The 55,622-nt window shown below is 64.6% G+C and carries 53 protein-coding genes and 1 tRNA gene (2 of these 54 running past the window's edge); 27 read left to right on the forward strand and 27 right to left on the reverse strand.

All coding sequences use genetic code 11. The features are described 5' to 3' along the window. The 3 genes in view from P6U27_RS06005 to P6U27_RS06015 are tightly spaced (each overlapping or abutting the next) and all read right to left on the reverse strand, a layout consistent with a single transcriptional unit that may run on beyond the window. Positions 1-144, reverse strand: the beginning of a protein-coding gene (locus P6U27_RS06005; protein ID WP_122406395.1) for an SRPBCC family protein. It extends 327 nt beyond the left edge of the window; only the first 144 of its 471 coding nucleotides appear in the window; it begins with the start codon at positions 142-144; its stop codon lies beyond the left edge, outside the window. Next, complete coding sequence (locus P6U27_RS06010) at positions 144-608, reverse strand: SRPBCC family protein (RefSeq protein WP_122401079.1); 465 nt, start codon at positions 606-608, stop codon at positions 144-146. The genes P6U27_RS06005 and P6U27_RS06010 overlap by 1 nt, the downstream gene beginning before the upstream one ends. Continuing rightward, positions 601-915: a helix-turn-helix transcriptional regulator gene (locus tag P6U27_RS06015; protein ID WP_061880471.1), complete on the reverse strand. Its 315-nt coding sequence runs from the start codon at positions 913-915 to the stop codon at positions 601-603. The genes P6U27_RS06010 and P6U27_RS06015 overlap by 8 nt, the downstream gene beginning before the upstream one ends. A gap of 122 nt (positions 916-1,037) precedes the next feature. Between P6U27_RS06015 and P6U27_RS06020 the strand changes: the two genes are divergently transcribed. Further along, complete coding sequence (locus P6U27_RS06020; RefSeq protein ID WP_162500130.1) at positions 1,038-1,658, forward strand: LysE family translocator; 621 nt, start codon at positions 1,038-1,040, stop codon at positions 1,656-1,658. A gap of 408 nt (positions 1,659-2,066) precedes the next feature. On the opposite strand, the gene P6U27_RS06025 is transcribed toward P6U27_RS06020, so the two are convergent. After that, on the reverse strand, positions 2,067-2,870 hold the full coding sequence (locus P6U27_RS06025; protein ID WP_122401080.1) for an N-formylglutamate amidohydrolase: 804 nt from the start codon (positions 2,868-2,870) through the stop codon (positions 2,067-2,069). 76 nt (positions 2,871-2,946) lie between these two features. Between P6U27_RS06025 and P6U27_RS06030 the strand changes: the two genes are divergently transcribed. After that, entirely contained in the window at positions 2,947-3,345 is a 399-nt protein-coding gene (locus tag P6U27_RS06030) for a gamma-glutamylcyclotransferase (protein WP_122401081.1), read from the forward strand. On the opposite strand, the gene P6U27_RS06035 is transcribed toward P6U27_RS06030, so the two are convergent. Next, the gene (locus P6U27_RS06035) at positions 3,342-3,905 is read right to left on the reverse strand and encodes a chlorite dismutase family protein (protein ID WP_122406397.1); all 564 of its coding nucleotides are present in this window, start codon (positions 3,903-3,905) and stop codon (positions 3,342-3,344) included. The two genes, P6U27_RS06030 and P6U27_RS06035, sit on opposite strands and share 4 nt — an antisense overlap. A 279-nt stretch (positions 3,906-4,184) precedes the next feature. On the opposite strand from P6U27_RS06035, the gene dnaG reads away from it, so the two are divergent. Both dnaG and rpoD read left to right on the forward strand, forming a co-directional pair. Next, positions 4,185-6,188, forward strand: a complete 2,004-nt coding sequence (dnaG, locus tag P6U27_RS06040; RefSeq protein WP_209296296.1) for a DNA primase — start codon at positions 4,185-4,187, stop codon at positions 6,186-6,188. A gap of 374 nt (positions 6,189-6,562) precedes the next feature. Next, complete coding sequence (rpoD, locus tag P6U27_RS06045) at positions 6,563-8,698, forward strand: RNA polymerase sigma factor RpoD (protein ID WP_122401083.1); 2,136 nt, start codon at positions 6,563-6,565, stop codon at positions 8,696-8,698. A 152-nt stretch (positions 8,699-8,850) separates the two neighbouring features. Here rpoD and P6U27_RS06050 read toward each other — a convergent pair whose 3' ends face one another. Next, the gene (locus P6U27_RS06050; protein ID WP_122401084.1) at positions 8,851-9,087 is read right to left on the reverse strand and encodes a hypothetical protein; all 237 of its coding nucleotides are present in this window, start codon (positions 9,085-9,087) and stop codon (positions 8,851-8,853) included. A 178-nt stretch (positions 9,088-9,265) separates the two neighbouring features. Between P6U27_RS06050 and P6U27_RS06055 the strand changes: the two genes are divergently transcribed. Then, entirely contained in the window at positions 9,266-10,582 is a 1,317-nt protein-coding gene (locus tag P6U27_RS06055) for a tetratricopeptide repeat protein (protein WP_122401085.1), read from the forward strand. A 100-nt stretch (positions 10,583-10,682) separates the two neighbouring features. After that, positions 10,683-11,552, forward strand: a complete 870-nt coding sequence (locus P6U27_RS06060; RefSeq protein WP_407193732.1) for a DUF4231 domain-containing protein — start codon at positions 10,683-10,685, stop codon at positions 11,550-11,552. A 256-nt stretch (positions 11,553-11,808) separates the two neighbouring features. Here the strand turns inward: P6U27_RS06060 and P6U27_RS06065 are convergent, their stop codons facing one another. Then, positions 11,809-12,219 (reverse strand): hypothetical protein, encoded by a 411-nt coding sequence (locus P6U27_RS06065; protein ID WP_244607867.1) that lies wholly within the window; start codon positions 12,217-12,219, stop codon positions 11,809-11,811. 158 nt (positions 12,220-12,377) lie between these two features. Between P6U27_RS06065 and P6U27_RS06070 the strand changes: the two genes are divergently transcribed. From P6U27_RS06070 to P6U27_RS06090, 5 genes are all read left to right on the forward strand, one after another. Continuing rightward, the gene (locus P6U27_RS06070; protein WP_122401087.1) at positions 12,378-13,184 is read left to right on the forward strand and encodes a lytic transglycosylase domain-containing protein; all 807 of its coding nucleotides are present in this window, start codon (positions 12,378-12,380) and stop codon (positions 13,182-13,184) included. A 275-nt stretch (positions 13,185-13,459) separates the two neighbouring features. Then, positions 13,460-13,834 (forward strand): response regulator, encoded by a 375-nt coding sequence (locus P6U27_RS06075; protein WP_122406398.1) that lies wholly within the window; start codon positions 13,460-13,462, stop codon positions 13,832-13,834. Positions 13,835-13,890: 56 nt separating this feature from the next. Continuing rightward, the gene (locus tag P6U27_RS06080) at positions 13,891-14,502 is read left to right on the forward strand and encodes a LysE family translocator (RefSeq protein ID WP_407193733.1); all 612 of its coding nucleotides are present in this window, start codon (positions 13,891-13,893) and stop codon (positions 14,500-14,502) included. A 635-nt stretch (positions 14,503-15,137) separates the two neighbouring features. Next, the gene (locus P6U27_RS06085) at positions 15,138-16,349 is read left to right on the forward strand and encodes a GGDEF domain-containing protein (protein ID WP_122401089.1); all 1,212 of its coding nucleotides are present in this window, start codon (positions 15,138-15,140) and stop codon (positions 16,347-16,349) included. 35 nt (positions 16,350-16,384) lie between these two features. Further along, the gene (locus tag P6U27_RS06090; RefSeq protein ID WP_122401090.1) at positions 16,385-17,011 is read left to right on the forward strand and encodes an N-acetylmuramoyl-L-alanine amidase; all 627 of its coding nucleotides are present in this window, start codon (positions 16,385-16,387) and stop codon (positions 17,009-17,011) included. Between the two features lie 167 nt (positions 17,012-17,178). On the opposite strand, the gene rpoH is transcribed toward P6U27_RS06090, so the two are convergent. Continuing rightward, on the reverse strand, positions 17,179-18,078 hold the full coding sequence (gene rpoH / locus P6U27_RS06095) for an RNA polymerase sigma factor RpoH (protein ID WP_122401091.1): 900 nt from the start codon (positions 18,076-18,078) through the stop codon (positions 17,179-17,181). Between the two features lie 217 nt (positions 18,079-18,295). After that, a complete protein-coding gene (locus tag P6U27_RS06100; RefSeq protein WP_209296298.1) occupies positions 18,296-19,303 on the reverse strand; it encodes an RluA family pseudouridine synthase in 1,008 nt (335 codons plus the stop codon). On the opposite strand from P6U27_RS06100, the gene P6U27_RS06105 reads away from it, so the two are divergent. Both P6U27_RS06105 and P6U27_RS06110 read left to right on the forward strand, forming a co-directional pair. Continuing rightward, positions 19,302-19,646, forward strand: coding sequence for a hypothetical protein (locus P6U27_RS06105; RefSeq protein WP_122401093.1), 345 nt, complete (start codon positions 19,302-19,304; stop codon positions 19,644-19,646). The genes P6U27_RS06100 and P6U27_RS06105 overlap by 2 nt on opposite strands. A 217-nt stretch (positions 19,647-19,863) precedes the next feature. After that, positions 19,864-19,938, forward strand: a tRNA-Glu gene (locus P6U27_RS06110). A 545-nt stretch (positions 19,939-20,483) separates the two neighbouring features. On the opposite strand, the gene P6U27_RS06115 is transcribed toward P6U27_RS06110, so the two are convergent. The 6 genes from P6U27_RS06115 to P6U27_RS06140 form a co-directional block, all read right to left on the reverse strand. Next, positions 20,484-21,605 carry an ABC transporter ATP-binding protein gene (locus P6U27_RS06115; RefSeq protein WP_122401094.1) on the reverse strand — a complete coding sequence of 374 codons (1,122 nt, stop codon included), beginning with the start codon at positions 21,603-21,605 and terminating at the stop codon, positions 20,484-20,486. After that, complete coding sequence (locus P6U27_RS06120; RefSeq protein ID WP_244607868.1) at positions 21,605-22,342, reverse strand: tyrosine-protein phosphatase; 738 nt, start codon at positions 22,340-22,342, stop codon at positions 21,605-21,607. Before P6U27_RS06120 ends, P6U27_RS06115 begins: the two co-directional genes overlap by 1 nt. Then, positions 22,342-23,220, reverse strand: coding sequence for a carbohydrate ABC transporter permease (locus P6U27_RS06125; protein ID WP_122401096.1), 879 nt, complete (start codon positions 23,218-23,220; stop codon positions 22,342-22,344). Before P6U27_RS06125 ends, P6U27_RS06120 begins: the two co-directional genes overlap by 1 nt. Then, positions 23,210-24,160: a carbohydrate ABC transporter permease gene (locus P6U27_RS06130; protein WP_407193734.1), complete on the reverse strand. Its 951-nt coding sequence runs from the start codon at positions 24,158-24,160 to the stop codon at positions 23,210-23,212. Before P6U27_RS06130 ends, P6U27_RS06125 begins: the two co-directional genes overlap by 11 nt. 91 nt (positions 24,161-24,251) lie before the next feature. Then, positions 24,252-25,556: an ABC transporter substrate-binding protein gene (locus P6U27_RS06135; protein ID WP_209296299.1), complete on the reverse strand. Its 1,305-nt coding sequence runs from the start codon at positions 25,554-25,556 to the stop codon at positions 24,252-24,254. 23 nt (positions 25,557-25,579) lie between these two features. Further along, on the reverse strand, positions 25,580-26,470 hold the full coding sequence (locus tag P6U27_RS06140) for a metallophosphoesterase (RefSeq protein WP_407193735.1): 891 nt from the start codon (positions 26,468-26,470) through the stop codon (positions 25,580-25,582). Positions 26,471-26,581: 111 nt separating this feature from the next. Here P6U27_RS06140 and P6U27_RS06145 point away from each other — a divergent pair, with 111 nt between their 5' ends. The 4 genes from P6U27_RS06145 (at position 26,582) to P6U27_RS06160 (ending at position 30,409) form a co-directional block, all read left to right on the forward strand. Then, complete coding sequence (locus P6U27_RS06145) at positions 26,582-27,196, forward strand: TetR/AcrR family transcriptional regulator (RefSeq protein WP_160118752.1); 615 nt, start codon at positions 26,582-26,584, stop codon at positions 27,194-27,196. A 487-nt stretch (positions 27,197-27,683) separates the two neighbouring features. After that, a complete protein-coding gene (locus P6U27_RS06150) occupies positions 27,684-29,501 on the forward strand; it encodes a UvrD-helicase domain-containing protein (protein ID WP_122401099.1) in 1,818 nt (605 codons plus the stop codon). A 205-nt stretch (positions 29,502-29,706) separates the two neighbouring features. Beyond that, complete coding sequence (locus P6U27_RS06155) at positions 29,707-30,243, forward strand: right-handed parallel beta-helix repeat-containing protein (protein WP_122401100.1); 537 nt, start codon at positions 29,707-29,709, stop codon at positions 30,241-30,243. Positions 30,244-30,268: 25 nt separating this feature from the next. Further along, entirely contained in the window at positions 30,269-30,409 is a 141-nt protein-coding gene (locus tag P6U27_RS06160; RefSeq protein WP_160118753.1) for a hypothetical protein, read from the forward strand. Positions 30,410-30,627: 218 nt separating this feature from the next. On the opposite strand, the gene P6U27_RS06165 is transcribed toward P6U27_RS06160, so the two are convergent. Further along, positions 30,628-31,650 carry an alpha/beta hydrolase gene (locus P6U27_RS06165; protein ID WP_122401101.1) on the reverse strand — a complete coding sequence of 341 codons (1,023 nt, stop codon included), beginning with the start codon at positions 31,648-31,650 and terminating at the stop codon, positions 30,628-30,630. Between the two features lie 184 nt (positions 31,651-31,834). Further along, on the reverse strand, positions 31,835-32,050 hold the full coding sequence (locus P6U27_RS06170) for a hypothetical protein (protein ID WP_181956129.1): 216 nt from the start codon (positions 32,048-32,050) through the stop codon (positions 31,835-31,837). A gap of 151 nt (positions 32,051-32,201) precedes the next feature. Between P6U27_RS06170 and P6U27_RS06175 the strand changes: the two genes are divergently transcribed. Both P6U27_RS06175 and P6U27_RS06180 read left to right on the forward strand, forming a co-directional pair. Beyond that, positions 32,202-33,692, forward strand: a complete 1,491-nt coding sequence (locus P6U27_RS06175) for an amidohydrolase family protein (protein ID WP_407193736.1) — start codon at positions 32,202-32,204, stop codon at positions 33,690-33,692. Positions 33,693-33,695: 3 nt separating this feature from the next. After that, the gene (locus tag P6U27_RS06180; RefSeq protein ID WP_407193737.1) at positions 33,696-34,625 is read left to right on the forward strand and encodes a CobW family GTP-binding protein; all 930 of its coding nucleotides are present in this window, start codon (positions 33,696-33,698) and stop codon (positions 34,623-34,625) included. Positions 34,626-34,640: 15 nt separating this feature from the next. Here P6U27_RS06180 and P6U27_RS06185 read toward each other — a convergent pair whose 3' ends face one another. The 3 genes from P6U27_RS06185 to P6U27_RS06195 form a co-directional block, all read right to left on the reverse strand. Next, positions 34,641-35,036: a GFA family protein gene (locus P6U27_RS06185; RefSeq protein ID WP_122401104.1), complete on the reverse strand. Its 396-nt coding sequence runs from the start codon at positions 35,034-35,036 to the stop codon at positions 34,641-34,643. Positions 35,037-35,188: 152 nt separating this feature from the next. Beyond that, the gene (locus P6U27_RS06190) at positions 35,189-35,314 is read right to left on the reverse strand and encodes a hypothetical protein (protein WP_283809938.1); all 126 of its coding nucleotides are present in this window, start codon (positions 35,312-35,314) and stop codon (positions 35,189-35,191) included. A 13-nt stretch (positions 35,315-35,327) separates the two neighbouring features. Further along, positions 35,328-36,116, reverse strand: coding sequence for a hypothetical protein (locus P6U27_RS06195; RefSeq protein ID WP_245163272.1), 789 nt, complete (start codon positions 36,114-36,116; stop codon positions 35,328-35,330). Between the two features lie 210 nt (positions 36,117-36,326). Here P6U27_RS06195 and P6U27_RS06200 point away from each other — a divergent pair, with 210 nt between their 5' ends. From P6U27_RS06200 to P6U27_RS06210, 3 genes are all read left to right on the forward strand, one after another. Next, positions 36,327-38,048: an AMP-binding protein gene (locus P6U27_RS06200; protein WP_129142429.1), complete on the forward strand. Its 1,722-nt coding sequence runs from the start codon at positions 36,327-36,329 to the stop codon at positions 38,046-38,048. 13 nt (positions 38,049-38,061) lie between these two features. Further along, on the forward strand, positions 38,062-41,367 hold the full coding sequence (locus P6U27_RS06205) for a carboxyl transferase domain-containing protein (protein WP_122401105.1): 3,306 nt from the start codon (positions 38,062-38,064) through the stop codon (positions 41,365-41,367). A gap of 240 nt (positions 41,368-41,607) precedes the next feature. Continuing rightward, entirely contained in the window at positions 41,608-43,461 is a 1,854-nt protein-coding gene (locus P6U27_RS06210) for a sigma-54-dependent Fis family transcriptional regulator (RefSeq protein WP_162500132.1), read from the forward strand. Positions 43,462-43,615: 154 nt separating this feature from the next. Here the strand turns inward: P6U27_RS06210 and P6U27_RS06215 are convergent, their stop codons facing one another. Both P6U27_RS06215 and P6U27_RS06220 read right to left on the reverse strand, forming a co-directional pair. Continuing rightward, the gene (locus P6U27_RS06215) at positions 43,616-44,170 is read right to left on the reverse strand and encodes a flavin reductase family protein (protein ID WP_122406402.1); all 555 of its coding nucleotides are present in this window, start codon (positions 44,168-44,170) and stop codon (positions 43,616-43,618) included. Between the two features lie 57 nt (positions 44,171-44,227). Then, positions 44,228-45,325, reverse strand: a complete 1,098-nt coding sequence (locus P6U27_RS06220) for an LLM class flavin-dependent oxidoreductase (RefSeq protein ID WP_122401107.1) — start codon at positions 45,323-45,325, stop codon at positions 44,228-44,230. A gap of 216 nt (positions 45,326-45,541) precedes the next feature. Here P6U27_RS06220 and P6U27_RS06225 point away from each other — a divergent pair, with 216 nt between their 5' ends. The 3 genes from P6U27_RS06225 (at position 45,542) to poxB (ending at position 48,942) form a co-directional block, all read left to right on the forward strand. Beyond that, entirely contained in the window at positions 45,542-46,468 is a 927-nt protein-coding gene (locus P6U27_RS06225; RefSeq protein WP_122401108.1) for a 2-dehydro-3-deoxygalactonokinase, read from the forward strand. Position 46,469: 1 nt separating this feature from the next. Further along, positions 46,470-47,102, forward strand: a complete 633-nt coding sequence (locus tag P6U27_RS06230) for a 2-dehydro-3-deoxy-6-phosphogalactonate aldolase (protein ID WP_122401109.1) — start codon at positions 46,470-46,472, stop codon at positions 47,100-47,102. A gap of 103 nt (positions 47,103-47,205) precedes the next feature. Continuing rightward, complete coding sequence (poxB, locus tag P6U27_RS06235; RefSeq protein ID WP_122401110.1) at positions 47,206-48,942, forward strand: ubiquinone-dependent pyruvate dehydrogenase; 1,737 nt, start codon at positions 47,206-47,208, stop codon at positions 48,940-48,942. A 197-nt stretch (positions 48,943-49,139) separates the two neighbouring features. On the opposite strand, the gene P6U27_RS06240 is transcribed toward poxB, so the two are convergent. The 3 genes from P6U27_RS06240 to P6U27_RS06250 form a co-directional block, all read right to left on the reverse strand. Next, entirely contained in the window at positions 49,140-49,505 is a 366-nt protein-coding gene (locus tag P6U27_RS06240) for a hypothetical protein (protein ID WP_162500547.1), read from the reverse strand. A gap of 297 nt (positions 49,506-49,802) precedes the next feature. Beyond that, positions 49,803-50,093, reverse strand: coding sequence for a hypothetical protein (locus tag P6U27_RS06245; protein WP_209296301.1), 291 nt, complete (start codon positions 50,091-50,093; stop codon positions 49,803-49,805). A 108-nt stretch (positions 50,094-50,201) separates the two neighbouring features. Next, the gene (locus tag P6U27_RS06250; RefSeq protein ID WP_122401112.1) at positions 50,202-51,110 is read right to left on the reverse strand and encodes a PaaI family thioesterase; all 909 of its coding nucleotides are present in this window, start codon (positions 51,108-51,110) and stop codon (positions 50,202-50,204) included. Positions 51,111-51,254: 144 nt separating this feature from the next. Between P6U27_RS06250 and P6U27_RS06255 the strand changes: the two genes are divergently transcribed. After that, positions 51,255-51,572, forward strand: coding sequence for a hypothetical protein (locus P6U27_RS06255; protein WP_162500133.1), 318 nt, complete (start codon positions 51,255-51,257; stop codon positions 51,570-51,572). A 39-nt stretch (positions 51,573-51,611) separates the two neighbouring features. On the opposite strand, the gene P6U27_RS06260 is transcribed toward P6U27_RS06255, so the two are convergent. Further along, positions 51,612-53,081, reverse strand: a complete 1,470-nt coding sequence (locus P6U27_RS06260; protein WP_162500134.1) for an amidase — start codon at positions 53,079-53,081, stop codon at positions 51,612-51,614. A 107-nt stretch (positions 53,082-53,188) separates the two neighbouring features. Continuing rightward, a complete protein-coding gene (locus P6U27_RS06265; protein WP_209296302.1) occupies positions 53,189-54,295 on the reverse strand; it encodes a ring-opening amidohydrolase in 1,107 nt (368 codons plus the stop codon). 328 nt (positions 54,296-54,623) lie between these two features. On the opposite strand from P6U27_RS06265, the gene P6U27_RS06270 reads away from it, so the two are divergent. Further along, positions 54,624-55,622, forward strand: the 5' portion of a protein-coding gene (locus tag P6U27_RS06270) for a Tex family protein (RefSeq protein WP_407193738.1). It continues 1,338 nt past the right edge of the window; the window shows 999 of its 2,337 coding nt (coding positions 1-999); its start codon is at positions 54,624-54,626; the stop codon falls past the right edge of the window.

Consider the following 55,622-nt stretch of genomic DNA (forward strand, 5'->3'; position numbering starts at 1 on the left):
GAAGGGAGAGCCGACCTTCCAGTCCGATTTCACCTCGGCGCCGAACCAGTATTGCCTGGTGAACTCGCTCGACGTCAGCGCCTCCCACAGCTTCTCGGGCGTGGTCTCGATGTAGGTCACGTAGACGAATTGGGGCTTCGGCATCACGCAGCATCCTTCGCAGAACAGCTGGGAGCCGCGATCTCGATGACATGTCCTGTCTCCAGCAGGCTCTTCAGATTGGAGAGGACCATCGGCCAGCCGCCCGAGATGGAACGCCGTGTCCTGCCGTCCTCTCCGAGCTCGTCATGTGTTACCGTGAGCTTGACGACCTTGCCACGCGGCTCGAGATCGAACGTGACGCGGGAAGCGCTCTCGCCCGCGGCTTCCGGCTTGCGATCGATCCAGCTATAGGCGAGCTTGCGCACCGGATCGAACACAATCACCTCGCCCTCCACCGTCGGGGAACCTGCATTGGTGAAACGGTAGGCCGAGCCCGGCGTCCAGTCGGAGGCAATGCGATTGCCGAACCAGTAGCGCTCCGTGAGATCGCCGTCCGTCAGGGCCCGCCACAGTGCATCGGCAGTCGTCTCGATATAGGTGACGTAGACATATTCGGGCTTACTCATCGCGTTTCTCCAACTGGCGTTTCAATTCGCTGAGCGCGGCGAGCTTGCCGCGCTCGAACTTCTTGATCCAGCGTTCACCGATCTGATGGATCGGTACCGGGTTGAGATAATGCAACTTCTCGCGGCCCTGCCTGATGGTCGTCACCAGGTTGGCCTCTTCCAGAATGACAAGGTGCTTGGTCACGGCCTGCCGCGTCATCGCGAGACCCTCGCAGAGCTCGTTCAGCGTCTGGCCGTTCCTGGCGTGAAGCCTGTCGAGCAGCGACCGTCGTGACGCATCGGCGAGCGCTTTGAAGACTTCATCCATGGCAGGATAATACGCAACCAAACGGTTGCATGTCAAGGCGCGAAAATAGAGGGAGGGGGAACGTCTTCCGTTCCAGCACGCGCCATGCATTAATGTGGCACCGCCTCCAGCGAGTCTCTCCCATGATGTCCATGCAAGCCTATCTCGCCTTCGTCGCCGCCTGCATTGCGCTGGCGCTGCTGCCGGGTCCGATCGTCACCCTCGTCATCGCCAACGGACTGCGCCACGGCACGCGTGCGGCGCTCACCAACGTTGCCGGCGCGCAGGCCGGGCTTGCCATCGTCATCGGCATCGTCGCGGTCGGCCTGACCTCGCTGATGGCGACCATGGGTTACTGGTTCGACTGGGTGCGCTTTGCCGGCGCCGCTTATCTCGTCTGGCTCGGCATCAGGCTGATCTGGACGCCGGTCGAGGGCGTCGAGGTCGACGCGCCGCCACCACCGCCGCGCGGCGGCTTTTTCCTGCAGGGATTTTTGGTGCTGCTGTCGAATCCGAAGGTGCTGGTGTTCTTCGGCGCTTTCATCCCGCAGTTCATGGACCTGAACCGGCCGCACTTCCCGCAAGTCGCGCTGCTGGGCGCCACCTTCATGGTGACCGCAGTGATGACGGATGCGCTCTACGCCATCGCCGCCGGGCGCGCCCGAAAATTCTTCTCGGCGCGCCGCACGCGGATGATGTCGCGCATCTCCGGCGGCTTCATGATCGGCGGCGGCATCTGGCTCGCGCTGACACGGGCGAAGTGAGCGAAGGCATGATCCGGACCCGGACGGCCGCCGTTGATGCAAGGTGCTGAGCGGTTGTCCGAAACGATCGTGCCCGAAGTACGAGCCAAAGCGCGATGACGATTCATCCCAATCCCATCGCGCTTTACTTACGAATATTCCGTCAATGCCCGCAAGCTGCGCTCTGCCTCCACCAGAGCTATCAATATCTCGCCCGACATATCGCTCGGCCCGATCTCGCCGGGCTCGTCGTGGCCTTCTGCGCCTTTGGCTTTGTCATCGCTCGGCCGCTTCGCCTACGTGCTCTGGACCATCGCCGCGATCTTCGCGGCGCTGGCGCTGTTCGTCGCGACGCGAGCCGGTTGACGTTCACCTCTCTCCGTTTGCGGTCGTTTGCGGGGAGAGTGAGGGCACCGCCGGATTGGCCGGCTACACCAACGGCTCCGCCCGCAGCTCCACCGCGATCTCCGCTAGGATCCGTGCCAGCCGTTCGGCCCATTGCTGCTGGCCGGACTGGTCTTCGATCAGGTCCTGGCGGATCTCGATGCCGGTGTTGACGAGGCCGCGGGCTTCGCCGTGCACGGGGATGGTGTAATCGGTGAGATCGCTCACCGCATAGGGCTCGTTATCGCCGACGACGAGATCGCCCTCGCTGCGCAGGTGCTTGAGCAAGAGCTGTGGCAGCACGGTGTCGCGGTGATGGAGCGTGCCGATGTGCCAGGGACGTGCGATGCCGGCATAGACAGGCGTGAAGCTGTGCAGCGACACCAGCACCGTCGGCTGCTTGTCATGGCGGCGGCGGGAGATCGCCTCATCGATGCGGTGGTGATAGGGCTCGAAAATCTCGCGCCGCCGTGCCTCACGTTCCCGCTCCGAAATGCCCTCGTTGCGCGGGATCGCGGTCGCCTCGGAGGTCACGGGGATCGAGCTCGCGACGTCGGGCGGACGGTTGCAGTCGATCACGAGCCGCGAATAGCGCTGCGCGATCAGATGCGCGTCGAGCATCTTGGCGAGCCGCTCGGCGACGCCGGCGATGCCGATGTCCCAGGCGATGTGCCTGACAAGGTCGCTTTCCGCGAGGCCGAGATCGCCGAGCGCGCGCGGCAGCATCCGTCCGTAGTGATCCGCGGTGAGCAGGAACGGCGATGTCCCTGCCGCATTCACCTCATGCACGGGCGGAATATCGCCCTCGCCGAGCAGTTGATCGGTTGCCTCGGCTGTGTCCAAAGCCATCCTGATTTGCCTATGGAATAACAACGTGTGTAAACGGAGTAACGGTATCGCACCGAAGCTGCAACTTTGGAACACCATGAGCTCCGATCGACTTTTCGTCTACGGCACCCTGATGCGCGGCTTCGATCATCCGATGGCCCGGCTGCTCGCGGGCCATGCGGAATTTCTGTGCGAAGCGACCTGCCGCGGCCGGCTCGTTCTGGTGAAGCACTATCCCGGATTGCTGCTTTCCGACGCGCCGACGGACATCGTCCATGGCGAGCTCTTTCACCTGCGCGTGCCGGACGAGCTCCTGCGCGAGCTCGACATGTACGAGGCCTGTGGCGAGGGCTTTCCGGAGCCGACGGAATATCTGCGGCAGATGATCGAGGTCACGTTGCCTGATGGTGCCACGGAAAGGGCCTGGACCTATGTCTACAACTGGCCCGTCACCGGTCTGCCGTGCATCGAGTCCGGGCGGTTCCTGGAGCACTAAGCCGACAGCACTTCCTTCACCATGCGCACGTCGACCTCGCGCTCGACATAGGTCCACTCCTCGGTCCGCCGGAGCATCGCCACCAGCTCCTCGAACAGCGAGGCGTCTGCGGGAGCGAACTCGAACCAGGTGAGAAAGTCGAAGGGGCCGCCGAGGTCGCGGCAATGATAGAGCTGGCGCGCGATCGCCGGCAGGAAGCGCAGGCTGCTCGCAATGTGGTGCGATCTGTCCTCGAAGATCTTGCGTCGCTCTTCCTGCGTCAGCTCCCACCAGGATTGCGACTTGCGGATCGGGATCAGCGCCGCGCTGGTTGCCTCCAGCCGGCCGAGGCCAGCCTGCACGGCCACGAGCTGCTGCTTCTCGGCCCGCTCGGTGTAGCGCAAGTTGCTCGCGACCCCGACCAGCCGCCAGGCATTGCGCGAGGGCACCTGCGGCAACGAGACGGCCTCGCTGTCGGTCACCGACAGCGCCGGCACAAAGGGCAGGGGCTCGCCCGTCACTGGCGAAATCGAGGTCACGCGCCAGCCCCCGCTCTGACCGCCTCGAAAGGTCCTGAACATGCAGGCATGGAAGCGCGGAACCGGGCGCGGTTCAAGTGGCTCCGTCAAGTCATTCCGGCCACTTATTCCGTCATCCTCGAGGGATGAATCGGCCTGGATGCAGCCGGGCCGTCGGCCTTCGAGGCTCGCCGAAGAGGCGAGCACTTTCAGGGGTGACGGGACCAAGGCCTGTGCATAGGTCGAATAACCCGGATAACCCGCCTAAACCTGACTATTGGCGAGGCCGCGCCTATATCCCTGATCCTTCGCCCGACTCAAACGCTCGGCTAAACTCATCCCATGCGCTTCACGCCCCAATTCCTCGACGAGCTTCGTGCCCGGCTTTCGGTCTCCGAAGTCGTCGGCAAGCGCGTCAAGCTGAAGAAGGCCGGGCGGGAGTGGAGAGGGCTGTCGCCGTTCCAGCAGGAGAAGACGCCGTCCTTCTACGTCAACGACCAGAAGGGTTTTTACCACGACTTCTCCTCCGGCAAGCACGGCGACATCATCGATTTCTTGATGGAGACCGAGGGCGTGCCGTTCGCGGAGGCCGTGGAGCGGCTCGCCAATATGGCGGGCCTGCCGCTGCCGGCGGTGACGCCCGATGCCGCGCGGCATGAGCAGCGGCGCAAGTCGCTGCATGACGTCATGGATCTCGCCGCAAGATTCTTCGCGGAGACGCTGGCCTCGCGCGGGGGGGCGAAAGCGCGTGGTTATCTCGCCGACCGCGCGATCTCGCCGGCGACGCAATTGCAATTCCGCCTCGGCTATGCCCCGCCTGATCGCTTCGCGCTGAAGGAGCACCTCGGCCAGCAGGGCATCTCCGTCGAGGACATGATCGAGACCGGGCTGCTTGTTGCCGGCAATGACATCCCCGTGCCCTACGACCGCTTCCGCGATCGCGTGATGTTTCCGATCACGGACTTGCGCGGCCGTGTCATCGCCTTCGGCGGGCGCGCGCTGGAGAAGGACGTTCCAGCCAAATATCTGAACTCGCCGGAGACACCGCTCTTCCACAAGGGCGACAATCTCTACAATCATCAGACCGCGCGCAAAGCCACGCATGACGGCAGCGCGCTGATCGTGGTCGAAGGCTATGTCGATGTGATCGCCATGGTTACCGCGGGTTTTGCGGGTGCCGTGGCGCCGCTCGGCACAGCGCTCACCGAGAGCCAGCTCGCGCTGCTCTGGAAGATGGCGGACGAGCCGATCCTCTGTTTCGACGGTGACCGCGCCGGGCAGAAGGCGGCCTATCGCGCCGCGGATCTTGCCTTGCCTTTCCTCAGCCCCGGCAAGAGTCTTCGTTTCGCGCTGCTGCCGGAAGGGCAGGACCCCGACGATCTCGTGCGCTCGGGCGGGCGCGGCGCGATCGAGGAGGTGATCGCGGCAGCGCGGCCGCTTGCCGACATGATCTGGTCGCGCGAGCTCGAGGGCGGCAATTTCGCCACGCCGGAGCGCCGCGCCGCGCTGGAGGCGCGCATCAAGGAGCTCACGAACGGCATCCGCGACGAGGTGGTGCGGCGCTATTATCGCGACGAGTTCGTCGAGCGGTTGCAGCGCACCTTCGCCCCCGAAGGTGGGCGCGGCTTTGGCGGCCGGGGCAATTTCCGGCCCGGCGGCGGCCGGCCGTTCCAGCCGAGGGCAGGGGGCCCGAATCGATTCGGCGCCCAGGGATTCGGCGGCGGCCGCCGCGGGGCCCCGGGTCCCACCCTGCTACCGTCCGGCCCCTACCAGGCGGCGAGCCCCCAGCTGGCGGCAAGCCCGATCATGCGGGGCCAGCGCAGCGCCATCTCCCGCCGCGAGGCCCTGATCCTGCAATGCCTGATCAATCACCCCTGGCTGCTGCATGAGCATCTCGAGGAGGTCGCCGCCCTGGAGCTGGCCCATCCCGAGGCCCACAAGCTCAGGGCCGGCATCATCGCCGCCTTTGCCAACGACCATCACCACTCGCCTGACCCTGGCGAGCAGGCCGAAAAGATGCGCAGCGACCTCGAACGGGGTGGATTTTCCCAGGTTCTTCAAAGGGTTGAGAACGTCATCACGACCCAGGCGGTATGGGCCGCCCGCGAGGGCGCAGCAAGGGATGACGTTCTTGCCACCTGGCACCAGCTGGTTGCCTTGCATCGGCAATGGCATTCACTACTTAGAGAGCTGAAAGACGCCGAGCTGGCCTTGGGGGAGGATCCCAGTGAGGCCAATTTGGCATGGCTGCGTGACGTCAAGGCTCGGATAGGGGAAGTCGACGGTACCGAGGCCCTGATCGAGGGTTTTGGTGAGCTGTCGGGCCGGCTCCAGAAGAGCATGTGATGAAGAATCATGCGGACGGCCGCGGCCGGAACCGCTAAAAGACTCGCCAAATCCTGGGTTTGGCGGCAAAAACAGGGTTAATCGAGGCTTAACGGTCTTGTAGCACTTTGGCCCAGAGGCGGCCGCAGGCATAACAGACGCGTCAGGAATGAATCCGCGCAATCGCTGTTGGCACTACACCTGCATCCGCCGCGTCAAAGAGGCTGACGAAGCGTTAGGCAATTCCGGCGAGAGAAAGTTGGGGGTGGCGAGAGGTTTGTGCGCCGCCCTTTCCGTGTCGAGAGCTGCCGAAGCGAGAGCGTCGAGCAACAGGATCAAGTGAATTCACGCAGGCGCGGCGGGCGTCTCGCATGAAGCGCGTTTAGGAGCAATGGATGGCCACCAAGGCAAAGACGCTGCAGGCGAAGGACAAGGAAAAAGACGACAAGGCAGCGGATGCGCCGGAGAAGGACTCCCAGGACGCGCCCTCGCCCTTGCTCGACCTGTCCGACGCGGCCGTGAAGAAGATGATCAAGCAGGCCAAGAAGCGCGGCTTCGTGACCTTCGATCAGCTCAACGAAGTCCTCCCCTCCGACCAGACCTCGCCCGAACAGATCGAGGACATCATGTCGATGCTCTCGGACATGGGCATCAACGTCACCGAAGCCGACGACACCGAAGGCGAGGAAGAGAAGGACGAGGCCGACGACGACACCGATAACGAGCTCGTCGAGGTCACCCAGAAGGCCGTCACCGAGGTCAAGAAGAGCGAGCCGGGCGAGCGCACCGACGATCCGGTGCGCATGTATCTGCGCGAGATGGGCACGGTCGAGCTGCTCTCGCGCGAGGGCGAAATCGCGATCGCCAAGCGCATCGAAGCCGGCCGCGAGGCGATGATCGCGGGCCTCTGCGAAAGCCCGCTGACCTTCCAGGCCATCATCATCTGGCGCGACGAGCTCAACGAAGGCAAGATTTTCCTCCGCGACATCATCGATCTCGAAGCGACCTATGCCGGCCCCGATGCCAAGGGCGGCATGAACACTGCGATGATTGCAGGTCCCACCGGTGAGAACGGCGAAGCGCCGGCCGAGGGTGGCGAGGCCGCGGCGGCAGCCGCCGCGCCTGCGCATGTCGCTCCGCCCGCAGCGCCGCCGGCGCCGACCCCGTTCCGCGCCGCGCCTGCCGCCGGCGGCGAAGGCGAGGACAAGGATCCGGGCGAGGCCGCGGCCGAAGCCGACATGGACGACGACGAGTTCGAGAACCAGATGTCGCTCGCGGCGATCGAGGCCGAGCTCAAGCCGAAGGTGGTCGAGATCTTCGACAAGATCGCCGACAGCTACAAGAAGCTGCGCAAGCTTCAGGAGCAGGACATCCAGAACCAGCTCCAGAACGAGTCGCTGTCGCCGCACCAGGAGCGCAAGTACAAGAAGCTCAAGGACGAGATCATCGTCGAGGTGAAGTCGCTGCGCCTCAACCAGGCGCGCATCGACAGCCTCGTCGAGCAGCTCTACGACATCAACAAGCGCCTCGTCTCGCATGAGGGCCGCCTGATGCGCCTTGCCGACAGCCATGGCGTCGCGCGCGAGGACTTCTTGCGCAACTACACCGGCTCGGAGCTCGATCCGCGCTGGCTCAATCGCGTCTCGAAACTGTCGGCCAAGGGCTGGAAGAACTTCGTCCATCACGAGAAGGACCGCATCAAGGACCTCCGCCACGAGGTGCATCAGCTCGCAGCCCTGACCGGCCTCGAGATCGGTGAATTCCGCAAGATCGTGCACTCCGTGCAGAAGGGCGAGCGCGAGGCACGCCAGGCCAAGAAGGAGATGGTGGAAGCCAACCTCCGCCTCGTGATCTCGATTGCCAAGAAGTACACCAACCGCGGCCTGCAGTTCCTCGACCTGATCCAGGAAGGCAACATCGGCCTGATGAAGGCGGTCGACAAGTTCGAGTATCGCCGCGGCTACAAGTTCTCGACCTACGCCACGTGGTGGATCCGGCAGGCGATCACCCGCTCGATTGCGGACCAGGCCCGCACCATCCGCATCCCCGTGCACATGATCGAGACGATCAACAAGATCGTGCGCACGAGCCGCCAGATGCTCAACGAGATCGGCCGCGAGCCGACCCCGGAAGAGCTAGCGGAAAAGCTCGGTATGCCGCTGGAGAAGGTGCGAAAAGTCCTCAAGATCGCCAAGGAGCCGCTATCGCTGGAAACGCCGGTCGGTGACGAAGAGGATTCACATCTCGGCGATTTCATCGAGGACAAGAACGCGATCCTCCCCATCGACGCCGCGATCCAGTCCAATTTGCGCGAGACCACCACGCGCGTGCTGGCGTCCCTGACGCCGCGCGAAGAACGCGTGCTGCGCATGCGCTTCGGCATCGGCATGAACACCGACCACACGCTGGAAGAAGTCGGCCAGCAGTTCTCGGTCACGCGCGAGCGTATCAGGCAGATCGAGGCGAAGGCGCTACGGAAGCTGAAGCATCCGTCGCGGTCGAGGAAGCTGCGGAGCTTCTTGGATAATTGATCGTAGACAGCGATTCAAAGCAAACGGCGGGCCTTGACCCGCCGTTTTTCATTTGTCGTCATTGCGAGCGCGGCGAAGCAATCCAGAGTCTTTCTACGGAGGGTTTTCTGGATTGCTTCGCTGCGCTCGCAATGACGGGAGAGGCTGAAGGCCTATTTCTTCCTCGCCCCCACCCGCTCGATCCGCTTGATCTCCAACGCCGGTCGGCCGCTCTTTTCCGCGATCTCGCGGTCCTGCTCCATGATGAAGCGGCGGGCGGGTTCGTCGCCGTCGAGGCCGCCGAGCAGCTCGGCGGGCACGCGGCGGTTTGAGCGCTGGGAGCCGTCTTCATAGACGACGTTGAAGAAGGCGAATTCGCCTTTCGGGTTGGTTCCGGGTTTCTTGGCCATGGCGGCTTGTCGTCGATCAGGACGCCGCAGTCAAATGACTTTGCGGCTTGCATAGGTGGGCTCCTGCCGAGCGGGGCGAAGCCTCCGCGTTTTCCTTGAAGCCCACACTTGACCTGAGGTTGACCTTGGAGGAACATGAAGCTTTCAATTGCTCCGCTGCATTTTGGGAGCGCGTGATATGCCCAATACGGCCATCGATTATTCCAAGATCTGCTTCGTCATCATGCCGTTCGGTTTGAAGAAAGTCGGCGACAAGGATGTCGATTTCGATGTGATCTACAGTGACATCTTTCTCCCCGCCATTGCCGCGGTCGACCTGCCCGAGGGCGGCAAGCTCGAGCCGCGGCGTACCGATCAGGACTTCTTCACGGCACTGATCACGCAGGACATGTTCGAGTATTTGGAGTACTCGCGCTTCGCGTTGGCCGACCTCAGCGGGCTCAACTTCAACGTCGCCTACGAGCTCGGGGTTCGGCACCGCGCTCGTGAGGCCGGCACGGCGATCTTCCGCCAGGGCAACTCCGCCCCGCCCTTTGATATCGCGTCGATCAAGGCTTTTCCCTACGAATATGCGCCTGCTACGGAGGCCCAGAAATCGCGGGCGCTGATCACGCAGGTGTTGACAGAGTCGCTCAAGCGAAACCGGATCGACAGTCCGGTACGGCAGGCCCTCGACGAGCAGCGGCAGTCTCCGCCGGTCAACGACTTGTTGACACAGGCCGAAAACGAGATCCGCGCCTACAACGTCACCGGCGCGATGGAGATCTATCGCCAAGTGGTTGCGGCCGATCCCAACAATCCGTTGCCGCGGATGAAGCTCGGCCTGTTATGCCGAGACAACGACATATGGGACGAAGCGCTCGAACAATTCACCGCTGCGGCGGCCGCGTCGCCGACCTATAGCGAAGCCTGGCGCGAGAAGGGAGTCGCCGAGAACAAGGTCGCGCAAATCGCCAAACGGCCGCCACTCGATTCCGATCCCGCGCCCGGCGAAACATCCATTCGCGAGGCGATCAGACTCAACCCGAAGGGATTCGACGCTCTCGCCTCCCTTGGCGGCGTCCTCAGACGTGCAGGGCGCCTTGTGCCTGCACTTGCGGCCTATGAGGAGTCGATGAAGGCTTCGGGCGGACATCCGTATCCGCTGCTCAACGCGTTGAAGCTGCGTGCGCAAGTCAACGGACGTCTTGCCCTGTCCGAGTCGGACCAGCTCGCGCTGGCGCGTGCCGCCCGCGTCCGGGAGGCGCAGCTGAAGCAGCAGCCGCCGTTCGATCGACCCTGGTGCTACTTCGATCTGGCGGAGATCAGGCTGTATCAAGGGGATGCCGCTGCCTTTCTCAAGATCGCCAAGGATGGATTTGCGGATCTGGACACGGTCAATTGGCAACGCAAGAGCTTCATCGACGCTATGCGCGGGCTGCTACCCGCAGAGAGTGAGCTTCCGGGATTCAAGACGGGCTTCGAAGAGCTGGAGAAGAAATTGCCGCCGGAGTGACCGAACGGGCCTCCGCTGGTTCAGAGGCGAGGCGCAACGCCCACCGCGTCAAATGCCCTGACACCTCGTGTTCAATCGAAGCATCTTGGAGGAAACGACGATGACCATCTTGGAGTCCGTTGCGGATAGTCAGGCCAAATGGTCGACCGCCGCAAACGGGATGAAGTCGACGATCGATCGCGCGCGGTGGTTTGTCTTCGCTCTGTCGTCACTGGGCGCGGTTCTGGCGGCAGTGGCGAGCCAGCTGCAGGAAGGGAATGCCAATCCCCGCACCTGGGTCGCGATCACGGCAGCAATATGCCTCGCATTCGCGACTTTCTTCACGCACCGCCTGCTGGGCTCCGAGCGCGTCATTGCCTGGGTTCGCTCCCGCGCAATCTCGGAACGCTTGAAGCGTGAGGCCTACCGATATGCGACGAAGACTGCGCCCTATGACGATCCGGCCAAGGCGGACGACGTTCTCCGCGCCGAGCTTCAGAAGATCGATGAAGAGGCCAAAGACTTGCTCGAACAGCAAATCCCGGCCAAGGACCAGGGATCATCGCCGCGCGTTTTTCTTGGGATCGACGAGTATGTGGCGAAGCGCGCGAACAAGCAGATCGCATTCTATGAGAATCGGGCCAAGGAGTACCAGTCGACGGCCTGGCGACTCAGGTCCCTCGAGATGGCTCTGGCGGCAGCCGCGACGCTGCTCACGGCCATTGCCAGCGTCGTTGCCAAGCCGGTTATTCTGGGCGTCCACTTCGATCTCGCCGCCCTTACGGCCGTGCTCACGACCCTCGGCGGCGCCGTCATCGCCCATATCGAGGCGGAGCGTTATAGCTTTCTCGTGGTCACGTATCGCGCAACTGCATTGCAGCTGCAGCGACGCGTGGACGGCGCGAAGCAACCGCTCTCGGACTTCGTCAGCGACTGCGAAAATATTCTGGCGGCGGAGAACGCATCCTGGATCGCGAAACAGACCAAGTGAGTTCGATTCCGAGGTCGCAACTCGCATGGCGCTCAATAAACGGCGGGCCGAAGCCCGCCGTTTATCCTGGTCCTCAGCGTCGCCCGGGGCTGGTGGGGTGACAACCTAAAATAGAATTCTATCGATTGCGCCCCGCGATGGCAAGGCAAATCGTGGTGGTGTCGATGTCGCAGCGAGCGCATCGGATCTGTGTTGGTTTTGACGTGTGATGCAGCCCCGCATCGAAACGATTGTTTTGGTTACCAAATCATCCTGTTCATCTTCTTTTTGCGCATGCAATGCGGCTAGAGCGACGCGCTCTGTAAGGAAAGTGCGTTGGCCTGCACCTGTTCCAGAGACATGTCATGACCTGGCCGACGTCCGAGAGGCGCGTGTGATGCAGGATGTCCATCAGGCGGAACGTCATCACCGCGGGACGGCCGAAGCTGATGCCGGGGCGGCCGAGCTCGAACAGCACGTTCACCGCGGGAAGCAAGCCGCGGATGTGCTCGAGCACGCCAGCCATGTCCTCCACGCTGCAGGCGATGAGATGGGCAGCCTGCGCCGGTGCGGCCGCGGGCGTCGGCGGCGCGAGGCCGAGCGCGGCGATCACCTCCTGCTCGATCCATTGCCGCACCACGGCGGGGGCATTGCGGACCTGCTCGGCGGTCAAGGTAATTCCGGTCATGTGCGGCTCTCCTGTTTCGCTCAGTTTAGAAAGCAGGGCGTGAGACAGTTTGATGCGGATCAAGCCTTGCGCTTCAAGCCGTTGCGCTTTGACGCTCGCAGTGTTCCCGGGCATGATCGCGCACTGCTTCGCGCTGGGATTTTGGGGGATTGCTCCACATGCTGAGACTGCTTTTCGCCGCCGCGTTGGTCGTGACTCTGGCCGGCGGGCCGGCGCAGGCCGCCCGCTGCGGCGGCGACTTCAACAGCTTCATTGCCGGCATGGCCGCGGAGGCGCAGGCGGCCGGCGTCTCCGCGAGCGTGACGAGCGCGGCGCTCGGCGGCGTGACGCCTGATGGCGCCGTGCTCGCCTTCGACCGGCGCCAGCGCCACACCTTCAATAAGAGCTTCGAGCAGTATGTCTCGACCCGCGTCGGCCCCGGCCGCATCAATGGCGGACGGGCTCTGCTGCAGCGCCATGCTGCGCTGCTGTCGCGCATCGAGCAGCAGTTCGGCGTGCCCCGCTACATCCTGGTCGCGATCTGGGGGCTGGAGAGCGATTTCGGCAAGGGCGACATGGGCAAGCTGCCGGTGATCCGCACGCTGGCGACACTCGCGCATGATTGCCGCCGCACCGATCTGTTCCAGGGCGAGCTGCTCGCGGCGCTCAAAATCGTGCAGCGCGGCGACCTGCCGCTGCGCGACCTCATCGGCGCCTATGCCGGCGAGATCGGCCAGACCCAGTTCCTGCCGTCGTCCTACATCAAATACGGCGTCGATTTCGACGGCGACGGCCATGTCGACCTCCGCCACAGCGTCCCCGACGTGCTCGCCTCGACCGCGAACCTCTTGCACATGAGCGGCTTCAAGATGGGCCAGCCCTATGGCGAGGGCACCGCCAATTTCGAGGCGATGCGCGAGTGGAACAGGGCGGTGGTCTATCGCAAGACGATCGGGTATTTCGCCGACCGATTGATGGGGCAATAGAGCTTCACATAATCGGTTTCATCGGCCGTTTGACCGGGCGATCCAGTCCGAGATGGTTGTGGTTCGATCGATAAACCGCGGCGTACCGGATTCCCCGCTTTCGCGGGGAAGGACAGCGGAGTGTGAGGTGGCGCCGCTGCGCCTCGTCCCGGTCATGCTTTCCCCGTCGAGTCCAATCGGCGGAACCATCAATCACTTTTTTTGAAATGAAACCGAACCGTTGCCGGCTTCGGGTTTTTAACATGTGTTATGGAGGCATGCATTGGGAGCTGCCGATGGGACAAGCGACGCCATTTCGCGCGACAGCGCTGATCGTTGAGGACGACGCCATGCAGCGGGAGATGCTTTGCGTCCTCCTGGAAGAGAGCGGCTACCAAGTCATCCAGTGCGAGAGCGCCGAGGCGGCGGAGCGCGTCCTCGACACGAGCGCCGGCTCGCTCTGTCTGATGCTGACCGACATCCAGCTTGCCGGCCGCATGAACGGCGTCGAGCTCGCGCACGTGGCCAAGCACCGCAATCCGAAGCTCGATGTCGTCGTCACTTCCGGCCGCCCCTTGAAGCAGCCCTTGCCCGACGGCGCCAAGTTCTGGGCCAAGCCCTGGGCGCCGCTCGACGTGCTGCGCGAGGCCGAGATCGCTCAGCTGTCCTGACGGCTCGCCAGAGAGCTCGCTTTCTCGCCGCGAGCCAGTGGTGATAAGGTCAGCCAATGACCTTGTCCTTCCTGCTCACCTCGCTGATCGTCATCGCTTCGCCCGGCACCGGCGTGCTTTACACGCTGGCCGCGGCGCTGACCCGCGGCTCGCAGGCCAGCATAGCCGCCGCCTTCGGCTGCACGCTCGGAATCGTGCCGCACATGGTGGCGGCGATGCTCGGCCTTGCGGCCGTGCTCCACACCAGCGCGCTTGCCTTCGCCGCGCTGAAATGGTGCGGGGTCGCCTATCTGCTCTACATGTCCTGGCAGGCGCTGCGCGAGGCGGGGACGCTCGCGGTTAGCGGCGAGATCAAGGAGCGATCGAGTGGCCGCGTCATTGTCACCGACTTTCTGATCAATATCCTCAATCCAAAGCTGTCGATCTTCTTCCTCGCCTTCCTGCCGCAGTTCATCGCGGCGGAGGAGGCCCATGTGCTGGCGCGCATGCTGGAATTGAGCGGCGCCTTCATGGCGATGACCTTTGCGGTGTTCGTCCTCTACGGCTTCCTCGCCGCTGCGGTGCGCGAGCGCGTCATCTCCCGTCCCCGCGTCATGGCCTGGCTGCGGCGCAGCTTTGCCGCCGGCTTCGCCGCGCTCGGCGCCAAGCTGGCGTTTGCCGAGCGGTAGGCGTCTCTTCGCCTCTCCCGCAAGCGTGGGAAGAGGGAGCGAGAGAGCGGAGTGAGGCAATAAAAAAGCGGGCCCGCCGCCCGCCATCTTCAAACCCGATCGATGCCACCCGAAGCCCGGGCGGAGCGAGAACCCCACCCGGGCAAAGAACAGAAGCCTCGTTACTTCTTCTTCGCCTTCTTGGCCTTTTTCGCCTTCTTCTTCGCCGCCTTCTTCGCTTTCTTAGCCATAGTATCCTCTTAAGGGTTAATGGTGGAACGCGACTCGAGGCATGCTCGGCGGAGGGCCAGCCTCGCAACATCCTCGACCACAAACTCAGCAGATTCGGAGCCGGCTGCCCCGCGCTGTCATATCTCCGTCATCGCGTTATCCACAGCTCAGATGCATTTTCGGGTGATTTTGCCGCGCGAATCCGCATCAAGCGTGTCGCGCCGCGACGGCAGCGAAATGCCTAACGATCCGAGAACGCGACTGCGCCGTTCATGAATCCAAAACCAAAGGCGCGCTTTGAAGGATTCCAGTGAGACTCCGTTAAGTGCAACCCGCGCATTCTTCCCCGCAAGAAAACGGGGGCGGGTCATGGACGAACGGCTGCCAGGAATGGGGGACGCGACGCTGCGCGCGCTGCGCTCGCCATGCTGAACGTACCGACACTCTGGACGGTCTTCATCGTCAACTTCCTCGCGCTCGGCCTGATCTGGGCCTACGTGACGCGCTCCTATCCGAAATTCGCGGCTGCGCGGTTCTGGATGGCATCGGCCTTCGTCGGTGCGGCCGGCGCGATGGTCGCCCTGATTGGCCTCTTGGCCATGTCCCCTATGCCGCTTCTGATCGGCGGCGCCGGCATCATCGCGGCGAGCTGCTTCGCCGCAATGGGCATCCAACGCTTCTATGGTCGGCCAGTGTCCTGGCGATTTATGCTCGCGACCGGCGTCTTGAGCCTCTGCGGCGCCGCTTTCTTCAAGTTCGGTTTCGATCACATGCCGCTGCGGATGCTCTGCTACACGCTCGGGCAGTGTTTGCCGCTGTTGCGCTCGCTGGGTCTGTTGCTGTCGCCACCGGAAGGCCGAGTTAGCCCGGGAGCCCGGCTGTCCGGCATCGTCATCACCGCCATGGTCGCGACGTTCTGCACGCGCGTCCTGGGCAACCTGCTCGGCCATGATTTCTCGGCGGTCGCGGGCGGTCAGAACCATGCCGTCATGGTGCTGGGGCTGCTGTTCCTGTCGATGACGCTCAATTTCGGTTTCCTGCTGATGGCGATGGACCGGCTGCGGGGCGAGGTCGCCGACCTTGCGCTGCTCGACGATCTCACCGGCGTTGCCAACCGGCGCCATCTGCTGCAGCGCCTGTCCGAGGAATGCGCCCGATCAGCGCGCAGCGGTGAGCCGTTCTCGCTGCTGGTGATCGACCTCGACGGCTTCAAGACCATCAACGACACCCATGGCCATGCCGCCGGCGATGCCTGCCTCAAGCACTTCACCTTGATGGCGCAGACGCGCCTCCGGCCCGGCGACATGCTCGCCCGCACCGGCGGCGACGAGTTCTGCGTCGTGCTGCCGTCCTCGTCGTTGCGCGAGGCTGCCGCGATCGCCCGCCGCGTGCTCGAGGTCTGCCGTCGGGATGCCGCCGGTTGCACCGGCAGCGACATTCCGATCGCGATCTCGATCGGGGTCGCGCAGTGGGATCGCGGCATCGGAGAATTCCCGGACCGACTGATGGCCAACGCCGACCACGCCCTCTATGCCGCCAAGAAGGACGGCAAGAACGATTTTGCGGTCTATGATCCCGCTCCGCCGCTCGCGCCGGAGCCGATCAGGCTGGCCGAGGGCAAGCGCACATTCGCGTAAAGCCTGCTACGATTGGGGTCCGTCATTGGACCCGCATGATGATGTCCCGCCTGCTCGCGTTCCTCCTCGCCGCACTCTTCTTGACCGCACCAGCCGTTGCAGCCGACGCCGAGCTCGCAAAACTCGCGCGCGCCTCCGGCACGCCCGACATCCCCGGCTTGAAGATCGTCTGGCTGGCGCCATGGGGCGACGTCCGCAACGCAAGAGCCTGGCGCAACATCATCGTGCACCAGACCGAGGGACCAGCGGGCTCGGCGCGCGGCGGCGCGCAAGCGCAGGCGAAGAACCCGACGCGGCGCGGCGTCACGATCTGGGTCGAGACCGACGGCACGGTCTATTGGGCGGTCGCCGAAAACCTGGTGCCGACCCATGGCGACGGCGCCAACCGCAACGACAACAAATACATCGACAACAGGCCGACCTATCGTCAGGTCGTGCGCGACAATTCGATCGGCGTCGAGTTCGCCGGCAACTATCCCGACGTGACGGCGGCCCCGACCGAAGCACAGGTCGCGGCCTGGAAGATCCTCGTCAAGGTGCTGCGCGCGCGCTACGACATCCCGGCTGGTCGCGTCTATGCGCACAACTGGATCGACTACAAGGACGCGCGCTATTGCGAAGGCTGCACGCTCGCGACGCTGGCAAGGGAATGGGGAGAGTGAGTTAGTACGGCGTCGGCGGTGCGCTCAAAGTAAGCAACATCTGGGCGCATACGTCTCCTGCAGCGAGCATGGAGCATTGATCCTCTCAAGTCCAAAACAAAAAAGCCGGCGTTGCCGCCGGCTTTTCGTCTCTTTCGATCCGCCAATCTCTGGCGCTGGGCCGTCGTTCAGTGCGCGGCTTCCAGCGCAGCCTGTTCCTGCTTCGCGATCGTGCCCTTGACCGCGGACTGCACCTTCTCGAAGGCGCGGACCTCGATCTGGCGGACGCGTTCGCGCGACACGCCGAACTCGGCGGCGAGGTCCTCCAGCGTCATCGGCTCATCGGCGAGGCGGCGGGCCTCGAAGATGCGGCGTTCGCGCGGGTTGAGCACGCCCATGGCGCCGTTCAGCGCGTCACGGCGATGATCATACTCCTCGTGCTCCGCCATCATGGCTTCCTGGTTGGGCGTGTTGTCGACCAGCCAGTCCTGCCATTCGCCGGCTTCGCCGTCGTCGCGGATCGGCGCGTTGAGCGACGCGTCGCCACCGAGGCGGCGGTTCATGTCGATCACGTCCTGATCGGTGACGCCGAGGCGCTTGGCGATCATCTGCACCTGGTCGGGGCGGAGATCGCCTTCGTCCAGCGCGTTGATCTTGCTCTTCGCCTTGCGCAGGTTGAAGAACAGCTTCTTCTGGTTCGCGGTAGTGCCCATCTTCACGAGCGACCAGGAACGCAGGATGTACTCTTGAATCGACGCCTTGATCCACCACATGGCGTAGGTGGCGAGACGGAACCCCTTCTCGGGTTCGAAACGCTTCACCGCCTGCATCAGGCCGACATTGCCTTCCGAGACGACCTCGGAGATCGGCAGGCCATAGCCGCGATAGCCCATGGCGATCTTGGCCACGAGGCGGAGGTGGCTGGTGACGAGTTGGTGTGCCGCGTCGCGATCGTCATGCTCGCGCCAACGCTTGGCGAGCATGTATTCCTGCTGGGGTTCCAGCATCGGAAACTTGCGGATCTCGGCGAGGTAGCGAGAAAGGCCGGATTCTCCATTGAGGACCGGCAAAGCAGCGGTACGGGCCATAGTGCGCCCTCCAAAGGTTCAGGCCCCCGATAGCGGCGGGCCAGGCAGACGACCGCTGTGTTAAAGCCGGCCGTAGCTGCGATGTTCCGCGTTGATCATTTCAACGCAGGGGCAATATACCCCATCGGGGGGCGGAAAGGGAAGGATTGCTGACGTCACGTCCCCGTGTGGCAGCTATAACTTTTTGTAATGTAAAGACTTTCTGAAGCGGCCTGCGTCATAGCGCCGCTTTGAGGGCGCTTTGAAGGAGAAGCAAATCCTCCGGCAGAGGCGCTTCCCAGTGCAGAAGTTCTCCTGTCCTCGGGTGCTCCAATACCAGCAGGTAAGCATGTAAGGCCTGTCGCCCAAGCGCCGCCCACGCGGCTTGCGACTCGGGGCCGAGCTGGTTGGCTTTGGTCTTGAAATGCGGGCCATAGACGGCATCGCCCATCAGCGGGTGGCCGATATGGGCAAGGTGGACGCGGATCTGATGGGTGCGGCCGGTCTCGAGCTCGCAGGCGAGCAGGGCGGCGACGCCCTTGCCGTCGCGTCCATTGAAGCTCTCAAGAATCTCCCAGTGCGTCACCGCCTCGCGGCCGCCTTGGCGCACCGCCATCTTCTCGCGCGCGTGCGGATGGCGGTCGATCGGCGCATCGACGGTGCCGCGGTGCCGGTTCGGAACGCCCCAGGCGAAGGCCATGTAGCCGCGGCGCATCGCGCCGGTGCGGCCGTGATCGGCGAATTGGGCGGTCAGTGAGGCATGGGCAAGGTCGTTCTTGGCGACCACCATCAGCCCCGTCGTGTCCTTGTCGAGCCGGTGCACGATGCCGGGCCGGCGCACCCCGCCGATGCCCGACAGCGAGGCGCCGCAATGGGCGATCAGCGCGTTCACAAGGGTGCCGGTCTCGTGGCCGGCCGCGGGGTGCACCACCAGCCCCTTGGGCTTGTTGAGGACGACGATGTCGTCGTCCTCGAACACGATATCGAGGGCGATGTCCTCCCCCTTGGGCTCCGCAGGCACCGCCTCCGGCACGTCGATTATGATCGTATCGCCGGATGCGACGTGATAAGCGGGGTCGCGGACCGCGGAGGCCTTCAGGTGCACTGCGCCCGCCAGGATCAGGGCTTTCAGCCTCGATCGCGACAGCTCCGGCAGGCGCGCCGCCAGCACGCGGTCGAGCCGCGCCGAGCCCTCATCGCCGGCGACCACGACCTCCAACCTTTGCGCTGACCCAGAGCTTTCCATGACGACGTCTGATACCGCTGTTCCCGAGCCGACCCCCGAGCAGGCCGCGTTGTTCGCGCGGGTGCGGCGGATGATGCTGATCGCGGGGTTGACCACGGCGCTGGCGATCTGCGCCGTGGTGATCGCGGTGGGCTACCGCCTTTTCAAGTCCGAGGGAAGGGCGGTCGAAGCGGCCAGCGACGTCACCGCCACCCTGCCCAAGGGCGCCAGGATCGTCTCGACCGGCGTCGCCGGCGACCGCCTCGTGGTCACGCTGGATGTCGGCGGGATCATCGAGATCCGCACCTTCGATGCCCACACCTTGAAGCCGGCCGGGAAGCTGAAATTTGCCAATGAGCCGTGAGGTGGGCCGCAGTCGCGACGCATAACTCCGCTGTGGTCCCGGACAAGCGAAGCGCAACTCGGCACCCAAAGCCGCAGGGTTCAGTTAACGAATCCCGTCAGCTCCGATTTGCCTTTGGGCCCCGGGTTTTCGCCAGGACGGCGTTGCCGAAGCCGTTTGAAACCCGTGAATCTCACCTTGCCGCCGGCGGAATTCGCGGCTATGTCGTACCCCTCACGCTCCCTTCGTCTAGCGGTTAGGACGCGGCCCTCTCAAGGCTGAAACAGGGGTTCGATTCCCCTAGGGAGCGCCAGCGCTTTCTTCTTCATTTTGATTTTCCTATCGTTTTCGCTGATTTCCCCAAACTTTTCGAAGGGGTTTGGGGTGTTCTGTTCGCTTTGTGATTTTCAAGCTTCACGATTGCTCGCCGCCCCCCCCCCCGCGCCGGCGATCAGCTTCACGCGTATAGCGCTCAGCTTCAGCGAGAGTGAGATGGCCGAGCGCGGCCATGATTTCGTGTGCGGTAGCTCCGCGTCTTGTATACTCGAACTCGTCAGCGTCGGCCTGAACCCATGTGATCAAATGGGTGTCCACGCGAGCAGTGCCAACGTTTAGCATTAGCTCGTAGGCGACCCGCTGCTTAGTGCCAAAAAGCCCAGCGGTCTTTCCCCCGAGCGATCGTTTTCTCCGACTTTCCGTAGATGCGTCCCAGCAGCTGCTCTGCGCCACGCCGGCAGTCTTTTGTTGGTCAGCCTCATCCCGGGTCCGGCGGGCCGCGGCTCCTATGCATGTGCCCTTCGGTAGCGCGGCCAGACGCATCTATCGCCTACGATCGGGGGGGGGGCGCAGCAGTGCCGACTATTCGGAGGCGTTCATGGCCGTTGCGCAGGAGCGTTGGCCCTCCATGGACTCCAGCCGCCGCCCCGTTGCCGCATCAAAGAGATGAACCGCCTTGGGGGGCACCGCCAGCCCGATCGCACCGCTGCGATCCAGAGCAAAACCTTTGGGCAGGATGACCGCCAGCTCCTGCGGCCCAACGGAGCAATACGCCGCACGACTACTCCCGAGCTCCTCCACAAGATCGACCGCGCCGGAGAGGGAGCTGTCAGCGCCGCCGGCGTCGATCACAAGGTCCTCTGGGCGGATGCCTAAGACGACCTTCGTTCCAGGTGCCACATCGTAGCCTTCGATCTGGATCGAGGAGTCGGGGATGCCGTCGAGGGTTACCCGACCGGGCCCGGAGACCGTAGCCGGCAGGAGGTTCATCGCCGGTGCGCCCATGAAGCCCGCGACGAAAGTCGATGCCGGCTTGTCGTAGATCTCCGCCGGCGCACCGATTTGCTCAACCCGGCCGCCATTCATCACAATCAGAGTGTCGGCCAGCGTCATGGCCTCGACCTGGTCGTGGGTCACAAAGATCGAGGTGGCCTGGAGCCGCTTGTGCAGTCGCTTGATCTCGATGCGCATTGAGACGCGCAGCTTGGCATCGAGATTGGAAAGCGGTTCATCGAAGAGGAAGAGCTGCGGCTCGCGGACGATCGCCCGGCCCATGGCGACGCGCTGGCGCTGCCCGCCCGAAAGCTGGGCCGGCCGGCGGTCGAGATAGTCGGAGAGATCGACAATCGCGGCCGCCTCGCGCACGCGCCTCTCGCGCTCGGGCTTGGGCACGCGCGCAATCTTGAGGGGATAGGCGATATTCTCGGCGACCGTCATATGCGGATAGAGCGCGTAGTTCTGGAATACCATGGTGCAGCCGCGGTCGGCGGGGTCGAGATCGTTGACGACCTGGCCGTTGATCGCAATCTCACCCTCGGTGATCTCCTCGAGCCCGGCGATCATGCGCAGCAGGGTGGATTTGCCGCAGCCGGATGGGCCGACGATGACCACAAACTCGCCCTGGTCGATCTCGACGTCGACGCCGTGCAGGACCTGCTTGCCGGCATAGCTCTTGCGGAGCCCGGAGAGGGAGAGCTTCGCCATCACGCATCCTCCAGCAGGCGCGCCTTCAGCCGCGCGATGGTGGCGTCGCTCAGGCCGATTGCGAGGAGATAGGCTTCGACCGAGCCGTGGTTGTCGAGGATATGCGCGATGGTCGCTGCCATGGTCTGCGGCTCGCAGGCCAGCAGCGGGCGCAAGGCCGCGAGATCGGCGTCGCGCTCTTCGGCCTCCGCGATCAGCCGGTCGAGCAGCGGCGCGATCATCAGCTTGGTCAGCGCATAGTCGTCGAGGATGGTCGCGTCGGCGACCCCGGCCAGCGCCAGCAGCAGCGCGGCGACAAGGCCGGTGCGGTCCTTGCCGGCGGTGCAATGGAACAGCACGACGCCCCGCGGCGCCTCAGCGATCAGGGTCAGCACCTGCGAGATCGCGCCGTGCCGTGTGGTTAGCGCCTGGATGTAGAGATCGAGCAGGACGTCGCTGACGGACATGTCGGCCGGCGCCAGCCGCTCGAACAGCGAGACGTTGTGATAGGCGACGGTGGGATGTCCGTGGAACGGGTTGGGGCGGCTCTGCAGCTCGTGATCGTGTCGGAGGTCGATGACGGTGGTGACGCCTTCTCCGGTCAGAGCGGTCATGCCCGCGGCATCGAGATGGTGCAGGCCGTCCGCGCGCAGGATGCGACGCCAACGGGTCTCGGCGGAGCCTGCGGCATAGCCGCCGAGGTCACGGATGTTGAAGGTGCCGGGGATCGGCAGGTGACGCTGGACGGTGATGTACATCAACGGATTCCGGATTTCATGAAGGCCTGCCGCTGCAGGACGACGTAGATGACGAGGATCGGCAGGCTCGCCAGGGTGGAAGCGGCCATCAGCGGGCCCCATTGCGTGCCCTCCGAGCTCATGAACATCTGGATGCCGATCTGGACGACGCTGTTCTGCGGCGAGCGCGAGAGCAGCAGCGGCCAGAAATACTCGTTCCAGGTCGAGATGAAGATCAGGATCGCCAGCGAGGCGATGGTGCCGCGCAGATTGGGCGTGACGATCTCCCACAGGATGCGCCAGCTCCGGGCGCCGTCCATGCGCGCTGCCTCCAGCACCTCGCGCGGGAAGGAGCGCATCGACTGCGCCAGCATCAGGATCGCGAGCGCCGCCGCGAAATGCGGCAGGATCAGCGCCAAAAGATTGTCGAGCAGGCCGAGATTGGCGACGAGCAGATAGTTGGGGATCATCACCACCTGGAAGGGCACGAGCCAGGTCAGCGCGATCAGCGTGTAGATCAGCTTGTCGCAGGGAAAGCGCCAGCGCGCGAAGGCATAGGCGGCCAGTAGCCCGGTGAAGAGCTGCACCACGGTGACGGTCGCGGCGACGACCAGCGTGTTGACCAGCATCCGCAGGATCGGGATCGCCTTGAGCGCATAGGAGTAATTGTCGAGCGAGGCCGTGCTCGGCCAGAGCGTGGTCTCGAAGATGGCGTTCGCCGGGCGCAGCGAGGAGACGATCATCCAGTAGACGGGGAACAGGCAGAAGATCGCGAGCACGACCATCACCAGATGGCCGGCGGCGGTGTTCCAGCTCCGGCTCGGCTTCGCCTTGCGCGGGCGGCGGGCCGGCTTCGGCAGAGGCCGGGCCGGCGTGAGCGTCATCGCGTCAGTTGTCATGGAAGGAGTACCTGTCCATCAGGCGCAAGAGCACGAAGGCCAGCGCGCCGAAGCCGAGGAAGAGGATGACGGCCGCGGCAGAGCTCCAGCCCACCGAGAGGGTGGAGAAGCCGAAATCCCATAGGATGTAGAAGATGTTCGTGGTGGAGCCGAGCGGTCCGCCGCCGGTCAGCACATGGATATAGGAGAAGCTCCACTGCGCGCCGAGCAGGATCGTCATCAGCGCCAGGAAGAGGATGGTCGAGCGCAGCAGCGGTAGGCGAATGTCGCGGACGATCTCCCATTTGGAAGCGCCGTCCATGCGGGCGGCCTCGATCAGTGCCGGATTGATGTTGGCGTTGGCCGCCGAGAGGATCAGCGTCGAGAAGCCGATCAGCTTCCAGCCGGTCAGGACGATGATGGTCCAGATCGCGACGGTTGGGTCCTGCAGGAAGCGCACCGGGCGGAAGCCGAAGAGCGTGATCGCCTCGTTGACCATGCCGTGCGCGGGATCGAGCAGCCAGCGCCAGATCGCGGCCGCGACCACGGGCGCGATGATCATCGGCACGAAGATGACGGTGCGGTAGAAATTGCGCGAGCGGGCCGGCAGGTCGTGCGTGTAGATTGCCACCACCGTCGGGACGATGACGGCGAGCGGGACGAGGCCGAGGATGTAGAGGCCAGTGTTGCGCAGCGCCTGCCAGAATTTCGGCAGGGCGAAGATGTTCTGGTAGTTTTCCCAGCCGACGAAGGTCATCGGCGCGCCCGGCAGCATGTTCCAGCGGAAGAAGCTGAGCCGGAAGGCGTCGAGCAGCGGCCAGTAGATCCACAGGATCAGCGTGGCGGCGGCTGGCGCGAGATAGAGCCAGGGCGCGATCCGCCAGGCCGACGCGCGCCGGGTGGGCGTCGCGGGGCGGGGAAGGCGCAGGGGCTGTGGTGGGGCCTGCACAGGCCCGCTCAAGGTGGCGTCCGACATCATGTCTCTCGGCAGGGCGATGAAACGAACGTGGAAGTCCCGGCCCGCCGCGCATGGCGAGCCGGGGTCCGGGCGATCAGCGCGGCATCAGGGCCTGGGCGTTGTCCTGCGCGGCTTTCATCGCGTCGGCGGGATTCATGCCGCCGAACACGGCCATCTCCGCGCCTTCCATCATCATCTTCTGGATCTGGCGGTAGTTGGGGCCAGGGAAGGAGACCCAAGGCTCCAGCATCGCGAGCTGTTCGAGATTGGGCTTGATCAGCGGGTGCTTCTTGACCCAATCGCCGAGATATTGCGGATCGTCGACGATGTCGGTGCGCAGCGGCAAATAGCCGATCTCGGAGGTGATGACGGTATAGGCCTCTTTCGAGGTCATGAACTTCATCAGCTCCCAGGCGGCGCGGCGCTTGAGCGGATCGCGGCTGAGGATCACCAGCGCGCTGCCCGAATTGTTCGGACGCTGCGGCTTGTCGCCGAAGCGCGGCATGGTGGAGGCGCGCAAGTCGAACTTGCCCTGGGCGCCGCGGACCAAAAAACCCTGGATGGCGGAGGTCTGCAGGTACATCCCGATATTGCCGGCGGCCATGCCCTCCATCGCCGCGTCGATCTCCAGATTGGTGTAGGCCCCGCTGTCGTAGAGATCGCGCAGCATCGCCACCGCCTCGACCGAAGCCGGCTCGGAGAAGGTCAGTTTCTTGCGATCGTCACTCATCAGGCTGCCGTTGTTGGAGCGCAGCACGCCCTGGAACAGCCAGTCACCGGCCGAGGCGCCGAAGATGCCGGTCGCGACGCCGGCTGCCTTCGTCTTCTTGGTGATGGCGAGCGCCGCGGTCTTCACCTCTGCCCAGGTCTTCGGCGGATTGTCCGGGTCGAGCCCGGCCTTCCTGAACAGATCGGCGTTGTAGAACAGCACCGGGGTCGAGAAGGTATAGGCGAGGCCGTAGGTCTTGCCGTCGAGCATGCCGAGCTTCAGCCCGTTGGGCGACATCCCGGCAAAATGAGCCTTGCGCTCCTCCTCCGACACGATGTCCTCCAGCGCCGCGACGCCGAGATTGTCGACGCCGAAGGCGAGGTCGGAGAACACCATCTGCGCCACGTCCGGAATGCGGCCGGCGGCGACATCGGCCTGGACGCGGCTGGTCAATTCGAAGGAGCTGGCGCCGACCGGCTCGACCTTGATCTTAGGATTGACGGCCTCGAACTGGGCGATCAGCCGCTTAGTCGCCTCGGCGCCGATGCCGGCCGAGGCGAGGTTGTAGTTGTAGTAGCTGATCGTCACAGGGCGGTCGACGGTCGCAGGGACGTTCTGAGCGAGAGCCGGAAGCACGGCGCCTGCCGCCAGGAGCGCGAGCGCGCCCCGCAGGAAGGATCTGACGTTCATGATCATGGTTCCTGTGAGGTGGGTCATTCGGCGGCCAGCGTCTGGGCTTGGGCCTCAGCTTCGGCCTCGTAGCGCTTGATGATCTCGGCCATGCCGGAGAAGCTGTGAACCTTGAGCTCGCGGCGCTCGGCCGGCTGCGGCACGAAGGAGATCGTCAGCCCGGAGGAGCGCACGGTGCCGATCGCGAAGAAGGCGCCGGAGACCATGCGCAGTTCCTCATGCAGCCGCAGCACGTCGGTGGCGGCATGCTGGCCGATGCCGACGATCACCGGGATACCGTGCCAGTTGCTGACGCGGTCGTAATGCATATGGCCACAGAGGATGCCGAGCACGTTGCGGCGGCCGTCGAGCACCGCGCGGAGCGCCTCTGTATCGGTGAAGGAGAGTGCCTCCCATTCCAGGTCGGGCCGGTCGGCATCGAGTGCCGGCGCATGGTGCATCGCGATCAGCTTCGGCAGTCCCGGCTCGCGGTCGAGCTCGGCCGCCAACCAGTCGAGCTGCCCCGGTTCGAAATGCCCACCGATCTTGTAGGGCGTGCTGGTGTCGACCAGGATCACATGGATGCCGTCGATCACCGCAGAATGGTCGTAAGGGACGGACAGATCCTTGGTCCGGCCGAGCATGGCAGGATAGAAGCCCTGGCGCTTGTCGTGGTTGCCGAGGGTGAAGAGCACCGGCATGTCGAGCGCGGCCTCGGCCAGGATGGCCTTGAGCTGCTCGTAGCTCCCGATGTCGCCCCGATTGGTCAGGTCGCCGCTGGCGATCACGAAGCTCGGCTTCGGCTCGATGCGCTTCACATCGGCGAGGATCGCCCGCAGCGTGGCGGTGGTGTCGGAATAGAGATGGTCGTCCTGCACGGCGGGGTCGCCGATGTGCAGGTCGGTGAGGTGGACGAAGGTCAGCGGATGCGACATGGCGGGGCTCTGCGTCAAATCGAGGGGCGCAGACGGATACGTTTGTTGAAGGCAGCGTATTCGCTCTTGCGCGAGGGCGGCGGCACCCTATCTAGGCATCATGACAACCGAATGAACGTTCATTCAATCATGCATGCCATCGTTTTCGACAAGCGCGAGCGGATCCTGGCCGCCACCGCCAAGCTCATCGTTCGCAACGGCCTGCAATGCTCGATGGCGGAGATCGCCTCGACGGCCGGCGTGGCCACCGGCTCACTTTACACCTACTTCAAATCGAAGGACGACCTAGTCCGCGGCGTCTATGCGCAGCTGACCGAAGCTATCGTCGCGGCGCTGATCGTCGAGCACGATGCCGCGACTTCGCCCGAGGCGCGGCTGCGCCGTTATATCGAGGATTATATCGCCTTCGTCTGGACGGATGCCGACCGGGCGCTGCTGTTCGAATATCTCTCGAACGTGCCGATCGTCCCCGCCGCCGAGATGCTGCAGATCTTCGCGCCAGTCATCGCTTTCACCAACAAGACCATCCGGGAGGCGCGTGAGGCCGGCGTGCTGCGCGATTTCGGAACCCACGACATGGGCGCCTTCATCGGCGGCGGCCTGCGCAACACCTTGAAATGGATGCGCGCCCGCGGCGAGGAACTCAGCCCGGAAAGGCGCCGGCAACTTGCGGCGATGTGCTGGTCGGCGATCGCTGCGGAGCCCGAGGCGATCGGCGAGGACTGACCGCGTCTGGCGTTACCGCCCTAACTACGAATGACGGCGCGAGTAACCGAACTCGCGAGCTGAGTTCCGCCCGTGACGCCCGTCGGGCGCGTCGCGCATCATCATCGTAAGGGGGGCGCGCCTGGCACTCGTTTCGGGAGCTGTTCGCGTTTCGAGTGACGAGCTCCGCGTGCCAACCATGTGCTCCATTTCTTCAAGGTTTCTTCAAAAGCCGGTCGAGAATTGAGGCGCATAGTACCGAGCGTGAACGAACTAAGCGATTGAAAATACGTCGTTTATTGACGTTCGCCGGTGTTCGCCAACACCAACGTACGAGATGCAATTCTCTCAAGGCTGAAACAGGGATTCGATTCCCCCCAGGGAGCGCCAGATAATCCTAAGCCATTGAAAACCTGCACACTCTAGGCGACCATGTGAACCTGGAGAGACTGCCCTGCCACATGCGTAGTCTCACAAGGTGGTCCGCAATGGCCCTCGCAGTCGCAACATGGCAATCCTGATCCCGAGTCTCGGCTTCGCGCGCTTCGACAGCCGTGGCGAGCTTCGATTGGCCGAGCGGCTCAAGGACTTCCTCGAAGACAACACCGTCGTCTGGCACAACCTCCCGGTTGGCCCTCTCAACCGGCATCCGGATTTCATTATCGTTCATCCCGCGAACGGTTTGCTCGTGCTCGAGGTGAAAGACTGGCGGCTGGAGACGATCGTTTCGGCGGACAAGACGAAGGTCGAGTTGCTGACAAGTCGTGGTGTCGTGCGGGAGAGTAATCCGCTCGAGCGGGCTCGCAAGTACACGTTCGAGGTCGTGCGCACACTGGAGCGCGACGGGCAATTGTTGTTTCCGCCCGGTCATCGCTTCGCGGGCCGGGCCATTGTTCCGTTCGGCTTCGGGACCGTGTTCACCAACATCACGCGCAGGCAGTTCGACCAGACCGATCTCAAGGAGGTGTTCGCCGAGCACCTCTGTCTGTTCAAGGACGAAATGACGGAGGGCGCCGATCCCGAGGAATTCCGGGCCAGATTGTGGCGCATGGTTCATCCGCGTCTCGGAGACCCCCTATCCATGCCGCAGTTCGACCGCCTGCGGGCGCTGCTCTTTCCGGAAATCCGCATACGGCAGATCGCCCTGCCTCTGGACGACGCGCCTCGGGCCGATCCTTCGGACCGGACGCTTGCGGTCATGGACCTGCATCAGGAGCAGTTCGCGCGCAGTCTGGGAGAAGGGCATCGAATCATTCGCGGCGTCGCCGGATCGGGCAAGACGCTGATCCTGGCATTTCGGGCCGAGTATCTGGCACGTGCGGCGGCAAAGCCGGTGCTGATCCTGTGTTACGCCAACGGCATCGCCGGGCGGCTCGAGGACGCCATGCAGAGCAGGGGCGTGGAGCACCGCGTTCAGGTTCTCACCTTTCATTCCTGGTGTTACCGGATGCTGCGGACTTATGGGATTCCGGCCCCCTCCGAGCGAGACTATCCTGACTACGCAGAACGCCTGGCTGCGAGCGTGTCGGAGGTCGTGAAGGCCGTCGATCAAGGCCACATCCCAATGGAGCAGTACGACGCTGTCCTGATCGACGAGGCGCACGACTTCGAGCCGCAATGGCTCGCGCTGGCGGCCAAGATGGTGAACCCGCGCACGAAGGCGCTGATGGTCGTCTACGACGATATTCAGGCCATCTATAAAGGACGTGAGCGCCCGGTGTGGAGTCAGCTCGGGATCGAGGCGAAGGGCAGAACGACCGTGTTGAAAGTCAACTATCGCAACACGGCGCAAATCGTTGCCTTCGCACGACGCTTCGCTGCAGACGTCATTGGCGCTCCCGGCGTCACGGCCGACGATGAGCACGCCATCCTGTTGCCCGAGGATGCGGGTCGGCAGGGACTGGAGCCCGCGGTGCGGCGTTGCGTGAGCATCGACGCAGAAGCTCACTGCGTCGCCGAGTGGTTTCTCGACCGGAAGAAAGCCGGGTACGAGTGGTCGCAGATGGCGTGTCTCTACCCGGAGCACTGGATCGGCGGGCGGGTCGCGCAGATCCTCGCCAGGCATGACGTGCCGATCGATATGGCCAAGGACAATCGCAACAGGGTTTCGGTCAAGCGCGTCGCCGTGCGGTTCCTGAGCATGCACACCGCGAAAGGACTGGAGTTTCCGTGCGTCGCCATTGCCGGCTTGGGCTTGCTCGGCCGCCACGGCGAGACCGTGGAGGAATGTGTCCGGCTGACCTATGTCGGGGTGACCCGGGCGACTCACGAAGCGCTGCTGACGTATTCGAGCGAGTCGGCATTGGTGCAGCGTTTGATAGCGTAGAGCATGTTGGTATCGACGCGAACCACATCGGTCGTTCGTCGCCTGCTTTTAAACAACGCGCTCCGTCGAAATTAAATCCTGATCATTAGTTTTCAGTTCTCCTGATGGGGCGGCAAAGAACCAGATCAAGTCGGACTGAGCCGCGACGTATCGAACCGCATGAAACTTAGTCTGCGCGTGCATCGCTCAAGGGGATGAACACAACATGGCAATTGCTGGATTTCCAGACGCGAATAGCACCGGTCTTCCTAGTGGCGTTATTCCGACTCCATCGGGCGACGTGACTGTCACTCAGCCAGGTACCGTAATCGACGCTCTCGATGTCAAAGGCACGATTTCGGTCCAGGCCGATAACGTCACGATTGAGAATAGCCGCATCACGTCCAGCGATTGGACCGGCATCTGGATCAAGGATGGCGTTGCAGGAACTGTCGTCAAGGATAGCGAGATTATAAACGTTGGAAGCAGCCCAAATGGCGCGAACGGCATTGTCGGGTCCGGCACATTCCTGCGCAACGATATCCATGACGTGGAGAACGGTATTATTGTTACAGGCTCGAGCCTCGTCCAAGACAATTATATCCACCACATGAATGCGCCGAATGTGCGTCTCGGCACGTCATTGGGTGGCCCGCACTACGATGGTATCGAGATCGACGGCGGCGTTTCAGACGTCGTCATTCGGCACAACACGGTCATCAACGAGAACAGCTACGTGTCGGCCGTGATGATCATTCAATAATGACTTCGGTGAGTTCAGCAAGAGCGTGTTCGACAGTTTTGCGAGCGTTCTCTCCCACGCGGCCCAGTCAGGCCACGACGTCGTTATCGCGGCGGGGAGCGACACCCTCACGCTGAAGAACACCCAGCTCGACAAGCTGAACAGCCACGACTTCCACTTCGCGTAAGCAGATGGGACGAACTGCTTAGCGAGCGCCAAGAGCCAGCTAGCCGGCGGCGGTGTTGCCGCCGGCTAGCGGCGCCGTGGCGACACCGCCACCCGGAGGGCCGCGTTTGCTCAAAGCGCGACGCGGTGGTCTGAAAAGATCCTGCTCAAGCAATGACCTGAAGCGCGGCAACGATTCATCCCAATCTGATCGCGCCCTAGCTGCGCAAGTGCGCGCCCTTACGCCGTGGTGCCGTCGATCGAGCGGCGGATCACGCGCTGCACTTCCGCATTCGACAAGAACAGGTCGTGGTTGATGATGCCCCAGCCTTCCTGGGAGGCATCGACCACGCGCACGCCGAGCCGCGCGATGGTGGCCTTCTCGGCGGCGCCGACCCGGGTCATTCCCCCGGCGATCTGCCCCGACAGCGCCAGTGCACGATCGTTCGTCGAGGCAATCACGGTGATTTTGCCGGTTAGCGGACCGATGCGCTGGATTGACGACGAGAACACGTCCATATCGATGTCGGGCGAGGCAAACACCACAGCGCCGATCTTGCTCGTGACTGTATCGCCGTATCGGGCATAAAGCTGACGCAGGCTTTCGAGCGTCAGCATCGTTCCCATGCTGTGCGCAACGATGTGCACGCGGCCGCCGCCTGGCGCCGAGACGAGCGCGGAGAGCACGCGTTCGAAAGCGTCGCGAGACCACATCGCGCTGTCGCGGTCATAGGCGTAGTCGAACAGTCCGGCCTTGGACGGCCAGGAGAACACCATGGTCCGGCCGCGGAACTTGATTCCGTCGGAGAGATGGACGCCATCCAGCACCGCCGTCTCGAATGTCTGCTTGAAGCCGTGCACATAGATCAGCACGTCCCCTGCGCCGGCCTGCGCAGCGAGATCGCCGGCGTCGGTCGACACCGGTTCGATCCGGTCGAGACGCCAATCGTCGAGTCCAACCGAGGCGAGAGAAAGACGGCTCTCGTCCGGGGCCACCAGCTTCGCCCGCGCGACCGTCATGCTCGTCGCGCGCTCCGGCCCGAACCAGGGTTTGGTGCGGCCGTTCACGGGCTTACGCGTGGTGACGACGAGCAATGTGGGGTCAACGGACAGCGACGAGGCGTCGAAGCGTGCGCCGGTCGCACCCAAGCCGGCGCATCCGCCCAGCGCGAGTGCGCTTCCTGCCGACACGAGTCCGCCAAGAAGCGCGCGGCGCGAAACAGAATGACGGGAGTCGCGTTGCAGAAGACGTCGGACGATCACACGGAACCTCGGGAACTTTGCCCACCGTAACGCCGCCCCGCCCAGCTCCCTGAATGACAATGGGGGCGAGAAGACGGCAGAGCCAGTTTCGCACTCGGCAGCGTGGACATGGCGTCCACGTTCCCGCCGCAGGACTTGCGAGCGTCCGGCGAAGTTCCAACCGTGTCCGAGCGGGGACGTCAGATCAGCCCACGATTTCGATCTCATGCAGCGCGCACCGCTCGCGCAAGGCCTGCTCTATCGCCTTATTCTCGTATGCATGCCATCGATCGATCGCACCTCGTCTGGCGAGCAGGGCCTTGAATTTCGGGTAAGCGCCTCGCTTGCTGAAGAAATAACGGACGTCGTCGAAATCATCAGGCAGACACTCGCGGGCAAAATCGAGCGTGAAGCGGAGCATAGCTCGGGCAAATCCTGCCGCGAGGATGCGGGCGCGTGTCTGCGATCCCCTAAATGGCCTTCCGCTGAAGCATGATGCATCGGCCTTCGTGAAGGTGGTCGTTGCCCCCGGAATCTGCCTTGATGCGATTTCAAGGCGGAGGAGTGGCGAGATGAGCGGATTGGTGATCTCTGGCGGCCGGGTGGTGGATCCCGCGAGCGGGATGGACGCCGTTGGTGATGTGGCGGTGGTGGACGGCAAGATCGCCGCGGTCGGCACGGGCCTCGGCGGCGCCGAGCGGGTGATCGACGCGACCGGGCTTGTGGTGGCCCCGGGCTTCATCGACCTGCATGCGCATGGACAGTCGATCCCGGCCGACCGCATGCAGGCGTTCGACGGCGTCACGACGACGCTCGATCTCGAGGCCGGCGTGCTGCCGGTCGCATCCTGGTATGAGCGCCAGGCGCGGAAGGGCCGCGTGCTGAACTATGGCGCAGCCACCAACTGGGCCTTCGCGCGCATCGGCGCGATGACCGGCTCCAATGCGGAGAGCTCGCTGGAGGCGTTCGGCAACGCCATGCGCGATCGCCGCTGGATGGACAATGTCGCAACCGATGCGGAGGTATCAGGCATCCTCGAGCGTCTCACCCGCGGCCTCAACGAAGGCGGCATCGGCATCGGCATTCTGAACGCCTATGCGCAGGGCGCCGGCGTCCAGGAGCTGACGGCGGTGTGCCAGCTGGCTGCGGCCAAGGACGTGCCGACTTTCACCCATGTCGCGTTCATGTCGCGCATCGACCCCGAAAGCGCGGCGGAGGCCTATATCCGCCTGATCGGCTATGCCGGCGCCACCGGCGCGCACATGCACATCTGCCATTTCAACTCGTCGAGCAAGACCGACGTCGAGCGCTGCCGCGTGCTGATCGAGAAGGCGCAGGCGCAGGGGCTGCCGATCACGGTCGAAGCCTATCCTTACGGCACCGGCTCGACCGTGCTGGCCGCCGCCTTCTTCAGTGATCCGGAGTTCGTCGAGCGCAACGGCACCGGCTACGATTCCGTCCAGCGCGTGACCGACGGCTACCGCTTCCACGACCGCGAGGAGCTGCTCAAGGCGCAGGCCGAAGAGCCGTCCTCGCTGGTGCTCTGGCACATCCTCGACACCGAGAACAATGCGCATCACCGCGACCTGCTCGACATGTCGGTGCTCTATCCCGGCGGCGCGATTGCCTCCGACGCGATGCCATGGACGCTCTCCGACGGCACCACCTATACCGGCGATGCCTGGCCGCTGCCGGATGATGCCACCTCGCATCCGCGCTCGGCCGGCTGCTTCACGAAATTCATCCGCGAATGGGTGCGCGAGCGCAAGACCGTTTCGCTGCTGGAGGGCGTGCGCAAATGCGCGCTGATCCCCGCGGAGATCCTCTCGCAGAGCACGCCCGCGATGCGGGCCAAGGGCCGGCTTGCGAAAGGCGCGGATGCCGACGTCGTCGTGTTCGATTACGAGAAGCTCTCGGACCGCGCGACCTTCACGGCGATGAACCGTCCCTCCGAAGGCGTGCGGCATCTGATTGTCAGCGGCGAGGTGCTGATCAGCGATGGCGTGCTTGATGTGGCGGCGCGGCCGGGTAAGCCCGTGCGCCGCCCTGTCGTTGAGGGCTGACCCATGCAGGTCCCCATTCTCCTGGTGACGGGCTTTTTGGGGGCCGGCAAGACCACGGTCGTGAACCATCTGCTGGCGCATGCTGAGGGGCGGCGCATCGCCGCCGTGGTCAACGATTTCGGCGCGATCAACATCGATGCGGAGCTGATCGCGGGCGCGAGCGATGGCGTGGTCAGCCTCAGCAATGGATGCATCTGCTGCTCGCTCGAGGGCGATCTGTTGCGCACGCTCTCGACGCTGCTGCGGCGAGATCCCAAGCCCGAGTATATCGTCATCGAAACCAGCGGCGTCGCCGATCCCGCCGACATCGTGCGCAATCTGATGGACCCGGTGATCCTGCGCGAGGCGCCGCTGGAGACGGTGCTCTGCGTGGTGGATGCGACGGCGCCGGCAACGGCCCTGGATGACGCGCTGCTGCGGTCGCAGTTGCGCGTCGCCGATATCGTCGCGTTGAGCAAGCTGGATCTGGCGGATGCGGGCGCGGGGGCGCGGATACGCGCGGCCATCCGCGCGCTGCGTGTTCCCGCCGTGGTGGTTGATGCAAACCACGGCGAGATTCCGGCCGCGCTGCTGTTCCCTGCGAATGCCGATCGCGCGCCCGCGCCGCGCGAGGTCGGCCCGCGCCGGCCGGCGGAAGAACGCTTCGAGACGCTGAGCTGGACCTCGGACAAGCCGGTCTCGCTGCCCCGCCTGCAGCAGGCCATCAACCGATTGGCGCCAAAGCTGGCGCGCGCCAAAGGCCTGTTCGAGACCGTCGAGCAGCCCGGCCGCATGATGGTGTTCCAGTTCGCGGCCGGCCGCGCGACGCTGGCACCCGGCGATGCGCCGGCGCCGGGCGTGCCGCGATCACGCATCGTCTTCATCGCCGAGCTCGGCGTTCTCTCGAAGGCGCAGCTCGACGCGATCATGGAGGCGTGCGTTGATGGGGTGTGAAGCCCGCGTCGTGTCTCAATCCTCCACGGACAATCCATCCCCATGGACATACCATTCGGCGCGCGATGACCACTGCACATGCCGGTCGGGTGTCGCATCCAGCTTCTCGTCGAACGCGCCGGCATGGATGATCGCCTCGCGCCCGCTGCGAGTCAAATGCGGCATCGGGCTGCCGCAGATCTTGCAGAACGCGGTGGCAAAGCTTCGCGCATTGGGCAGATCGAAGCGCGCGACGGATGCTTCACCGCGCAGCCATCGCAGCGCCTGCGCCTTCACGATGACCTCGCAGGAATGCGCCGTTCCTGTCGCCTTGCGGCAGCGCGAGCAGTGGCAGTTGAGGAAACGGTCGAACGGACCATCGACCTCGAAGGCGACCTCTCCGCACAGGCAGCTGCCGCGGAACACCACCATCTCATTCAACCTCCGGCTCGGCCGGTGCCTTCGTCCGTCTCGTCCGGGGAGCGCCGTGGGCGCCGCGCAGTCGGATCATCGTATCGATCTCCGCACCCCATCAGAGCCTTCCGGCGATCAATTCTCAAGAGGAGATATGCGACCAGAGCCTGTCAAAGCTCAGCAGAACGCAACCGCGCCAGCGTCGCCGCGTCCTCCTTGTCGGAGCCGACGAACTGGCAAACGAGTGAGGCGAGCTCACCCGGCTGCTTGCGCCGTGCGACCGCAAGCAGGCGCATCAAGCCCGCCTGGTCAATGCAGCGTGGGGCTTCCGACCAGCCAGCTCTTCATCGCCATCATCCGGTCATGCTCGAAAGACCGCAGGTGCCGGTCGGGCAGGATGAGACCGGCCATGCGGAAGATCGTTGCAAGCCCCTGGACCGGCGCGAGCGCCCAATCGGCGCCGACCGGTAGCAGCCAGCGCTCGAACTGCTCGCGCGCGACATCGATGCGGTCCCGCTGCGCCGCGGCGATGGCGCGCAGAATTCCGTGCTCGCCGTCCGACATGCGGGGACAAGTCGGGCAATGCACTTCGATGGCGGTATGGGCCGTGCAGGCGAAGATCTCGATGATGGACTCCAGCGACGGCACGGCATCGCCGACGCAAAAATGGTCGTACACCTCCTTGATATCGGCCGCGGTCGGAACGGCGCCTCCGCTGCGTGCCTTCGCCTGAATCCCCAGATGAAGAGCCGCTCCGCCGCGCTCAGCGCAGGGAGCTCGAGGACCCTGGTATGTGTCGATTGATGCATTGAGCCTCTGGCCTTTGGCTGCGCTCACGCCGGAGTTGGCGCGGATGATCTGCGCCGATCGTTCTGCCAGAGACCTCATCAAGTCAACGCTCGGAGAGGCGACGTCGAGGTGTTCTAGATTGGAAGAATTCGTATCTCTGATGCAGTCAGTCTCGCTTGCCTCGATGCCGTCTCCGGCACCGGGCAGGTCTCGCAAAACATCTCCGGCCTCACCGACGCCACGGCGGCGACCGGCGAGGCCGCCGGCCTCGTCCTGCAATCGAGTGGCCGGCTGGCGCAGAAGCTGCAATCGCTCGAAACCGAGGTCAGCGCCTTCGTTGCAGGCGTGCGGGCTAGCGAAAGAGCGCTGCGAGACGTCTGGTATTTCCGCGTCGCGGCATCGGCCGCGACGCGGTGCTGTTTTTCTTGACATGACCTCTGCCGTGCTCGACCTGTAGCGATGTCGATCGACGGCACCTGCGTGCCTTCGCGAGAAGAAAAGCAACACGGGAAGGACGTCATGAACGTGGGCCTCGACGAGAAGGACTACCTCGCCACCCTGCGCGGTTTGTGGGACAAGGCCTGGCCGCGGGGCATGCCGCGCTCGCCGAACTATCTGCACGGCGAAGTTCCCTTGACGGAATATCTGCGCGCCTGGGCAAAGCGCAGTCCCGAGCGGCCCGCGGTGATCTTTTACGGTCACGTCACCACCTATGCCGATCTCGACCGGCAGAGCGATCGCTTCGCGGCGCTGCTCGAGGCCAAGGGCGTGCGCAAGGGCGATCGCGTCGCCGTGTTCCTGCCGAACTGCCCGCAATTCCACATCGTGTTCTTCGGTATCTTGAAGCTCGGTGCGGTCCATGTCCCCGTCAGCCCGCTGTCGCGCGCGTTCGAGCTGTCTTACGAGCTCAACGACACCCAGGCCGAAGTGATCGTCGCGCTCGACCAGCTCATCCCGGTCGTCGAGCAGGTCCGCGGCGAGGTGCGCCTGCGCGAAATCATCGTCACCAGCTTTGCCGACGTCGTTCCGCCAGCGCCTGCGTTTCCCGCGCCTGACTCGATCCGCACACCGCGCATCGCGGTACCGGGCGCAACCGATCTGTTGACCGCGCTCGCGGCAATGCCCGCGCCAACCCCGCTGCCGCCACCGGATCTCGATGATGTCGCGGCGCTCAACTACACCGGCGGCACCACTGGCATGCCCAAGGGCTGCGTCCATACCCATCGCGACATGGTCTACACCGCCGCCGCCAATTACGGCATCTCGGTGCTGTCGGACGAGAGCAGCGTGTTTCTGTCGTTCTTCCCGGAGTTCTGGATCGCGGGCGAGAATTTCGGCTTGATCTTCCCGCTGTTCTCTGGCGCGACGCTGGTTTTGCTCGCGCGCTGGGACGCCGTCGGCGTGATGGCGGCGATCGACAAGTACAAGGTCACGATCACCGCGATGCCGGTCGACGGTGCGGTCGAGCTGATGGATCATCCGCGCTGGCGCGAGTTCGACCTGTCGTCCCTGAAGCAGGTGCGCGTCGTCTCCTTCGTCAAGAAGCTCAATGCCGACTATCGCAGGCGCTGGAAGGATCTCACCGGCACGATCCTGATGGAGGCGGCCTGGGGCATGACCGAGACCCACACGTCCAACACGTTCACGGCGGGCTTCCAGGACGATGATTTCGATCTCAACAGCCAGCCGATCTTCGTCGGCCTGCCGGTCCCCGGCGCCGAGTTCAAGATCACCGATTTCGAAACCGGCGCGCTGCTGCCGCTCGGCGCGGAAGGCGAGATCCGCGTGCGGACGCCGTCGCTGCTCAAGAGCTACTGGAACAAGCCGGAGGCCACCGCGGAGTCGCTCGTCGACGGCTGGCTGCGCACGGGCGATATCGGCACCATCGACAAGGACGGTTTTCTGCACTTCCTCGGCCGCCGCAAGGAGATGCTGAAGGTCAAGGGCATGAGCGTGTTTCCGCCGGAGATCGAGGCGCTGCTCGGCCAGCATCCGAAGGTGCTGGGCTCCGGTGTGGTCGGGCGCGACGACCCTGATAAGGGCCAGGTGCCGGTGGCCTATATCCAGCTCAAGCCGGAGGCGGTAGGCACCATCTCCGCGGAAGACCTGCGCGCCTGGTGCGCCGAGCGCATGGCCGTCTACAAGGTCCCGGAAGTGCGTATTATCGAAGCCCTGCCACTGACGGCGACGGGCAAGGTGAAGAAGCAAGACCTCAATCCCAACCTGCCCGCTGCCGTTTGAGTGAGAGACCACGATGTCGTTCAAGAAGCTCCTGATTGCCAATCGCGGCGAGATCGCCATCCGCATCGCGCGCGCGGCGGCCGACGCCGGCATCGCGACGGTTGCGATCCACCCCGCCGACGATGCGCTGTCGCTGCACGTGCGCGTTGCCGACGAAGCGGTCGAAATCCCCGGCCGCGGCGCCCGGGCCTATCTCGATATCGATGCGGTGGCGAAGACGGCGACGGCGGCTGGCTGCGATGCCGTGCATCCCGGCTACGGCTTTCTCAGCGAGAACGCGGCATTCGCCGAGGCTTGCAGCGATGCGGGCATCGTTTTCGTCGGGCCGAAGGCCGCGGCGCTCGAACTGTTCGGTGACAAGGTTGCGGCACGGCAACTGGCAAAGCGCTGCGGCGTCCCCATCATCGCCGGCACCAGCGGGCCGTCCTCGCTGGAGGAGATTTCGGCGTTCTTCACTTCTCTGGGCAGCAAGGCGGCGATCGTGATCAAGGCGATGGCAGGCGGTGGCGGCCGCGGCATGCGCGTGGTCGAGAACGCGTCCGATCTCGCGGAAGCCTATGTGCGCTGCCAGTCGGAGGCGAAGGCGGCATTCGGCTTCGACGGCGTCTACGCCGAGCGGCTGATCCGGCAGGCGCGCCATATCGAGGTGCAGATCATCGGCGACCGCCATGGCGCGATCTCCCATCTCTGGGAGCGCGAATGCACCATCCAGCGGCGGCACCAGAAGCTGATCGAAGTGGCGCCGAGCCCTTCGCTGAGCGATGCCCTGCGCGGCCGTATCATCGAGGCGGCGAAGCAGCTCGCGGCAGCCGCGTCCTACGATAGTCTCGGTACATTCGAATTCCTGATCGACGGCACCGCCGAAGACAGCTTTGCCTTCATCGAGGCTAATCCGCGGCTCCAGGTCGAGCATACCGTGACGGAAGAGGTGCTCGGGCTCGACCTCGTCCGCGCCCAGCTCGCGGTCGCTGCAGGCAGCACGCTGGCCTCGCTGGGTCTTGCGCAGGGTTCGATCCCGAAGCCGCACGGCTATGCCATGCAGCTCCGCGTCAACATGGAGACGCTGGACGAGACCGGCGCGACGCATCCGACCGGCGGCGTGCTTGCCGTGTTCGAGCCGCCGTCGGGCCCAGGCGTCCGCGTCGATAGTTTTGGCTATGCCGGCTACAAGACCAGCGCAGCTTTCGATTCGCTGCTGGCGAAAGTCATCGTGCATACGCCGGGCGAGGCCTGGCATGACGTGGTCGCCAAGGCTTCGCGTGCCTTGCGCGAGTTCCGGATCGACGGCGTCGTCACCAACATCGCCTTCCTCCAGGCCGTGCTCGCGCATCCCGATTTCAGGACCAACCGCATCGCGACCGATTTCATCGATCGCAACATCGCAAGACTTGTCGAAGCCGCCGATGGCGCAGCCAAGCCGCTTTACTTCGCTGCGACCGAGCGAAGCGGCACGCTCGCCGCTGAGGCGCACGTCGCGCAAGTCGTACCCGAAGGCGCGGTGATGGTTGCGGCGCCGCTGCAAGGGACCATCGTCACCATTCAGGTGAAGGAAGGCGAGATCGTCCGCCCCGGCCAGCAACTCGCCGTGATCGAATCCATGAAGATGGAGCATCTGATCATGGCCGAGCAGGGCGGCCGCGTCATGAAGCTCGTCGCCGGCGATGGCGTTACGCTGCTGCATGGCGAGCCGATCCTGTATCTCGAGCCGCTCGACGTCGCGGCTGATAGCGCGGCGGCGGAATCGGAGATCGATCTCGACCACATCCGCCCTGATCTTGCCGAGCTGATCGCGCGCCAGGCCAACACGCTTGACGAGAACCGCCCGGCTGCGGTCGAGCGCCGCCGCAACACCAACCAGCGCACCGCGCGCGAGAACATCGCACAGCTCGTCGACGACGGCTCCTTCATGGAGTATGGCAGTCTCGCGATCGCGGCACAGCGCCGCCGCCGCAAGCTCGACGACCTCATCAAGAACACGCCGGCCGACGGCCTGGTCATGGGCGTTGCCACGGTCAATGCCGAGAAGTTCGGCGCCGAAGGCGGCCGCTGCATCGTCCTGGCGTATGACTATACCGTGCTCGCGGGCACGCAGGGCCACATGAATCACAAGAAGATCGACCGCATGCTGACGCTCGCGGAAGACTGGCGCGTGCCGCTGGTGTTCTATGCGGAAGGCGGCGGCGGCCGACCCGGCGATACCGACCGGCTCGGGATGACCGGCCTCGACGGTCCGTCCTTCGTGCAGTTCGCAAGACTGTCGGGCCTTGTGCCGGTGATTGGCGTGGTCTCCGGCTATTGCTTTGCCGGCAACGCGGCGATGCTCGGCTGCTGCGACGTCATCATCGCCACCAAAAACGCTTCGATCGGCATGGGCGGTCCCGCGATGATCGAGGGCGGCGGGCTCGGCGTCTATCACCCGGCCGAGGTGGGCCCGGTTTCGTTCCAGTCGCCGAACGGCGTCATCGATATATTGGTCGAGGACGAGGAAGAGGCGACGCGCGTCGCGCAGAAATATCTGTCCTATTTCCAGGGCGCGGTGACCGAGTGGGAAGCCGCCGACCAGCGCCTGCTTCGCCGCGCCATCCCCGAGAACCGATTGCGCGTCTACGACATCCGCGACGTGATCGACCTCCTCGCCGACGAGGATTCCGTGCTTGAGCTGCGCCGCGATTACGGCGTCGGCATGATCACCGCGCTGATCCGCATCGAGGGAAAGCCGTTCGGCCTCATCGCCAACAATCCGCGCCATCTCGGCGGCGCCATCGATGCCGATGCCGGCGACAAGGCTGCGCGCTTCCTCCAGCTCTGCGACGCGTTCGATCTGCCCATCGTCTCGCTCTGCGACACGCCCGGCTTCATGGTTGGCCCCGAAGCGGAGAAGACTGCGATCGTGCGCCACGTCTCGCGCATGTTCGTCACCGGCGCGAGCCTCACCGTGCCGCTGTTCGGCATCGTGCTGCGCAAGGGCTATGGTCTCGGCGCGCAATCGATGATCGGCGGTGGCTTCCACGCCTCCTTCTTCACCGCGGCCTGGCCAACCGGCGAGTTCGGCGGCATGGGCCTGGAGGGCTATGTCCGCCTCGGCTTCCGCAAGGAGATGGAGGCGATCGCCGATCCCGAGCAGCGCGAGACCTATTACCGCAATAAGGTTACCGAGCTCTATGCCAACGGCAAGGCGGTCTCGATCGCCTCGGTGTTCGAGATCGACAACGTCATCGATCCCGCCGAGACGCGGCGCTGGATCATGGCGGGGCTGCGCTCCGTGCCGAAGCCCGAGCCGAGGACGGCGAAGAAGCGGCCGTGCATCGACACGTGGTGAGGGCGGTGCAGCAATGCGCGCCGTAAGTTTCTAGCGAACTCGCCTCCGCACCGTCATGCCCGGCTCGTCCCGGGCATCCACGTTCTTTCGCACGCGCTGAAATACGTCGATGGCCGCGACGAAGCCCCGCCATGACGGCGCTGAGGCATCGCGCGATACAACTGCGTCCCCGGTTTCCGATTGACATCCCCGCCTGTGGTGCCAGACTTTGCACAATAATACAGGGTGGAGACGTCCGCGATGGCCAGCCTTTCGGCCTCGAACCATGTCGCCCGTGTCTTGTCCGTCGCCAACCACGTGGCCGACGTCGATGCCTCTTCGCGGATTGCCAATTCCTGGCGGCGGTGCCTCGTCAATCACAAGCTCGATCCCGCCCGTCAGGGCCCGCCGCAAACGCTGACCGAATCCGAGATCCGGCATGCCGCCGAACCGATGGAGGAGACGATCAGGCTCGCCACGCCCGAGCTCGAGGATCTCGCCCGCGTGCTGCGCGACGCCGGCTATTGCGTCAATCTCGCGGATGCGAACGCGACCATGCTGTTCAGCCGCCTGCCGGGCGAGGCCGACGCAAGGATGTTCCTGGACTGGAAGATCTACACGGGCTCGAACTTCGCCGAGACATTTGAAGGCACCAATGGGCTCGGCACCGCGCTGGCCGAGGAGAAGCCGATCCTGGTGCATCGCGACGAACATTTCCGCGCGCAATGGCACATGTTCTCCTGCGCCGTGGCGCCGCTGTTCGACCAGGCCGGGCGCCTCGCCGGTGCCATCAACATCACCTCCTGCCGCGAGGATCTGGAGCGCGCCGCACATCAGCTTGCACTCGCGGTGACGATGGAGGCGACGCGGCGGATGGAGGGCGCGATCTTCCGTGGCCATTTCCGCAACGCCTGGATCGCGACCCTGCCCGGCGACGGCGGCAGCGGCCTCGTCGCCTATGACGACGACCGCCGCATCGTGGGCGCCTGCCGTTCCGCGCGTGCGCTGCTGGGCCTCACCGATGGCCTCATCGCATCCGGCATCGATCTGTCGCGCTACATCAAGCTCGATCATCACGCCGCGCGCGGTGCGGACGAGTTGGTCGAGCTGCGCCGCGCCGATGGCAGTCCGTTGGGACAGGGGCGCGTTGCTCCGCCGCTGCGTGCAAGGTCGCATGTGCCGCGCCGCGATGCGCCTGCTGGCCGGTTCGATGCCCTGCATCGGCTTGCTGGACGCGATCCCGGTCTGATCCGAAGCGTGAAGCGGCTCATGAGCATCGGCGATCACAATCTGCCGGTCCTGCTGCATGGCGAGACCGGTGTCGGCAAGGACGTGTTCGCGCGCGCCATCCACGCCGCGAGCAATCGTGCGCGCAACAATTATGTCGCGCTGAATTGCGCGGCCATGCCCGAGAGCCTGATCGACGCCGAACTGTTCGGCTACGAGGCCGGCGCCTTCACCGGCGCGCGGCGCGAGGGCTCGAAGGGCCTGATCGTGCAGGCCGATGGCGGCACGCTGTTCCTCGACGAGATCGGCGATATGCCGATTGCGCTCCAGACGCGCCTGTTGCGCGTTTTGGAGAACCGCGAGGTCTGGCCGCTCGGCGCGCTCAAGCCTGTCGCCGTCGACATCCGCCTGATCAGCGCCACCCATCGCGATCTCGGCCGCATGGCGCAAGAGGGCGCGTTCCGCGCCGACCTCTATTTCCGCCTGCGCGGCCTCGAGGTGCACCTGCCGGCCTTGCGCGAGCGTGCGGACCGCGGCGACATCATCCGCCAGATCGCGCGCGAGGAGGCGCCGAACTGCCGCCTTTCGGACCAGGCCTGGTCGCAGCTCGCGACCTATCCGTTCCCCGGCAACATGCGCCAGCTCCGCCACGTGCTACGGCTCGCCGGCTGTACGGCGGAGAACGGTGTGATTGCCGACTCCGACCTCGATCTGCCGCCGTTTGGCGGGAGGGCGGAGCTGGATCTCGCGGCAGCCGAGCGCGCGACGATCGTGGAAGCCCTGCGCCGGCATGGCGGCCGCGTCACCGAGGCCGCACGCGCGCTGAAGCTGAGCCGCGCGACGCTTTATCGGAAGCTCAAGCAGTTGAATATCGAGACGGCGCAGTAGGGCTCAACTGCATGTGGCGAGGGGGTCTTCCCCCTAAAGCATGATCCGGAAAAGTGCGAAGCGGTTTTCCGGAATGATCATGCAAACAACAAGCTAAAGCGCGATGACGATTCATCCAAATCTCATCGCGCATTAGGAAGAACGCGAGCGCTCGTCACGAAAAATCCGTCCAGCTCAGATGCCGCGCATCGAGGTCGCCGAGCGCGACCATCTCGCGGATCTCGTGCGGCGTATGGAAATTGCCGCGCAGATAGACCAGCGGCTTGGCGGCATCCGCATGCGAGACACCGCGGACCTCACCGACGAAGATCGAATGCGTCTTGGTCTCGAACTCCTGCGCCAACACGCAGTCGAATGCCGCCACCGCATCCGTCAGCACCGGCGCGCCGGTGGCGCCGCGTGTCCATTGCCCGAAGGCAAAGCGATCGTCGCCGTTGACGCCCTTCTGGCCGCTGAAGGTGAGCGCCAGCAGCGCGTGTTCCTCGTGCAGGAAATTGATCGCAAAGGCGCCTTCCTCGCGGATGCGTGCATGGGCGCTGGCATTGCGGTTGACGCAGACGATCAGCGACGGCGGATTGTCCGACAGCGAGCAGGCCGACGTGACTGTGAGCCCCGTGCGCTTGCCGTGCTCCGCGCCGACCGTGACCAGCGCCACGGCGCCGGCACATTGGCGCATGGCCTGCTTGAAATCCTTTGCATCCACGGACACGCGGAAATCTCCCAAATGAATGCGGGTGCGGCACGATCGCGCCGCACCCGCTGCGGGTCAAGCCGCCTTCTTCGCGGAGCCGAGATGCGCAAGACGCGGCATCACCTCGTTCTTCAGCAGCGACAGCGAGTGATGCCAGGCTTCGGCCTTGTGCTTGTAGTCGAAACCGAACACCAGCAGCACGCCGAAGCCGCCGACCTCGTCGTAGATCTTCTCGATCTTCTCGGCGACCGTCGCAGGCGAGCCGACGATCCAGTTCCGCTTGGCGCAATATTCGACGGTGACGTCGCTGTCGGGCACGTCGGGTGCGTGCTTCAGATAGTCCTTGAAGCCGAAATGGCCGAGCAGCGGCAGGAAGTACTCGTGCATCATCCGGCCCATCATGTCGCCGGTCGAGAGCTTCCAGGCCTCTTCATCAGTGTCGGCGACGAACACTTCACGCACGAGACGCCAATCCTGCCGGTTCGGCTTGCGCCCGGTCTTGGCCGCGCCGATCTCGACCGAGTCCCAATGGCTGGAGACATAGGCCGGGTTGAGGTTGAGACTCATCGGGATGAAGCCGCGCTCGCCGGCGAGCTTCAGCGTGTCCGAGTTCTTGGAAAGCCCGGCGACGCCGATCGGCGGATGTGGCGCCTGCAGCGGCTTGATGTGCGGCTTGAGGAAGTCGAACATCGTGTCAGGCTTGGTCACCGTCCAGAACTTGCCCTTGTGGGTAAAGGGTGCCGGCTCGGTCCAGAGTTTGAGAATGATCTCCAGCGCCTCGCGGGTCATGTCGCGATTCTGCCCGCTCATGCCGTCGACGTTGAACATCGCCCAGTCACTCGGCAGCCCAGAAGCCGCGACGCCGAAATTGAGCCGGCCCTCGGAGAGATGGTCGAGCATGGCGACGCGGTTGGCGAGCTCGGCCGGATGGTGATAGGGCAACAGGAAGCCGCCCGGTCCGATGCGCAAGCGTTTGGTCTGCATCAGCGCCTGCGCGATCAGGAGGTCCGGCGTGGGATTGGGTTCCCAGGGTGCGGTGTGGTGCTCGCCGACCCAGGCCTCCTGATAGCCGAGTTCGTCGAGCCAGCGCATGACTTGCAGGTCCCAGTCGTTCCCTTCCTTCAGGCCGCACTCCGGCGGATGCGAGGGCATCGTGAAATAACCGATCTCCATGGGTTTCCTCATCTGATGTTGACGCGTCTTGCCGCGCGTTGACGGATTGAGTGACCCAGCTTGAGCAAGCGGTGTGCCAGCGCGGCGGGGTCTCAAATTGAAGAGAAAGGGCTGGTTTGCCCGCGCAATAGCCGGTATCTCGACGGGAGCCTGCAAGACATCGTCTCATGTGTCGCGAGACGGCGTCTTAGCCGTGAGACGAGGACGAGACCTGACATGACCGAACCCGCTTACGTCGCGGTGGACTGGGGCACCAGCAGCTTCCGGCTCTGGCTGATCGATCGCGCCGGCCAGGCGCTGACCGAGCGCCGCAGCGGCGAGGGCATGCTGGCCGCGGCCAAGGCTGGCTTTCCCACCGTGCTGCAATCGCATCTTGCGGCCGTCGAAGCGCCGGATCATCTGCCGGTGCTCGTCTGCGGCATGGCCGGTGCCCGTAACGGCTGGGTCGAGGCCGGCTATGTCGACACGCCGGCGCCGCTCTCCGCCGTTCTGAAACAGGCCGTGCGCGTGCCGGGCGAGGCGCGCGACATCCGCATCCTGCCGGGCATCGCGCAGCGCGATGCAACAGCGCCGGACGTGATGCGCGGCGAGGAGACGCAATTGCTCGGCGCGCTCGGCCTCGATGCCGCGGGTGAGGCGCTGGTCTGCATGCCCGGCACGCATTCGAAATGGGTTCGCGTGACGGACGGGACTGTCGAACGATTTTCCACGTTCATGACCGGCGAGCTGTTCAGTGTCGTCTCGCGCGAGACCATCCTGTCGCTCGCGGTCGCCGGCGCAGACGACACTGAGGATGTCGTGAGCTTCAAGGCGGCCGTGAAGGCCGCGTTCGACGCCCCGGCCTTCGCTGCCAACCTTCTGTTCACCGCGCGGTCGCGGCAGCTTCTGTTCGGCGGCACGCCGGCCGCGGCGCGCGAGACGCTGTCTGGCACGTTGATCGGCGTCGAGCTGGCCGCGGGGCTCTCCGGCGCCGTGCCGCCAGCGGGTGTCCAGCTGATTGCCTCGGGGCGGCTTGCGATGCTGTATCGGCTGGGTTTCGAGGCGCTGTCGGTGACCGCAAGGCCCGTCGATGCGGATGAAGCCGTCCGCCGCGGCCTGTCGATGGCGGCCGCCGCGATCTGGACGAAGTGGAAGGATTCTTGAGATGAGCGTTCCCTTTCCGTCGATGAAGCGGCCGCTGGTCGCGATCCTGCGCGGCGTCAGGCCCGAGGAGACCGAGGCGATCGTCGGCGTGCTGATCGAGGCCGGCATGACCGCGATCGAGATTCCCTTGAACTCGCCGGATCCATTCCGCTCCATCGCGATGGCGGTGAAGCGGGCGCCATCAGGCGTGTTGATCGGCGCCGGCACGGTGCTGACCACGGCAGATGTCGATCGTCTCAACGATGTCGGCGGCCGACTGATGGTCTCGCCCAATGTCGACACCGAGGTGCTGGCGCGCGCGCATCAGCACGGCATGATCACGATGCCCGGCGTTTTCTCGCCGACCGAAGCGCTGCTCGCCATGCGATCCGGCGCGTCGAGCCTAAAATTCTTTCCGGCGAGCGTGCTCGGCGCCTCCGGCATTGCCGCAATCCGCGCCGTGCTGCCATCAGGCGTGATGATCGCCGCCGTCGGCGGCGTCTCCGACCAGAACTTTGCGGAGTACATCGACGGTGGTGTGACCGCATTCGGCCTCGGCTCCAGCCTCTACAAGCCCGGCATGAGTGCAGCCGATGTCGCAGCTCGCGCAAAGGTGACAGTCGCGGCCTACGATCGGGCGATTGCGAAAAAGTGAGCCGGAACAGACAAGCCTTGATCGTGTGATAGCTTATTGTCCTTCGCGGTGCCGCGATGTTCGCGCATCGTGCGCATGCGAATGGCTGAAGCAGGAGACCGACATGGCGATCAACAACGTGGCCGATCTGTTCGTGGCAACGCTCGAGCAGGCCGGCGTCAAACGCATCTACGGCATCGTCGGCGACAGTCTGAACGCGCTGACTGAGGCGCTGCGTCGCCGCGGCACGATCGAATGGATCCATGTTCGCCACGAAGAGGTTGCGGCCTTCGCCGCGGCCGGCGAAGCCGAGATGACGGGAAGTCTTGCGGTGTGTGCGGGCTCCTGCGGCCCGGGCAATCTGCATCTGATCAACGGGCTGTTCGATGCGCATCGCAGTCGCGTTCCGGTGCTGGCGATTGCAGCGCAGATCCCCACCGCGGAGATCGGCGGCGGCTATTTCCAGGAGACGCATCCGCAGAACCTGTTCCGCGAATGCAGCCATTATTGCGAACTGGTTTCGGACCCGAGCCAGCTGCCTTACGTGCTGGAGAATGCGATCCGCGCGGCGGTGGGCCTGCGCGGTGTCGCGGTCGTCGCCATGCCCGGCGATGTCGCTTTCCGCAGCCCGCCGAAGCGCGCGCTATCGACGGCGCGCGGGCTTGCGCTGGCTGCGCCGAAGGTCGAGCCGCAGCCCGATGAGCTGAAGGCGCTTGCGAACCTCCTGAACCGCGCCGAGCGTGTCACGCTGTTCTGCGGCCGCGGCTGCGCCGGCGCGCATGCGCCGTTGATGCAGCTGGCCGAAGCGCTCAAGAGCCCGATCGTGCATGCGCTCGGCGGCAAGGAGCATGTCGAGTACGACAATCCTTACGACGTCGGCATGACCGGCTTCATCGGCTTCTCCTCAGGCTACGCCGCCATGCACGCTTGCGACGCGCTGGTGATGCTCGGCACCGATTTTCCCTACAAGCAGTTCTTCCCGACCGGCTGCCAGATCGCGCAGATCGACATCCGTCCGGAAAATCTCGGGCGACGCTGCAAGATCGATCTCGGCCTCGTCGGCGACGTCAAGCTGACCATCGAGGCGCTGCTGCCGCTGCTGAAGACCAAGACGCAGCGCAGGCATCTTGACGATGCCATCGTGCACTACAAGAGGGCGCGCGAAGGTCTGGACTCGCTCGCCAAGGGCACGCCCGGCAGCAAGCCGATCCATCCGCAATATCTCGCCAAGGTCATCAGCGACCACGCATCTGAGGATGCCGTGTTCACTGCCGATGTCGGCACGCCGACGGTGTGGGCGGCGCGCTATCTCGACATGAACGGCCGGCGCCGGCTGATCGGCTCCTTCGCGCACGGCTCGATGGCCAATGCCATGCCGCAGGCGATCGGCGCGCAGGCCGCACAGCCCGGGCGACAGGTGATCTCGCTCTCCGGCGACGGCGGCTTCACCATGCTGATGGGCGATCTCATCACGCTGACGCAGATGAAGCTGCCGGTGAAGGTGGTCGTCTTCAATAATGGCGTGCTCGGCTTCGTCGCGCTGGAGATGAAGGCGGCAGGCTTCGTCGACACCAATGTCGATCTGGAGAATCCCGATTTCGCCGCGATGGCGCGTGCGATGGGTATCTTCGCGAAACGCGTCGAAGATCCCGGCGAGCTCCCTGGCGCGATGAAGGAGATGTTGGCGCACGATGGGCCGGCGCTGCTCGATGTCGTCACCGCCAAGCAGGAGCTGTCGATGCCACCGACCATCACCGCCGAGCAGGTCAAGGGTTTCAGCCTGTGGGTCCTGCGCGCCGTGATGAACGGGCGCGGCGACGAGGTTCTGGACCTTGCGAAGACGAATTTGTTGCCGCGTTGATTCCGGCTGAGGCGGCTCGGCCTCACCTCTCCTGAAGAGAGAGGTCGGATCGCATTGCAAATGCGGTCCGGGTGAGGGGTTGCAGTCTCACTGACTGCTGCGGCCCCTCACCCGGATTGCACTGGACGACGCTTCGCATCGCCAAGAGCATTTCCGACCTCCCGCCGATGGAGAGAGGTGAATACCAATGCGCGTCCTCAGCCGCGCTTCGCCGAGGGTAGCGGCAACCGCTCATGGCGGCGCTGGAAGCGTTGCCAGTGCAGCACGATGCCGATCAGCAGCGCCGGCACAAAGCCGAGCATGATCAGGAAGTGCGGCAGCTCCTTCGGCGAGATGAAGGCGATGGCGATGTCAGAGATCAGCCACAGCGCTGCGAACATGACCGCAAAGTCGGTTCGCGGGCAGCGCAGATAATAAAACACGGCGGTGATGACGATGGCCGGCCCGATGGCGATGGCGATCATGATCGCCGTCAGCTCCTTCGGCGTCAACGCGTCGAGCACCATTGATGCCAGCAGCCAGAGCGCGGCGAACATGGCGACGATGTCGATCGGATGCCGCACGACGGTACCTCTCGTGGAACCACGGTATCGTTGTAGACGCGCGCGTCGCCCGTCAAGCCCCAATGTGGTGAAGATCAGGCACTCCGGGTCGCACGGCAACGCCGGGCCGGCAACGTAGGCTGCTGACTCATACACCCGCGGTTCGCCTTGCGCCACCGGCCAGGACGCGCATATTTGCGATCGTGCGCTCGATGTGTCGGCATTCCAAGATCTGGCGATCGAGTAGACGAAGACGTCTCTCGACGCGCTCGAGCTCCGATTTGGGTGGCTGCATCTTATTCGCGGAGATCCAAGTTGCTAAAGCATGATCCGGAAAAGTGCGAAGCGGTTTTCCGGAAAGATCATGCGTAAACAACAAGCTAAAGCGCGATGACGATTCATCCAAATCTCATCGCGCTTTAGCGCTTTCGGTTCATCCAGAAATCGGTTTAGCCACGGAGCCAAGCCGGTCCGCTCGGCGATCAGCCCACGAATGGCGGTGTCGATGGACTCCTCGAGCAACTCAATCCTCGCCTCGTCGATCGCAGCATCGCGTTTCGACGAGCGGGTGGAGAACCTGGCGACGGCGCGCTCCAGATCGGGCAGCATGATCTCAAGAATGCTTGTGCGACGGCGATGGCGCCGCGATCACGAATCGGAATTTACGGTCGTCGGTGTAGGCTCGTGGTCTTGGGGTAGCGTACCGCCAGATGCGACTTAATCCTGCTCGAGGCCCGGCGTTGACCGCAGCATGAAGTGACCGAAAGCGGTGGCGATCGGCTTGTTCGCATCGTCCTGCCAGGCCCGCGCCTCGAAGGCCACGATGCGTCGGCCCTGCTTCACGATCGAGACGTTGGCAAACGTGTCGAGGGCGCGACCGGAGCGCAAGTAGTTGACGGTGAGGCCGATCGGCTTGGGCGGCGCGGCAGCGCCGAGCTCACGTGCCACGCCGACGATCGCGGTGGTCTCGAGGAAGGCGCCGGTCATGCCGCCGTGGATCGCGGGCAGGATCGGATTGCCGATGATCTTCGGCGAGAACGGCATCGTCAGCGTGCCATTGTCGTTGACGCGGATGCCGAGGCAGCGCGCGAACGGGCTATTCGCAAACGGGCCATCCGGATCCTCCGGCGCCTCCAGAGTCGGGATGCTGCGCAAGTCCATCCGGCGATCGGCGAGCATGTTGGTGCGGTTGGCGCCGATCATGAAGCAGGCGGTCGCGGTCGCGACCGGATCGTCCTCGGATTCCTGATAGGCGGTGGAGCGCACGAAGGCGATCGAGCGCGTGGTGCGGTAGCACACCGAATGCGCCTTGATGTCGAGGCCGGGTGTTGCCGGCTTCTGGTAGTCGATACGTAAGTCCAGGGTTGCAATCGCGCGCGTGCCGTCGAGCGCAAGTTGCACCGCCATGCCGCAGCTCTCGTCCAGCATCGCGGTGACGACGCCGCCATGCAGAACGCCGGTCTCGGTGTCGCCGACGAAGACGGGACGGTAGGGCAGGCTGGACCAGGCCTCGGCCGGCGCGAAGCGATCGAGCTGGAGCCCGCTGATATGGCCGTAATCGGAGCGCCGGCCCTGGATGGCCTCGGCGAGTTCCTCGAAAGGGAGTGCGGTCGGTGTGCTGGACATGAGCAGGTTCTAGACCAGCGCCGGGCGCCGTGCAAAACCCCGAATGGGCGTCGCTGCTCGGCCTGGAGCGGTTTGGCCTCGACAGGGCGGTCCGAAGCGACGATGGTGGGGCTCCGTTCGTTCGACTCGTTGTAAGGAGTGCCCATGGCCGATCCCGAAACGCCCTCGACCGCCCAGGGGCCCGTCACCATTTCGACCTCCAGCGCCGAGCGGGCGCCGATCATCTATTTCGATGGCGCTTCCTGTTTCGGCCACCACAACGGCGCGATCCAGATCGAACTCGCCGCAAACCTGCTGATGCCGGTCGGCGCCGCCGTCAGGGTCGACGTGGTCCAGACCGCGCACTTACGTTGCAGCGTGGCCGCCGCGCTGGCGCTGCGCGAAGCGCTCGACAAGGCGCTCGCGATGTACAAGCAGGGCCAGCAGCAGCCGACGGAGGACATCCCGGCGGTGAAGAATTGAGGCAGAAGCGCGATCGCCTGTCAGGGCAATCCCAGCTTCTCAGCCCACATGCACCTTCGGCTTCTTGCCGCCGTTCCACTTGCCATCGAGTGCGCGTTCGATCTGGGCGGCGAGCTGGAGAAGCAGGCCGTCATTGGCCTGCTTGGCGATCGCCTGGATGCCTAGCGGCAGGCCGTGGTCCTGCGCGGCCATCGGCAGCGAGATCGCCGGCATGCCGCAGAGATTGGCGAGCGGCGTGAAGGCGAAGAAGCGCCAGAGATTGCCGAACCAGTCGAGCACATCGGGATTATCGGAGATGGTGAGGTATTCCTTGGTGCCGACCTTCGGCGTCGGCAGCGCCGTGATCGGCGTCAGGATCACGTCCCACTGCTCGAAGAACGCGCCGAAACCGCGTGAGGTCGTGTTGAATACGCCTTGCATCTTCGCCCGCTCGGCGAAGCTCGTGTGCCGGCCGGCTTCCCAGATCCGGACGTTCATGGGCTCGATCAGGTCTTCCGGCGGCCTTTCCAGCCCGCGCGCGGCCAGCAAGTTGGAGATCACCACCGCGAAGTTCGAGATGTAGCAGGTGGTCTGCGCTGCGAACGCGGCACGGAAATCGAGCTCGGGCAGCGCGTAGTCGACGTGATGGCCGAGGCCTTCGAGGAAGCGACCGGCCTTCGCCAGCTCCGCGGCGATCTCGGGCGTCGCGGTGTAGTCGCCCCATGTATGCGACAGCGCGATGCGAAGCTTTGCCGGGTCCCGCTTGATCATCTCGCAATAAGGCTGCGCCGTGGTCCAGAACGGCATGAACTCGCCCGGCGCCGGTCCCCTCGCGTGATCGACGAAGGCGGCGGTGTCGCGCACGGAACGCGACTGGCAGCCCTGGATCGAGACGAGGCCGGTGAGGTCGGACATGTGCGGCGCCAGCGAGAACACGCCGCGCGAGACCTTCAGTCCGATATTGCCGTTGACGCCGGCGGGAATGCGGATCGAGCCGCCACCATCGGTCGCATGCGCGATCGGCACAACGCCGGCGGCGACCATCGCGGCGCTGCCGGCTGACGAGCCGCAGGTGGTGTAGTCGGTATTCCAGGGATTGCGCGTGACGTAGACGGCGGGATTGTCGGCCGAGCTGCATACGCCGAATTCCGGCGTCGTGGTGCGCCCGATCAGATTGAGCCCCGCCTGACGGAATTTACCTGTCAGGAACGTGTCGGCCGCGGCGCGATTGCCGCGCATCAACAGCGAGCCCATTTCCTGGAGCCGGCCCTTCATGGTCGGCCCGAGGTCCTTCATCAGGAAGGGCAGGCCGCCGAACGGACCCGCAAGATTGGCGCCATCCTTGGCGGGATCGGCGATCACGTCCTCGAACAGCTCGACTACGCCCGACAGTGCCGGATTGACCTTGGCGATGCCCGCGGCGGCCTGCCGTGCCAGTTCCTTCGCCGTCAGCTCGCCCTTGCGGACGCGTCCCGCCAGCGCGACGCCATCGTGCTGCGCCCATTCACTCCAGCTCATCGGCAAAGTCATGAAATCAAATCCCCTCGGTAGCAGCGTCACCTTTTTCGCAAGGGCGGGCGTGAATCAACCGAGCCGGCGCGAGGGGCAGGGTTGCACGGCGCGGTGGGGTCGCCCTATCAGGAAGAGAGCCGCGCGATCGCTGCAACCGGCCCGCCGCCCGCAGGTCCCTGATGCTCGGCGCCGCCGGAGACGTAGACCGCACCATTGCCGGCAAGGCCCGCGAGCAGTCCGCCGACCGCAGCGCGGGCATGGCGCGTCGCGCTGATGTCGGTGTCCTCCAGCATGGTGTGGCGAAAGCCGCGTACGCTGCCGTCAGGCGAAGCCTCGGCCTTGGCGAAGACGTTGACGAGCTCACGGCTTGATTGCGGCGTAGTACCAAGCCCGACGCTGTTCAGGGCCGCCATCACTGCGGCGGCATCGATCGCGTCCTTCATCACGGCGTGCCCGATTTCGAACTCACTTGCTGACGATGTTGAATTGCCGAGCACGATGACGACGTTGTGCATCAGCTCGATCCCGGACGAGGTCGAGGCGACCTTCGAGAACAGGTCGTAGCGCCGCAGCACGTCCTCGTCGCGGATACCAGGCGCGATCTCGCCGAGCGCGACGGCGACGCCGAGCGCGGAAGCGCCGAGGGAATAGGCCATCGAGGCGTAGGCGCTGGTCGTCGTTGTCTTGCTGCCGCGCGCCGCTGCCGCCGCGATGCGATCACTGGTGAGCAGCGGGCATTTGATCTGCACGAAATGGACGTCGGCGGGATCGCTGATGCCGGCGTCCGCCATCGCGGCCTTCACGGCCGTCGCCGTTTCCGTGATCTGCGTCGCGCGGCCGAGCTCCTCAGGGAGGAGGTCCCGCGTCTGCGCCATGCCGATGCTCAGCCGCTTGCCGGAGCGGCCGTCCGGACGAGCTTCGACCGTCCGGCGTGTGAATACCGTGACATGCGGGCTGAGCACGCCTTCGGTGCCGCCGGACATCACGAAGGCAATGCGCTGCTCGACGTCGTGCGGCGGCAGGTTGAGGTGTGGTGCAAGTGCGGTGCACAGCGCGGCAACGGCATATTCCCGCGTAAAGTCGTTGACGCCGCCATTGCCCTCGGTCTTGCCGAGGATCGCGAGGATCGACTTGGGATCGATCGTGCCGGAGCTGATCAGGCTCATGAGGCCGGAGACGTCGCCGGGGCCGCTGGTCGCGATCTTGAAAACGCCGACCGATGTTGCAGGCATACTGGTCCTCAGAGTTCGGTGGTCCGGCGGATCAAGCAGGCGCGGAACGCGGGGCTGATGTCAAGCTGCAAGCGATGCACTTTCACCGTCAGCCTGAAAAAGGTTCACACCCTCTCAGGATGACGGCCGGCTATTCTGGTCTGCCGCGACGCAAGAGAGAAGCCGCCAGCCCCCACGAATGTGGCGAGATCGCATCGATCCAGCAAAAAATCCTCTGTCGAAGGTCCTCCGCCGCACCTTGATGAATCAACCTTGGTTGGTCCATAAGCTCCGTCCCGCGGCCGGTGGTTCGCCCCTGCGCCGCGTGCTTTGACAGAGGGAATCTCGCGTGGCCAACATCAACCAGAAAATTGCGCAGGAGCTTGGGGTTCGCGCCGAGCAGGTCGAGGCGGCGGTGACGCTGCTCGACGGCGGCGCCACCGTTCCCTTCATCGCCCGCTACCGCAAGGAAGCGACCGGTGCGCTCGATGACGCGCAATTGCGCACCCTGGAGGAGCGCCTGGTTTATCTGCGTGAGCTCGAAGACCGCCGCAAGGCCATCCTCGAATCGGTCCGCGAGCAGGGCAAGCTCGACGCCGCCCTCGAAGCCTCCATCATGGCCGCCGACAGCAAGGCACGCCTCGAGGACATCTACCTGCCGTTCAAGCCGAAGCGCCGCACCAAGGCGGAGATCGCCAAGGAAGCCGGCCTCGAGCCGCTCGCCAATCAGCTCATGGCCGAGCCCGGCAACGATCCGAAGGTCGTGGCGGAAGGCTTTGTCAACGCCGATAAGGGCGTGGTGGATGCCGCCGCCGCGCTCGATGGTGCCCGCGCCATCCTGGTCGAACGGTTCGACGAGGACGCCGACTTGATCGGTGCTCTGCGCGAGGAAATGTGGACCAACGCGCGCATGGCCTCCAAGGTGCGCGACGGCAAGAAGACCGAGGGCGAAAAGTTCGCCGACTACTTCGATTTCTCCGAGCCGCTGACCAAGCTGCCGTCGCACCGCATCCTCGCGATGTTCCGCGGCGAGAAGGAAGAGATCCTCGACTTGCAAATTCAAGCCGAGGCCGAAGCGCCGCCGCCGGGCGTGCCGAGTGCCTATGAACTCAAGATCATGAAGCGCTTCGGCATCGCCGATCTCAAGCGCCCCGGCGACCGCTGGCTGATCGACACCGTGCGCTGGGCCTGGCGCACCAAGATCCAGGTCCATCTCAACATCGACCTGCGGATGCGGCTGTGGAACTCGGCCGAGACCGAGGCCGTGCGCGTGTTCGCCTCGAACCTGCGCGACCTCTTGCTGGCGGCGCCCGCCGGCACCCGCGTCACCATGGGGCTCGACCCCGGC

The sequence above is a fragment of the Bradyrhizobium sp. STM 3566 genome (genome assembly GCF_045571445.1).
Lineage (GTDB): Bacteria > Pseudomonadota > Alphaproteobacteria > Rhizobiales > Xanthobacteraceae > Bradyrhizobium > Bradyrhizobium vignae.

Bases quoted from the DNA above. Each gene is read 5' to 3' on its own strand.
- P6U27_RS06010 (WP_122401079.1), bottom strand. From the start codon at position 608: ATGAGTAAGCCCGAATATGTCTACGTCACCTATATCGAGACGACTGCC.
- P6U27_RS06015 (WP_061880471.1), bottom strand. From the start codon at position 915: ATGGATGAAGTCTTCAAAGCGCTCGCCGATGCGTCACGACGGTCGCTG.
- P6U27_RS06020 (WP_162500130.1), top strand. From the start codon at position 1,038: ATGATGTCCATGCAAGCCTATCTCGCCTTCGTCGCCGCCTGCATTGCG.
- P6U27_RS06025 (WP_122401080.1), bottom strand. From the start codon at position 2,870: ATGGCTTTGGACACAGCCGAGGCAACCGATCAACTGCTCGGCGAGGGC.
- P6U27_RS06030 (WP_122401081.1), top strand. From the start codon at position 2,947: ATGAGCTCCGATCGACTTTTCGTCTACGGCACCCTGATGCGCGGCTTC.
- P6U27_RS06035 (WP_122406397.1), bottom strand. From the start codon at position 3,905: ATGTTCAGGACCTTTCGAGGCGGTCAGAGCGGGGGCTGGCGCGTGACC.
- dnaG (WP_209296296.1), top strand. From the start codon at position 4,185: ATGCGCTTCACGCCCCAATTCCTCGACGAGCTTCGTGCCCGGCTTTCG.
- rpoD (WP_122401083.1), top strand. From the start codon at position 6,563: ATGGCCACCAAGGCAAAGACGCTGCAGGCGAAGGACAAGGAAAAAGAC.
- P6U27_RS06050 (WP_122401084.1), bottom strand. From the start codon at position 9,087: ATGGCCAAGAAACCCGGAACCAACCCGAAAGGCGAATTCGCCTTCTTC.
- P6U27_RS06055 (WP_122401085.1), top strand. From the start codon at position 9,266: ATGCCCAATACGGCCATCGATTATTCCAAGATCTGCTTCGTCATCATG.
- P6U27_RS06060 (WP_407193732.1), top strand. From the start codon at position 10,683: ATGACCATCTTGGAGTCCGTTGCGGATAGTCAGGCCAAATGGTCGACC.
- P6U27_RS06065 (WP_244607867.1), bottom strand. From the start codon at position 12,219: ATGACCGGAATTACCTTGACCGCCGAGCAGGTCCGCAATGCCCCCGCC.
- P6U27_RS06070 (WP_122401087.1), top strand. From the start codon at position 12,378: ATGCTGAGACTGCTTTTCGCCGCCGCGTTGGTCGTGACTCTGGCCGGC.
- P6U27_RS06075 (WP_122406398.1), top strand. From the start codon at position 13,460: ATGGGACAAGCGACGCCATTTCGCGCGACAGCGCTGATCGTTGAGGAC.
- P6U27_RS06080 (WP_407193733.1), top strand. From the start codon at position 13,891: ATGACCTTGTCCTTCCTGCTCACCTCGCTGATCGTCATCGCTTCGCCC.
- P6U27_RS06085 (WP_122401089.1), top strand. From the start codon at position 15,138: ATGCTGAACGTACCGACACTCTGGACGGTCTTCATCGTCAACTTCCTC.
- P6U27_RS06090 (WP_122401090.1), top strand. From the start codon at position 16,385: ATGATGATGTCCCGCCTGCTCGCGTTCCTCCTCGCCGCACTCTTCTTG.
- rpoH (WP_122401091.1), bottom strand. From the start codon at position 18,078: ATGGCCCGTACCGCTGCTTTGCCGGTCCTCAATGGAGAATCCGGCCTT.
- P6U27_RS06105 (WP_122401093.1), top strand. From the start codon at position 19,302: ATGACGACGTCTGATACCGCTGTTCCCGAGCCGACCCCCGAGCAGGCC.
- P6U27_RS06100 (WP_209296298.1), bottom strand. From the start codon at position 19,303: ATGGAAAGCTCTGGGTCAGCGCAAAGGTTGGAGGTCGTGGTCGCCGGC.
- P6U27_RS06115 (WP_122401094.1), bottom strand. From the start codon at position 21,605: ATGGCGAAGCTCTCCCTCTCCGGGCTCCGCAAGAGCTATGCCGGCAAG.
- P6U27_RS06120 (WP_244607868.1), bottom strand. From the start codon at position 22,342: ATGTACATCACCGTCCAGCGTCACCTGCCGATCCCCGGCACCTTCAAC.
- P6U27_RS06125 (WP_122401096.1), bottom strand. From the start codon at position 23,220: ATGACAACTGACGCGATGACGCTCACGCCGGCCCGGCCTCTGCCGAAG.
- P6U27_RS06135 (WP_209296299.1), bottom strand. From the start codon at position 25,556: ATGAACGTCAGATCCTTCCTGCGGGGCGCGCTCGCGCTCCTGGCGGCA.
- P6U27_RS06140 (WP_407193735.1), bottom strand. From the start codon at position 26,470: ATGTCGCATCCGCTGACCTTCGTCCACCTCACCGACCTGCACATCGGC.
- P6U27_RS06145 (WP_160118752.1), top strand. From the start codon at position 26,582: ATGAACGTTCATTCAATCATGCATGCCATCGTTTTCGACAAGCGCGAG.
- P6U27_RS06150 (WP_122401099.1), top strand. From the start codon at position 27,684: ATGGCAATCCTGATCCCGAGTCTCGGCTTCGCGCGCTTCGACAGCCGT.
- P6U27_RS06155 (WP_122401100.1), top strand. From the start codon at position 29,707: ATGGCAATTGCTGGATTTCCAGACGCGAATAGCACCGGTCTTCCTAGT.
- P6U27_RS06170 (WP_181956129.1), bottom strand. From the start codon at position 32,050: ATGCTCCGCTTCACGCTCGATTTTGCCCGCGAGTGTCTGCCTGATGAT.
- P6U27_RS06175 (WP_407193736.1), top strand. From the start codon at position 32,202: ATGAGCGGATTGGTGATCTCTGGCGGCCGGGTGGTGGATCCCGCGAGC.
- P6U27_RS06180 (WP_407193737.1), top strand. From the start codon at position 33,696: ATGCAGGTCCCCATTCTCCTGGTGACGGGCTTTTTGGGGGCCGGCAAG.
- P6U27_RS06185 (WP_122401104.1), bottom strand. From the start codon at position 35,036: ATGGTGGTGTTCCGCGGCAGCTGCCTGTGCGGAGAGGTCGCCTTCGAG.
- P6U27_RS06190 (WP_283809938.1), bottom strand. From the start codon at position 35,314: ATGCGCCTGCTTGCGGTCGCACGGCGCAAGCAGCCGGGTGAGCTCGCC.
- P6U27_RS06200 (WP_129142429.1), top strand. From the start codon at position 36,327: ATGAACGTGGGCCTCGACGAGAAGGACTACCTCGCCACCCTGCGCGGT.
- P6U27_RS06205 (WP_122401105.1), top strand. From the start codon at position 38,062: ATGTCGTTCAAGAAGCTCCTGATTGCCAATCGCGGCGAGATCGCCATC.
- P6U27_RS06210 (WP_162500132.1), top strand. From the start codon at position 41,608: ATGGCCAGCCTTTCGGCCTCGAACCATGTCGCCCGTGTCTTGTCCGTC.
- P6U27_RS06220 (WP_122401107.1), bottom strand. From the start codon at position 45,325: ATGGAGATCGGTTATTTCACGATGCCCTCGCATCCGCCGGAGTGCGGC.
- P6U27_RS06225 (WP_122401108.1), top strand. From the start codon at position 45,542: ATGACCGAACCCGCTTACGTCGCGGTGGACTGGGGCACCAGCAGCTTC.
- P6U27_RS06230 (WP_122401109.1), top strand. From the start codon at position 46,470: ATGAGCGTTCCCTTTCCGTCGATGAAGCGGCCGCTGGTCGCGATCCTG.
- poxB (WP_122401110.1), top strand. From the start codon at position 47,206: ATGGCGATCAACAACGTGGCCGATCTGTTCGTGGCAACGCTCGAGCAG.
- P6U27_RS06245 (WP_209296301.1), bottom strand. From the start codon at position 50,093: ATGCTGCCCGATCTGGAGCGCGCCGTCGCCAGGTTCTCCACCCGCTCG.
- P6U27_RS06250 (WP_122401112.1), bottom strand. From the start codon at position 51,110: ATGTCCAGCACACCGACCGCACTCCCTTTCGAGGAACTCGCCGAGGCC.
- P6U27_RS06255 (WP_162500133.1), top strand. From the start codon at position 51,255: ATGGCCGATCCCGAAACGCCCTCGACCGCCCAGGGGCCCGTCACCATT.
- P6U27_RS06260 (WP_162500134.1), bottom strand. From the start codon at position 53,081: ATGACTTTGCCGATGAGCTGGAGTGAATGGGCGCAGCACGATGGCGTC.
- P6U27_RS06265 (WP_209296302.1), bottom strand. From the start codon at position 54,295: ATGCCTGCAACATCGGTCGGCGTTTTCAAGATCGCGACCAGCGGCCCC.